Source organism: Arthrobacter sp. R4-81, assembly GCF_054792365.1.
In genome coordinates, this window is the sequence record NZ_CP096445.1 from 3,093,047 (window position 1) to 3,150,717 (window position 57,671).

General features: G+C 62.6%; 56 protein-coding genes (2 of these 56 running past the window's edge). 18 read left to right on the top strand and 38 right to left on the bottom strand.

Features of this window, described 5'->3' with window-relative positions; all coding sequences use genetic code 11:
- The 8 genes in view from dapB to M1E05_RS14415 are tightly spaced (at most 23 nt apart) and all read right to left on the bottom strand, a layout consistent with a single transcriptional unit that may run on beyond the window.
- Positions 1-51: the start of a 4-hydroxy-tetrahydrodipicolinate reductase gene (dapB, locus tag M1E05_RS14380; protein ID WP_458110971.1), read on the bottom strand. Its footprint begins 708 nt before the window's first position; 51 of the gene's 759 nt are visible here — the first part of the coding sequence; its start codon is at positions 49-51; its stop codon lies off the left edge, out of view.
- A 23-nt stretch (positions 52-74) separates the two neighbouring features.
- Positions 75-533: a molybdenum cofactor biosynthesis protein MoaE gene (locus M1E05_RS14385; RefSeq protein ID WP_458110972.1), complete on the bottom strand. Its 459-nt coding sequence runs from the start codon at positions 531-533 to the stop codon at positions 75-77.
- Positions 523-1,035 (bottom strand): MogA/MoaB family molybdenum cofactor biosynthesis protein, encoded by a 513-nt coding sequence (locus M1E05_RS14390; protein ID WP_458110973.1) that lies wholly within the window; start codon positions 1,033-1,035, stop codon positions 523-525. Before M1E05_RS14390 ends, M1E05_RS14385 begins: the two co-directional genes overlap by 11 nt.
- A complete protein-coding gene (gene moaC, locus M1E05_RS14395; protein WP_458110974.1) occupies positions 1,032-1,526 on the bottom strand; it encodes a cyclic pyranopterin monophosphate synthase MoaC in 495 nt (164 codons plus the stop codon). The genes M1E05_RS14390 and moaC overlap by 4 nt, the downstream gene beginning before the upstream one ends.
- A complete protein-coding gene (locus M1E05_RS14400) occupies positions 1,514-2,773 on the bottom strand; it encodes a molybdopterin molybdotransferase MoeA (protein WP_461163338.1) in 1,260 nt (419 codons plus the stop codon). The genes moaC and M1E05_RS14400 overlap by 13 nt, the downstream gene beginning before the upstream one ends.
- A gap of 23 nt (positions 2,774-2,796) precedes the next feature.
- Positions 2,797-4,326 (bottom strand): molybdopterin-dependent oxidoreductase, encoded by a 1,530-nt coding sequence (locus M1E05_RS14405; RefSeq protein WP_461163339.1) that lies wholly within the window; start codon positions 4,324-4,326, stop codon positions 2,797-2,799.
- Positions 4,313-5,539: a sensor histidine kinase gene (locus M1E05_RS14410; protein WP_461163340.1), complete on the bottom strand. Its 1,227-nt coding sequence runs from the start codon at positions 5,537-5,539 to the stop codon at positions 4,313-4,315. The genes M1E05_RS14405 and M1E05_RS14410 overlap by 14 nt, the downstream gene beginning before the upstream one ends.
- A complete protein-coding gene (locus tag M1E05_RS14415) occupies positions 5,526-6,311 on the bottom strand; it encodes a response regulator transcription factor (RefSeq protein ID WP_458110978.1) in 786 nt (261 codons plus the stop codon). The genes M1E05_RS14410 and M1E05_RS14415 overlap by 14 nt, the downstream gene beginning before the upstream one ends.
- Before the next feature lie 132 nt (positions 6,312-6,443).
- Here M1E05_RS14415 and moaA point away from each other — a divergent pair, with 132 nt between their 5' ends.
- Complete coding sequence (gene moaA, locus M1E05_RS14420) at positions 6,444-7,577, top strand: GTP 3',8-cyclase MoaA (protein WP_461163341.1); 1,134 nt, start codon at positions 6,444-6,446, stop codon at positions 7,575-7,577.
- A gap of 4 nt (positions 7,578-7,581) precedes the next feature.
- Entirely contained in the window at positions 7,582-7,848 is a 267-nt protein-coding gene (locus tag M1E05_RS14425) for a MoaD/ThiS family protein (RefSeq protein WP_458110980.1), read from the top strand.
- Positions 7,849-7,896: 48 nt separating this feature from the next.
- On the opposite strand, the gene M1E05_RS14430 is transcribed toward M1E05_RS14425, so the two are convergent.
- The 7 genes from M1E05_RS14430 to M1E05_RS14460 all read right to left on the bottom strand — a co-directional run bounded on the left by M1E05_RS14430 (position 7,897) and on the right by M1E05_RS14460 (position 16,220).
- Positions 7,897-8,358: a DUF1579 family protein gene (locus M1E05_RS14430; protein ID WP_458110981.1), complete on the bottom strand. Its 462-nt coding sequence runs from the start codon at positions 8,356-8,358 to the stop codon at positions 7,897-7,899.
- A 176-nt stretch (positions 8,359-8,534) separates the two neighbouring features.
- Positions 8,535-9,878 carry a M16 family metallopeptidase gene (locus M1E05_RS14435; RefSeq protein ID WP_458110982.1) on the bottom strand — a complete coding sequence of 448 codons (1,344 nt, stop codon included), beginning with the start codon at positions 9,876-9,878 and terminating at the stop codon, positions 8,535-8,537.
- 134 nt (positions 9,879-10,012) lie between these two features.
- Positions 10,013-12,283, bottom strand: a complete 2,271-nt coding sequence (locus tag M1E05_RS14440; protein WP_458114502.1) for a polyribonucleotide nucleotidyltransferase — start codon at positions 12,281-12,283, stop codon at positions 10,013-10,015.
- A 248-nt stretch (positions 12,284-12,531) separates the two neighbouring features.
- Positions 12,532-12,801 (bottom strand): 30S ribosomal protein S15, encoded by a 270-nt coding sequence (gene rpsO, locus M1E05_RS14445; RefSeq protein WP_247048644.1) that lies wholly within the window; start codon positions 12,799-12,801, stop codon positions 12,532-12,534.
- A 244-nt stretch (positions 12,802-13,045) separates the two neighbouring features.
- Positions 13,046-14,287 (bottom strand): kynureninase, encoded by a 1,242-nt coding sequence (kynU, locus tag M1E05_RS14450; protein WP_461165254.1) that lies wholly within the window; start codon positions 14,285-14,287, stop codon positions 13,046-13,048.
- 35 nt (positions 14,288-14,322) lie between these two features.
- Positions 14,323-15,177 (bottom strand): tryptophan 2,3-dioxygenase, encoded by an 855-nt coding sequence (gene kynA / locus M1E05_RS14455; protein WP_461163342.1) that lies wholly within the window; start codon positions 15,175-15,177, stop codon positions 14,323-14,325.
- 29 nt (positions 15,178-15,206) lie between these two features.
- A complete protein-coding gene (locus tag M1E05_RS14460) occupies positions 15,207-16,220 on the bottom strand; it encodes a bifunctional riboflavin kinase/FAD synthetase (protein WP_458110984.1) in 1,014 nt (337 codons plus the stop codon).
- Positions 16,221-16,575: 355 nt separating this feature from the next.
- On the opposite strand from M1E05_RS14460, the gene M1E05_RS14465 reads away from it, so the two are divergent.
- Positions 16,576-17,868, top strand: a complete 1,293-nt coding sequence (locus M1E05_RS14465; RefSeq protein ID WP_461163343.1) for a hypothetical protein — start codon at positions 16,576-16,578, stop codon at positions 17,866-17,868.
- Between the two features lie 203 nt (positions 17,869-18,071).
- On the opposite strand, the gene M1E05_RS14470 is transcribed toward M1E05_RS14465, so the two are convergent.
- Positions 18,072-18,320 (bottom strand): hypothetical protein, encoded by a 249-nt coding sequence (locus M1E05_RS14470; protein ID WP_458110986.1) that lies wholly within the window; start codon positions 18,318-18,320, stop codon positions 18,072-18,074.
- Between the two features lie 115 nt (positions 18,321-18,435).
- Here M1E05_RS14470 and ftsH point away from each other — a divergent pair, with 115 nt between their 5' ends.
- The gene (gene ftsH, locus M1E05_RS14475) at positions 18,436-20,457 is read left to right on the top strand and encodes an ATP-dependent zinc metalloprotease FtsH (RefSeq protein ID WP_461163344.1); all 2,022 of its coding nucleotides are present in this window, start codon (positions 18,436-18,438) and stop codon (positions 20,455-20,457) included.
- A gap of 925 nt (positions 20,458-21,382) precedes the next feature.
- Here the strand turns inward: ftsH and M1E05_RS14480 are convergent.
- The 3 genes from M1E05_RS14480 to truB form a co-directional block, all read right to left on the bottom strand.
- Positions 21,383-21,802, bottom strand: coding sequence for a hypothetical protein (locus M1E05_RS14480; protein ID WP_461165255.1), 420 nt, complete (start codon positions 21,800-21,802; stop codon positions 21,383-21,385).
- Between the two features lie 70 nt (positions 21,803-21,872).
- The gene (locus M1E05_RS14485; protein WP_458113825.1) at positions 21,873-22,226 is read right to left on the bottom strand and encodes a hypothetical protein; all 354 of its coding nucleotides are present in this window, start codon (positions 22,224-22,226) and stop codon (positions 21,873-21,875) included.
- Positions 22,227-22,228: 2 nt separating this feature from the next.
- Positions 22,229-23,164, bottom strand: a complete 936-nt coding sequence (gene truB / locus M1E05_RS14490; protein ID WP_461163345.1) for a tRNA pseudouridine(55) synthase TruB — start codon at positions 23,162-23,164, stop codon at positions 22,229-22,231.
- 94 nt (positions 23,165-23,258) lie between these two features.
- On the opposite strand from truB, the gene M1E05_RS14495 reads away from it, so the two are divergent.
- On the top strand, positions 23,259-24,413 hold the full coding sequence (locus M1E05_RS14495) for a pyridoxal phosphate-dependent aminotransferase (RefSeq protein WP_461163346.1): 1,155 nt from the start codon (positions 23,259-23,261) through the stop codon (positions 24,411-24,413).
- Between the two features lie 24 nt (positions 24,414-24,437).
- On the opposite strand, the gene trxA is transcribed toward M1E05_RS14495, so the two are convergent.
- On the bottom strand, positions 24,438-24,875 hold the full coding sequence (trxA, locus tag M1E05_RS14500; protein WP_458113822.1) for a thioredoxin: 438 nt from the start codon (positions 24,873-24,875) through the stop codon (positions 24,438-24,440).
- Positions 24,876-24,927: 52 nt separating this feature from the next.
- A complete protein-coding gene (locus tag M1E05_RS14505; RefSeq protein ID WP_461163347.1) occupies positions 24,928-25,413 on the bottom strand; it encodes a nucleoside deaminase in 486 nt (161 codons plus the stop codon).
- A gap of 206 nt (positions 25,414-25,619) precedes the next feature.
- On the opposite strand from M1E05_RS14505, the gene M1E05_RS14510 reads away from it, so the two are divergent.
- A complete protein-coding gene (locus M1E05_RS14510; protein WP_458113820.1) occupies positions 25,620-26,735 on the top strand; it encodes a ScyD/ScyE family protein in 1,116 nt (371 codons plus the stop codon).
- 109 nt (positions 26,736-26,844) lie between these two features.
- Here M1E05_RS14510 and rbfA read toward each other — a convergent pair whose 3' ends face one another.
- The 5 genes from rbfA to rimP all read right to left on the bottom strand — a co-directional run bounded on the left by rbfA (position 26,845) and on the right by rimP (position 32,736).
- The gene (rbfA, locus tag M1E05_RS14515) at positions 26,845-27,357 is read right to left on the bottom strand and encodes a 30S ribosome-binding factor RbfA (protein ID WP_247044072.1); all 513 of its coding nucleotides are present in this window, start codon (positions 27,355-27,357) and stop codon (positions 26,845-26,847) included.
- Between the two features lie 100 nt (positions 27,358-27,457).
- A complete protein-coding gene (gene infB, locus M1E05_RS14520) occupies positions 27,458-30,403 on the bottom strand; it encodes a translation initiation factor IF-2 (protein ID WP_461163348.1) in 2,946 nt (981 codons plus the stop codon).
- 152 nt (positions 30,404-30,555) lie between these two features.
- Positions 30,556-30,897, bottom strand: a complete 342-nt coding sequence (locus M1E05_RS14525; protein WP_458113818.1) for a YlxR family protein — start codon at positions 30,895-30,897, stop codon at positions 30,556-30,558.
- A gap of 241 nt (positions 30,898-31,138) precedes the next feature.
- Positions 31,139-32,119 (bottom strand): transcription termination factor NusA, encoded by a 981-nt coding sequence (gene nusA / locus M1E05_RS14530; RefSeq protein WP_458113817.1) that lies wholly within the window; start codon positions 32,117-32,119, stop codon positions 31,139-31,141.
- Positions 32,119-32,736, bottom strand: coding sequence for a ribosome maturation factor RimP (rimP, locus tag M1E05_RS14535; RefSeq protein ID WP_461163349.1), 618 nt, complete (start codon positions 32,734-32,736; stop codon positions 32,119-32,121). Before rimP ends, nusA begins: the two co-directional genes overlap by 1 nt.
- Positions 32,737-32,823: 87 nt before the next feature.
- Between rimP and M1E05_RS14540 the strand changes: the two genes are divergently transcribed.
- The 3 genes from M1E05_RS14540 to M1E05_RS14550 are packed head-to-tail and all read left to right on the top strand — an operon-like array spanning position 32,824 to position 36,000.
- Positions 32,824-34,101 carry a ferritin-like domain-containing protein gene (locus tag M1E05_RS14540; protein WP_461163350.1) on the top strand — a complete coding sequence of 426 codons (1,278 nt, stop codon included), beginning with the start codon at positions 32,824-32,826 and terminating at the stop codon, positions 34,099-34,101.
- 53 nt (positions 34,102-34,154) lie between these two features.
- Positions 34,155-34,883: a VIT1/CCC1 transporter family protein gene (locus M1E05_RS14545; RefSeq protein ID WP_458113814.1), complete on the top strand. Its 729-nt coding sequence runs from the start codon at positions 34,155-34,157 to the stop codon at positions 34,881-34,883.
- 40 nt (positions 34,884-34,923) lie between these two features.
- Positions 34,924-36,000 (top strand): aminoglycoside phosphotransferase family protein, encoded by a 1,077-nt coding sequence (locus M1E05_RS14550; RefSeq protein ID WP_461163351.1) that lies wholly within the window; start codon positions 34,924-34,926, stop codon positions 35,998-36,000.
- On the opposite strand, the gene M1E05_RS14555 is transcribed toward M1E05_RS14550, so the two are convergent.
- Genes M1E05_RS14555 through M1E05_RS14565 form a run of 3 tightly spaced genes read right to left on the bottom strand, consistent with a single transcriptional unit; the run spans position 35,997 to position 40,066 of the window.
- A complete protein-coding gene (locus M1E05_RS14555; protein WP_458113812.1) occupies positions 35,997-37,385 on the bottom strand; it encodes a pyridoxal phosphate-dependent decarboxylase family protein in 1,389 nt (462 codons plus the stop codon). The genes M1E05_RS14550 and M1E05_RS14555 overlap by 4 nt on opposite strands.
- Positions 37,386-37,443: 58 nt before the next feature.
- A complete protein-coding gene (locus tag M1E05_RS14560; protein ID WP_458114461.1) occupies positions 37,444-38,238 on the bottom strand; it encodes a sulfite exporter TauE/SafE family protein in 795 nt (264 codons plus the stop codon).
- 13 nt (positions 38,239-38,251) lie between these two features.
- Positions 38,252-40,066, bottom strand: coding sequence for a proline--tRNA ligase (locus tag M1E05_RS14565; RefSeq protein WP_458113811.1), 1,815 nt, complete (start codon positions 40,064-40,066; stop codon positions 38,252-38,254).
- A gap of 532 nt (positions 40,067-40,598) precedes the next feature.
- Here M1E05_RS14565 and M1E05_RS14570 point away from each other — a divergent pair.
- The 3 genes from M1E05_RS14570 to M1E05_RS14580 are packed head-to-tail and all read left to right on the top strand — an operon-like array spanning position 40,599 to position 42,783.
- Entirely contained in the window at positions 40,599-41,357 is a 759-nt protein-coding gene (locus M1E05_RS14570; RefSeq protein WP_458113810.1) for an ABC transporter ATP-binding protein, read from the top strand.
- A gap of 11 nt (positions 41,358-41,368) precedes the next feature.
- Positions 41,369-42,112, top strand: a complete 744-nt coding sequence (locus M1E05_RS14575) for an ABC transporter permease (protein WP_458114460.1) — start codon at positions 41,369-41,371, stop codon at positions 42,110-42,112.
- Positions 42,109-42,783 (top strand): TetR/AcrR family transcriptional regulator, encoded by a 675-nt coding sequence (locus M1E05_RS14580; protein ID WP_461163352.1) that lies wholly within the window; start codon positions 42,109-42,111, stop codon positions 42,781-42,783. Before M1E05_RS14575 ends, M1E05_RS14580 begins: the two co-directional genes overlap by 4 nt.
- A gap of 63 nt (positions 42,784-42,846) precedes the next feature.
- Here M1E05_RS14580 and M1E05_RS14585 read toward each other — a convergent pair whose 3' ends face one another.
- The 7 genes from M1E05_RS14585 to dxr form a co-directional block, all read right to left on the bottom strand.
- Entirely contained in the window at positions 42,847-43,734 is an 888-nt protein-coding gene (locus M1E05_RS14585) for a GNAT family N-acetyltransferase (RefSeq protein ID WP_458114459.1), read from the bottom strand.
- Positions 43,697-44,863 (bottom strand): flavodoxin-dependent (E)-4-hydroxy-3-methylbut-2-enyl-diphosphate synthase, encoded by a 1,167-nt coding sequence (gene ispG / locus M1E05_RS14590; protein ID WP_458113808.1) that lies wholly within the window; start codon positions 44,861-44,863, stop codon positions 43,697-43,699. The genes M1E05_RS14585 and ispG overlap by 38 nt, the downstream gene beginning before the upstream one ends.
- 45 nt (positions 44,864-44,908) lie before the next feature.
- The gene (locus M1E05_RS14595; protein ID WP_458113807.1) at positions 44,909-45,202 is read right to left on the bottom strand and encodes a YciI family protein; all 294 of its coding nucleotides are present in this window, start codon (positions 45,200-45,202) and stop codon (positions 44,909-44,911) included.
- Positions 45,203-45,249: 47 nt separating this feature from the next.
- Positions 45,250-45,801, bottom strand: coding sequence for a hypothetical protein (locus M1E05_RS14600; RefSeq protein ID WP_458113806.1), 552 nt, complete (start codon positions 45,799-45,801; stop codon positions 45,250-45,252).
- Complete coding sequence (locus tag M1E05_RS14605; RefSeq protein WP_461163353.1) at positions 45,783-46,499, bottom strand: MarR family transcriptional regulator; 717 nt, start codon at positions 46,497-46,499, stop codon at positions 45,783-45,785. Before M1E05_RS14605 ends, M1E05_RS14600 begins: the two co-directional genes overlap by 19 nt.
- Positions 46,500-46,595: 96 nt before the next feature.
- Positions 46,596-47,924 carry a M50 family metallopeptidase gene (locus M1E05_RS14610; RefSeq protein ID WP_461163354.1) on the bottom strand — a complete coding sequence of 443 codons (1,329 nt, stop codon included), beginning with the start codon at positions 47,922-47,924 and terminating at the stop codon, positions 46,596-46,598.
- Between the two features lie 16 nt (positions 47,925-47,940).
- A complete protein-coding gene (dxr, locus tag M1E05_RS14615) occupies positions 47,941-49,158 on the bottom strand; it encodes a 1-deoxy-D-xylulose-5-phosphate reductoisomerase (protein ID WP_458113803.1) in 1,218 nt (405 codons plus the stop codon).
- Positions 49,159-49,230: 72 nt separating this feature from the next.
- Between dxr and M1E05_RS14620 the strand changes: the two genes are divergently transcribed.
- Entirely contained in the window at positions 49,231-50,733 is a 1,503-nt protein-coding gene (locus tag M1E05_RS14620) for a lipase maturation factor family protein (RefSeq protein ID WP_461163355.1), read from the top strand.
- A 14-nt stretch (positions 50,734-50,747) separates the two neighbouring features.
- Here M1E05_RS14620 and M1E05_RS14625 read toward each other — a convergent pair whose 3' ends face one another.
- The gene (locus M1E05_RS14625; protein WP_458113801.1) at positions 50,748-51,419 is read right to left on the bottom strand and encodes a response regulator; all 672 of its coding nucleotides are present in this window, start codon (positions 51,417-51,419) and stop codon (positions 50,748-50,750) included.
- Positions 51,416-52,993: a sensor histidine kinase gene (locus M1E05_RS14630; protein WP_458113800.1), complete on the bottom strand. Its 1,578-nt coding sequence runs from the start codon at positions 52,991-52,993 to the stop codon at positions 51,416-51,418. Before M1E05_RS14630 ends, M1E05_RS14625 begins: the two co-directional genes overlap by 4 nt.
- A gap of 265 nt (positions 52,994-53,258) precedes the next feature.
- Here M1E05_RS14630 and M1E05_RS14635 point away from each other — a divergent pair, with 265 nt between their 5' ends.
- From M1E05_RS14635 to M1E05_RS14655, 5 genes are all read left to right on the top strand, one after another.
- A complete protein-coding gene (locus M1E05_RS14635; RefSeq protein WP_309107713.1) occupies positions 53,259-54,269 on the top strand; it encodes a Bug family tripartite tricarboxylate transporter substrate binding protein in 1,011 nt (336 codons plus the stop codon).
- Positions 54,266-54,778 (top strand): tripartite tricarboxylate transporter TctB family protein, encoded by a 513-nt coding sequence (locus M1E05_RS14640; RefSeq protein ID WP_309107714.1) that lies wholly within the window; start codon positions 54,266-54,268, stop codon positions 54,776-54,778. Before M1E05_RS14635 ends, M1E05_RS14640 begins: the two co-directional genes overlap by 4 nt.
- Positions 54,779-56,404 carry a tripartite tricarboxylate transporter permease gene (locus M1E05_RS14645; RefSeq protein ID WP_458113799.1) on the top strand — a complete coding sequence of 542 codons (1,626 nt, stop codon included), beginning with the start codon at positions 54,779-54,781 and terminating at the stop codon, positions 56,402-56,404.
- A gap of 65 nt (positions 56,405-56,469) precedes the next feature.
- A complete protein-coding gene (locus M1E05_RS14650) occupies positions 56,470-56,871 on the top strand; it encodes a universal stress protein (protein WP_458113798.1) in 402 nt (133 codons plus the stop codon).
- Positions 56,872-57,069: 198 nt separating this feature from the next.
- A protein-coding gene (locus tag M1E05_RS14655) for a D-2-hydroxyacid dehydrogenase family protein (RefSeq protein ID WP_461163356.1) crosses the window boundary here: on the top strand, positions 57,070-57,671 show its 5' portion. The gene runs 358 nt beyond the window's last position; only the first 602 of its 960 coding nucleotides appear in the window; its start codon is at positions 57,070-57,072; the stop codon falls past the right edge of the window.

A 57,671-nucleotide genomic window follows, 5' to 3' on the forward strand; every position in this document is an offset into this window, starting at 1 on the left:
GCCCATGCGCCCGTTCGCGCCCAGGACGGCGACTGCGAGTTGTTCGGTCATGGCGTTAACCCTACCGCCGGGCATCAGGCACCTGCGCCCACCCATTCAACAGTCCCGTCACTGAAAAACTGTTCCTTCCAAATGGGAACCTGTTCCTTGATCCTGTCCACCAGTTCCGAACACACCGCGAACGCCTGGCCTCTATGGGCCGCTGAAACGGCGCAGACCAGGGCAGGGTCGCCGATTTCCAGGGTTCCTACCCGGTGGGCGGCCCAGATCCGCACGGCTGGCCCCTCCGCGTCAGCGGAATACTCTGCAACAAGCTGCGCGACGACCTCGGTCATTACCTGGTGGGCCGTGGGGTGGGCGCTGTAGCTGAGCCGCTCAACCGCCTTGCCGCCGTCGTGGTTCCGTACCACTCCGCTGAAGCTGACCACTGCGCCGGCTGTATCCGATTCAACAGCGGCGATGGCCTGATCCACCGAAATGGGTTGCTCGCTCAAGACGGCATGTACCACCTCGAAGCCGGATTCAATGCCCATTGCTTCCCTCCAATTGATCACAGAGGTGCCCGATGACCGGATCAAGCACCGTCAATCCGTCCATAACGCCTTTCGGCGATCCCGGCAGGTTCACGATGAATGTTGATCCTGCCGCCCCGGCATAGCCGCGGCTCAACATGGCCATGGGCGTCTTCGCGCGGCCGGCCTGCCGCATGCCCTCCATGATTCCCGGGATTTCACGATCCAGCAGGGGAAGGGTCATCTCGGGGGTGAGGTCGTCGGCGTTGAGTCCTGTGCCACCGCTGGTAATGACGACGGCGGGCCGCTGGGTCAGCAGCGCGCGAATAGCCGCTCCCACGGGTTCCCCATCCGGAACCACCATTGCAGGGAAGGGCTCAAAGCCGTGTTCTGTCAACCAATCAATGATGACCGGCCCCGTTTCATCCTGGTACATGCCCGCCGCGGCTCTCGTTGAGGCGATGACGACACCGGCCTTCCGTCCGATGACGTCTCCGTGGCGATGTGGGTCGGAAGTGTTCACAGTGCCCAGTCCCCGCTCTTGCCGCCGCTTTTGGCTAGCACTTTGATGTCTGTCAGGACAGCGTGCTTGTCCACCGCTTTGATCATGTCATAAACGCTGAGGGCGGCTACCGACGCCGCCGTAAGGGCTTCCATTTCGACGCCGGTGACCCCTCGGGTCCGGACCGTCGAGAACACGATCACTGAGTCCTCTGCCAATTCGAAATCCACCGTCACTTTGGAGATGGGCAAGGGGTGGCACAGCGGAATGAGCTCAGGCGTCTTTTTTGCGGCCATGATCCCGGCCACCCGGGCAACCGCCAGGGCGTCGCCCTTGGGCAGGCCTCCGGACCCAAGGAGTGACAGCACTTCGGCGGTGCTGCGGACGGTGGCCGTGGCTGTTGCCTCGCGGGTCGTTTCGGCCTTCGCTGAAACATCCACCATCTGGGCGGTTCCGTCGCTGCGCAGATGGGTCAGAGCGGTGGCGTTGTCTTGATCGTTCACAGGATCCATACTTCCACTTCTGCGCCTTTGGCGAGCGCCGCGGTCCCTTCAGGGATATGCACCAGGGCATTGGAATGGGCCAGGGCATGGACGAGGTGGGACGACGGGCCGCCCTCGAGCCTGACCGTGCCGTCAGCGAGGAAAGTGCCCCGGCGGACCTGGTGCTTCCCTTCAGGCGAGGTGAGCGAATCCGCCAGCCGGGCCTTGACCGCCGGGCGCGCGGCCGGTGCGCCGAGCAACGAGGTCAGCACAGGCCTGAGGAACATCTCGAAGGAGACGAGGCAACTGACAGGGTTCCCGGGAAACCCCAGGAAGGGAACGCCGTCGAAGCTTCCTATACCCTGTGGACCGCCGGGTTGCATCGCGACGTGGAGAAACTCAACGTCGCGATCCTCCATGGCCTGGCGGACCACTTCGTACGCGCCCTTGCTGACGCCTCCGGTAGAAACAATGAGGTCCATCCCCTGGGAATGTTCGCGCAGCAGTGCTTGCAGTTCCCGTGGATCGTCCGTGGCGATTCCGGTGCGGGTCACATGAAGGCCGGCTTGCCTCATCGAGGCAGCCAGAAGGGTTCCGTTGGCGTCATAGATTTTCCCGGGTTCAAGCGGATTTCCAGGCTCGACTACTTCGTCCCCCGTGGTGATCAGCAGCACCGTCACCGGCGAATACACCTCCACCTCCGCCATACCCAGTCCGGCGAGGAGTCCCAGCTGTCCCGGTCCCAGATGCGTTCCCGCAGAAAGGGCCAGCTGGCCGGCAGCGACATCACTGCCAGCGATGCGGACGAAAGTCCCTGCCACCGTGGCGGGCAAGCGGACCAAAGCGTCAGCACCTGGGACGGGAAAGGAATCGGGAACTGCCCGCTCAATGGGCACGACGGCGTCGGCCCCCGCGGGCATCATGGCCCCGGTCATGATGGGGACGGCCGTTCCGGGCTCAAGGATCGATGCGCCGGCACCTGCCGGAACAGGAGCTGCCACCCGCAGTTCAGCGCCGCCCGGAGGAACGTCAGCAGTGCGGATGGCAAACCCATCCATCTGAGAATTTGGGAACGGCGGAAGGTCAAGGGGTGCGTGGACGTCGCCGGCGAGCGCCCGGCCCAGCGCCTCCAGGAGGGGGAGGCGTTCTGTCCGGCCGGAGGACGTGAGCGGTTTCAGCAGATCCTTGACTGCTGATCTGTGCGCCTCGACAGATCTGTGCCCCTCCACAGATCTGTGCCCCTCCACACTGCTGTGCCGGTGCCGGGTGGAGTCCATTGTCCTGCCTTCGGTGAGAGCTGCTACGACGTCACGACCACTCTAACCGTGTGATAGCCGGTAGCGCCGTCGGGGGCGACGGGCCGGCGTTCTTCTACCTGCACACCACCGTCAAGATCGGTTGCACGAACCTGGACCTCGTACTGCCCCGGCGTGAACTCCAGGGGCAATTGCCATTGATACCACGTATCGCGGGAAATCCCCGGGGCCAACTGGGCTTCCTGCCACTCCCCCCGGTTCACACGGAGCTCCACCTTGCTTATCCCCGTGTGCTGGGCCCACGCAACGCCGGCGAAGATGGTGGCGCCCGCCTTCACCACCCTGTCCCTAGTGGGCACATCGATCCGGGACGACATCTTGATGGGACCCCGTTCGCTCCAGCCCCTTGGAGTCCAGTATCCGACGTCGTCCGCGAACCTGGTCACCTTCAGTTCCGTGAGCCATTTGGTGGCCGAAACATAGCCGTAGAGCCCCGGGACGATCATCCGGACCGGGAACCCGTGCTCCAGTGGCAGAGGCTCCCCGTTCATGCCTACCGCCAGAAGGGAATCCCTGCTGTCCGTCAGTGCCTCCAGTGGAGTCCCCGCCGTCCAACCATCCGCGCTCCGGGACAGCACCATATCGGCGCCGCTCATGACCCCGGCCATCAGCAGCAACTCACGCACGGGCCATCCAAGCCACAAGGCGTTGCCGATGAGATTCCCACCCACTTCATTGGAAACGCAGGCGATGGTCACATGACGTTCAACCAGCGGCTTGGCCAGAAGCTCAGCAAAATTCAGCTGAACCTCCCGCTCCACCATTCCCGTGACTTTGAGGGTCCAGGCGTCGGCATCCAGCGCAGGCACCCGCAAGGCGGTGTCTATCCGATAAAAGTCGGCATTCGGCGTCACAAGCGGGCCGACTCCGTCCACGGCCACCTCGGCCCCGGTCGGGATCGGCGGAGCTGCGGAGCGCGGCGGGGGAAGGTTCAGCTTCCGCCGCACGTCATTCACCCCGACGACAGCCCCGCTCAGAATCGCTCCGAGCACGCCCCCGCCAGCCGCAAAGGCTCCTCCCCATCCAAGACCCTGCAGAAACCGGCGCCTGGAAGGCTGTCCGGAAATCCGTTCCGCCGCCTCCCAATCCCGTAGTTGCTGAATGAACCGGCGCAGGAGCACGACGCCCAGAACAGCCGCGACCAGAGGCCCGGCAAGCGCTTGTTCGCTGAATTGAGCACGGCTCAGCACTGCGAGCAATCCCACCACGCCGAAGATGCCGATCAGCCATACGCCTGCGAAACGCCGCCGCCGCTCCACGACTCCGGCCACAGCCGCAAGCGCAGCAATGATCACCATCATGCCGATCAGCAGTGCAAGCTTGTCCGCGGTTCCGAACACCGCTATCGCCCAATCCTTGACGGGCGGAGGAACGGCATCAATAACCGCCCCGCCCACCGCTGTCATGGGAGTCAGGGAGGGACTAAGGAAACCGGCTACCAGCTCGCCACCCGCCACACCTGCTCCGATGGCCACGATGCCCGCTGCAGCCGCCCATCGCTCAGGCCTTTCCATGCGAGCCTCCTTGATTTCCGTCCCCCGGCAATCCCACCGGCTTCAAGCCCTCTGCCGGTATCCGAAGGGAGAATCGGCAGCCCTCCCCCATGTTGTGCACTGTTACCGTGCCACCATGTGACCGCACAATCCCTGCCACCATGCTCAATCCGACCCCCGCCCCGCTGTATGGCGTGCGTTGATTCTCTTCAGTGCCCATGACTGTGCCGTCGTCGTGCCCGGCACGACTCCGGGCAAGATCCTTCTGCCACCCGGTCTCGAAAACGTGCTTCAGGTCCTCTTCGGCTATCCCGCCGCAGCTGTCCCTGACAGAGACCATTGCATCCTGACCCTCACGGCCAACCTCAACATGCACCAGTGAGTCCCTGGGGCTGTAAAGAATCGCATTGAGGACGAGGTTGCGGATGGCCCGACCCATCGACGGACCGTCCGCGACGGCAAGGCACTCGCGTTCCCCTCCGCCGTCGAGCGTTATATTCCTTTGGGCAGCCAACGGAGCGAGGTCCGCGATGGCATCACTGGCAAGGTCATACAGGTCCAGTGGCTCGGAAGTCAGCTGCAGGGTACCGGCCTGGATCTTGGAGAGTTCCAGGAGATCATTGACCATTCCTGCCATCTGATCCGTCTGGGAGATGATTTGGCGATGGTAGGTGTCCGGCTCCTCTGCCATTCCGTCCTCCAGCGCTTCGGCCATGGCGCGCATGCTGGCCAGCGGAGTGCGAAGGTCGTGGGAAATCCAGGAGACCAGCTCACGGCGCGATTTTTCCACGGCTGCCTCGCGCTGACGGGATTCCTCCAGTCTCTTGCTGCTCAGCTGCAGTTCGTCGGCGAGCGCTGCCAGCTCGGAGCTCATCACGGGAATGGCTGTGCCGGCCTTCTTGCCGCGGCCAAGATCACGGGCGGCGTCAGCCAGCGCGCGTGCGTTCCGTGATACCCGTGCCCCCAGCATCAAGGACATGGCTACGGCGACGACGGCGGCAATGGCCAGGATGTACCACATCACTTCGAGGTCGCGGGCGGATATGAACATCGCGTTGAAGGCACTGACCACGCCCGCCGTCAACACTGCGACGGTCGCAAGAACGGCGACGGAAATCTGAATGGCGAGGGAAGTCCGGCGCAGGGACCTGAGGACCAGCATGGAGGCACCACCGATCACGACCGCCCAGAGCAAGGCCCAGGCGACAATGCCGAACAGCTCAGCGGCCTGCATCTGCAACACCCTCGTCGCGGGCCAGTCTAGGCTCACTGTCGGCTGAGGGATCCAGCCTGTAGCCCACCCCCCAAACCGTCTTGAGGAGCGTTGGCCGGGCAGGGTCGCGTTCAATCTTTTCCCGGAGCCGCCGCACATGCACCGTGACGGTGGAAAGATCGCCAAAGTCCCATCCCCACACGGCACGGATGAGGTCCTCCCGGTTGAAGGCCTGGTTCGGCCGGCGCAGGAAGAAGGCCAATAAGTCGAACTCCCTGACAGTGAGCGTAAGAGGCCGGCCGTTATGCGTCACGGTGCGGGCCGCCGGATTGAGATCAAATCCGCCAATTTCAACGGGAGGTTCCGGAGTGAAGGCCTGGATGCTGCGCCGGAGGACGGATTTGACCCTCAGCACCAGCTCCCGGGGTGAGAAGGGCTTGGTCATGTAGTCGTCCGCCCCGGCTTCAAGGCCCAAAATACGGTCATCTTCGGTCCCCAGGGCGGTAAGCATGATGACAGGCACTTCCATGCTTTGCCTGAGCCGGCGGCATACCTCCACGCCGTCCAGGCCGGGCAGCATGCGATCCAGGATAACCAGGTCCGGATTCCGCTCGGACGCCAACCGCAAAGCGGTAAAGCCGTCCCCCGCGACGTCCACCTGGAATCCGGACTGCAGCAGATAATTCCGAACGACATCCGCGAGGATCTGTTCGTCTTCGACAAGGAGGATACGCCGATTGCCTGTTTCGGCCGGACTCCCGCTTTCGTGGGCCGGCACCGGGAACTTGGTCACGTCTTCAGCATAGGTTCGCGTTCACTGCCCGGCATCCGTTTCAGCACCTGGAGGGCCAACCGTTGGGATTCCGTAAGATCCATGGAAGTCACAGGCGTGATGGATGCCCCTCTGGTGGCGTAGCCTGATTTCATGAGTGTTCAGCTAGGCATGCCGCAGCCGCGCGAAGGTGGCTCCGGTCCGGGTGACCGGGCGACTCTGCCCCGCGCCCGTCCGGACGGTCTCGCACCCGGCCTGGTGGACCGCTACGGCCGCCGTGCCACCGACATGCGGTTGTCCCTGACGGATAAATGCAACCTGCGGTGCACCTACTGCATGCCCGCAGAAGGCCTCGAATGGCTGGCAAAGCAGGCGGTGATGACCGCAGAGGAAATCGTCCGCATTGTCCGGGTCGGCGTCGACCACCTCGGAGTCCGTGAACTTCGCCTCACCGGCGGGGAGCCCCTGGTCCGGGCCGACCTGGTCGACATCATCTCCGCCCTTCGAAAGGCACATCCGGAACTCCCCATTTCGATGACCACCAACGGCGTGGGGCTGGACAAGAAGGCCCCTGCCTTGAAGTCGGCCGGGCTTTCCCGTATCAACGTCTCCCTCGATTCGCTCCACGAAGAGACTTTCGCCCAGCTGACCCGCCGCCCGTTCCTGGACAGGGTGCTCGCCGGGGTGGACGCCGCATGGGCTGCCGGGCTGGGGCCCGTGAAGCTCAATGCCGTCCTGATGCGCGGGATCAACGACGAAGAATCCCCGTCGTTGCTCGCATGGGCACTTGAACGCGGCTACGAGCTGCGTTTCATCGAACAGATGCCTCTTGACGCCGACCACGGGTGGACCCGCCGGAACATGATCACGGCCGCGGAAATCCGCGAACTGCTTTCGGTGGATTACGTCCTGGGTCCGGACCCGCGTGCGCGGGACGGGGCTCCCGCCGAACGCTTTGAAGTACGACGGCGGGACACTGGTTCCGGTGATGCCACCGGTCCCGTGCTGGGCACTGTCGGAATCATCGCCTCTGTCACCGAGCCCTTCTGTTCAGATTGCCGCCGGACGCGCATCACTGCCGAGGGCAAAATCATGAGCTGCCTGTTCTCGCGGGAGGAGTTTGACCTCTTGGGGCTCTTGCGGGCAGGTGCCACTGATCAACAGCTCGCCGAACGGTGGCAGGACGCGATGTGGCTCAAGCCCAAGGCGCACGGCATGGATCATGTAGGACTCGACGCCCCGGACTTCGTCCAACCGGACCGCAGCATGAGCGCCATCGGAGGCTGAACCCTTGAACGTCCGTTACTTCGCTGCCGCGCGCGCCGCTGCAGGTGTGGAGGAAGAGCGCTTCGAACTCCCCGCGGGATCTTCAGTAGAGGACCTCCTCGCCGCCGTGCTCAAGGTGGAACGTCCCGAGCCGCCTGCCGGGACCCCGCCGCTGGGGCGCCTCCTGTCGCGGAGCAGTTTCCTGTTGAACGAGGTAGCTGTCCGGGACCGGTCCGTTGTGGTGAGACCGGACGACGTCGTCGATGTACTGCCGCCCTTCGCGGGCGGTTAGGCGTAGCAATCAGAGGGCGCGGTTGGTCAGTTACGCGCGGTCCAGCAGTCAGGCGCGCCGGCAGACTGACGTCATGAACGGTCGGAAATCGTGGTCATCCCGGAGCCTGAGATCGGCTGTGTGCGTCAACACGCCGTCGTCGACACGGAAACGGTGCCTTGCCGTTCCATCCTCACTGCGACGCTCAACCGTCAGTGTTCCTTCATGCCAGGAGCCGCGGGCGGGAGTCCCGGGCGGCCCTCCCATACTGTCCACGTAGTACCACAGGGTCTCGTGGTGGTCAGGGTCCACTGTGAAGACTCCGTGGCCCTCGAAGTGGGTGCCGTCTGCTTCGACGTGGCGGTAGCTCTGCACGATGGCGAAGCCTCCTGCCGCGCGTGTGAAGGTCACCTCTGCGTGGGCTGTCCGCGGCGGACTCCAGGCGGTCGCAGCGAGCTCTGTGACGCCCGTCCAGTGTCCGAGGAACACCTCCAGAGCGGAATGTCCCTTGCCGGGCTGCCCACCGTCCATGCTTCCTCCCGACTGGCGCCGCCTATGGCACCATCATCGCCACAGCAACAGACGGTGTCCAGAGCAACAGACGGTGTCCAGAGCAACAGACCGTGGCCAGAGCCGGGGTGGGCAGCAGGGGTCAGCGGCCAGTCGAGAGTCAGCGTCAAACCCAAAGGCCCAACGACGATAAGGAGTCAGAGCCCGAACGTTTCGCTTTCCTCAAATGGGCCCACCACGGTCACAGTCCGTGGAGCCGCGGCGAGCTCGCGCGCCAGCGTCTGCACTTCAGCTGCCGTCACCGACTTGATGAGGCGAAGGGTCTCATCGATGTCCTGGTACTCCCCCGAGACCAACTCGGCCCTGCCCAGCCGTGACATCCGTGACCCGGTATCTTCCAGGGCAAGGACAATTCCGCCACAGAGCTGACCCACGGCTTTACGGAGTTCGTCCTCCGAGATTCCGTCCTGGGCGAGCTTATCGAGCTCGGCGCCCAGGAGCTGGAGGACCTGCCGTACCTTGGACGGAGTGCAGCCTGCATACATGCCGAAGTAGCCGGCATCGGCGTAGGAGGAGGCAAAGGAGTACGTGGAATAGACCAGCCCGCGCTTTTCACGGACCTCCTGGAACAGCCGGGAGGACATCCCGCCGCCCAGTACAGCGTTCAGCACGCTCATGACAAACCGACGGTCGTCTGTCGCAACGATGGTGGGGCAACCCACAATGATGTTGGCCTGTTCCACCGGTCGCTTGACCACGTGCAACCCCGCGGTGCCGGTAATTTGGGCAGGGACTGTGGAGCGGCGCTGGACGGGCTCCGCGCCACTTTCGAGTTCCCAGCCCGCAACTCGCAGGGCGTCCACCACAAGGCGGCAGACGACGTCGTGATCCAGTCCGCCGGCGGCGGTAATCACCAGTTCGTCAGGGCGGTAATAGCGCCGGTAATGGTCCCAGACGGAGTCGCGGGCCACCGCCATGATTGCTTCAGGGGTTCCGCCGATGGGCCTGCCGAGGGGATGAGTTCCCAGCACGGCCGCCACAAAGTGCTCATGGGCGACGTCGGTGGGGTCGTCGCTGTCCATGGCAATCTCTTCCAGGATGACGTCGCGCTCCTGCTCCATCTCCTGGGGATCCAGGACGGCCCCGGTGATCATGTCGGCAATGACATCGATGGCCATAGGGAGGTCCGTGTCCAGCACCCGGGCGAAGTAGCACGTGCTTTCCTTGGCAGTGGCAGCGTTCGATTCCCCACCCACCTCATCAAAGGCGGAGGCGATTTCGAGGGCCGTACGCCTGCGGGTCCCCTTGAACAGAAGGTGCTCAAGGAAGTGGGTTGAACCGTGCTGGCCAGGAGCCTCATCCCGGGAACCGACCCCCACCCAGAACCCGATGGTGGCAGAGCGCTGACCCGGCATTTCCTCCGTCAGGACGCGCACACCTCCGGGGAGCACAGAGCGCCGGACCACGGCCCCGCCGTCGGCTCCATGGATCAGAGTCTCACCGGGCTGGTTCTGCTTGAGCGGCAGGGGTACGACAGTCATTAAGGCCTTTCAATGATGCAGGTCAAATCTGCCTGCAATGCTATCAGCGGCTGCTGTTCCAAAGGTTCAGGGGATTAACGGCTGAGGGCCGGTGGATCATCCACCGGCCCCGCCGTTATTGCTGGTGCTGCTGACTACTCGGAGTCAGCGCCCTCGCCCTCGGAAGGAGCCGAAGCGTGAACGCGTTCGGATTCTTCGCCCGCGCCTTCTTCCTCAGCCACCACCGGAGACAGGGACAGCTTTCCGCGGTCATCGATCTTGGTGATTTCCACCTGGATTTTTTGGCCCACCGAAACAACGTCATCGACGTTATCCACGCGCTTGCCGCTGGCCAGCTTGCGCAGCTCGGAGATGTGCAGCAGGCCGTCCTTGCCCGGGGTCAGGGAGATGAACGCACCGAAGGTGGTGGTCTTGACGACCGTACCGAGGTAGCGCTCGCCTATTTCCGGAACCTGGGGGTTGGCAATGGCGTTGATGGCGGAACGTGCTGCATCTGCAGACGGACCGTTGGTGGCGCCAATGTAGACCGTGCCGTCATCCTCGATGGAGATGTCAGCGCCGGTGTCCTCCTGGATCTGGTTGATCATCTTGCCCTTGGGGCCAATGACCTCGCCGATCTTGTCCACGGGGATCTTGACGGCGATGACGCGGGGGGCGAACTCGGAGAGTTCATCCGGGGTGTCGATCGCTGCGTTGATGACCTCGAGGATGTGCAGGCGGGCTTCGCGGGCCTGCTTCAGTGCTGCTGCAAGGACCGACGCCGGGATGCCGTCGAGCTTGGTGTCCAGCTGGATGGCAGTGACGAACTCGGACGTACCGGCGACCTTGAAGTCCATGTCGCCGAAGGCGTCTTCTGCACCGAGGATGTCGGTCAGCGCAGCGTAGCGGGTCTGGCCGTCAACCTGGTCGGAGACCAGGCCCATGGCGATACCTGCAACAGCGGCCTTCAGCGGCACGCCTGCGTTGAGCATCGACAGGGTTGATGCACAAACTGAACCCATCGACGTCGAACCGTTGGAGCTGAGAGCCTCAGACACCTGGCGGATGGCGTACGGGAACTCCTCGCGGGACGGCAGCACCGGCACGAGCGCGCGCTCGGCAAGGGCACCGTGGCCGATTTCGCGGCGCTTCGGGGAACCGACGCGGCCGGTCTCACCGGTGGAGTACGGCGGGAAGTTGTAGTTGTGCATGTAGCGCTTGCGCGTCACAGGCGACAGGGAGTCGATCTGCTGTTCCATCTTGAGCATGTTCAAGGTGGTGACGCCCATGATCTGGGTTTCGCCGCGTTCGAAGATCGCGGAACCGTGCACGCGGGGCAGAACCTCAACCTCGGCTGTGAGCTGGCGGATGTCCGTCAGGCCACGGCCGTCAATGCGGATCTGGTCCTTCAGGATACGCTGGCGCACAACCTGCTTGGTGACCGAGCGGAATGCAGCGGAGAGCTCCTTTTCACGGCCTTCGAACTGGCCGGCAAGTGAGGAGGTGACCTCGTCCTTGAGCGCGTCCGAAGCGTCGTTGCGCTCCGTCTTGTCGGCGATCTGGAAGATAGCGGCCAGCTTGTCCGCGGCGGCAGACTCAACTGCTGCGTAGACGTCGTCTTCGTAGTCCAGGAAGACCGGGAACTCGACGGTGGGCTTGGCCGCGCGGGCGGCGAGGTCAGCCTGGGCGTCACACAGGGCCTTGATGAACGGCTTGGCAGCCTCGAGGCCCTCGGAAACAACCTCTTCCGTGGGGGCAGTAGCGCCCTGTTCCTTGATGAGGTTCCAGGAGTTATCCGTTGCTTCGGCTTCAACCATCATGATGGCGACGTCATCGCCAGCGATGCGGCCGGCAACAACCATGTTGAACACGGAGTTTTCGAGCTGCGAGTGCTTCGGGAACGCGACCCACTGGGAACCGTTCTCGTCGGCCACGAGGGCAACGCGCACGCCGCCGATGGGGCCGGAGAAGGGCAGGCCCGAGAGCTGTGTGGACATCGAGGAAGCGTTGATGGCTACAACGTCATATAGCTCGTCCGGGTTGATGGCGAGGACGGTAACAACGATCTGAACCTCGTTGCGCAGGCCCTTGACGAAGGCCGGACGCAGGGGGCGGTCCATGAGGCGGCAGGCCAGGATGGCCTCCGTGGACGGGCGGCCTTCGCGACGGAAGAACGAACCCGGGATACGGCCCGCAGCGTACATGCGCTCTTCGACGTCGACCGTCAGCGGGAAGAAGTCAAAACCTTCGCGCGGCTGCTTGCCTGCGGTGGTTGCGGAGAGCAGCGCGGTGTCTTCGTCGATGTACACCATCGCTGCGCCGGCTGCCTGCTTGGCGAGGCGGCCGGTTTCGAAGCGGATTACACGCTTGCCGAAGCGGCCATTGTCAATAACTGCTTCTGAGAACTGGATTTCGGGACCCTCCAAGAGAGTCACCTCCGTTTCTTGTTTAACGGAAGTCCAGCCGCATCAACCCAACCCAGCATCTGTCGACTGGATTGCACTGCACCCGGTCATCGATCGAGACCCACGGGCCGGGGCTTCGTTCTTCGAAGCCGTTCCCGGGGATCACTACCGAGGACCGCGAATGCGTGATGCGGTTGATCCTCCTGTTGAATTTTATTGTGAAGAAGGCGGCCCGTTCCGTGCAGGAAAGGGCCGCCCCCTAAGTCTGACTAGCGGCGCAGGCCGAGGCGCTCGATGAGCGCACGGTAGCGGGCAATGTCAGTGTTCTTGAGGTAGGTCAGCATGCGCTTACGACGCCCAACCATGGCCAGCAGGCCGCGCTGGGTGTGGTAATCGTGCTTGTGCTCCTTCATGTGCTCAGTGAGATCCTTGATCCGCTGAGTCAGGACTGCAACCTGGACCTCCGGTGAACCGGTGTCGGCCTCGGACGTTGCGAAATCCTTGATGATGGACTGCTTTACAGCGGCGTCAAGTGCCACAATAACTCCTAGAGATGTGCCGTGAGGCCCGAATCAGTAACTCACTGCCGGGGATGCTGGTCCGACTTTCCGGAGAAGGCCTGACACAACAGGAACCAGCCGCCACGGACTGCAGCCGGATCCATCGTTTAGTTTACCGGCAGCGGCCTAATCTTGTCGAAACAGAGGGTGTCTGAGCAGAAGCTGCCCAAGTGTTGTTGGTCTGGCAGCCGGCCGTATTGCACCGTCAGACATCGTTCACCTGTCAGTCGTCCATGAGCTGACGGATGGCAGCCATGCCCTCGAACAGCTCATGGAACGACGTGCTCAACGGTGACAAACCGATCCTGAGCCCGTGCGGAGCCCGGAAGTCCGGGATGATGTCCCGTTCCCAGAGCGCCGACGTCATCTCCCGGAACGCAGGGTGGTCCACAGTGATGTGACTGCCTCGCTGATCCGGATCCCGCGGAGTGGAGAGTTGGGCTCCCCGCGGTGCAAGCCACGAGTCGTGGAGTTCCACAGCAAATGCGGTAAGAAGACACGACTTCCTGCGGACTGCCTCCATGCCGGTCTCCTCAATCAGGTCCAACATGCCGCGCATGGCCATCATGGCGAATACGGCAGGTGTCCCGCTGAGGAAGCCTCGGATTCCGGGCGCTGCTTCATAACCGACAGCCATCTCGAAAGCGTCCTTGCGACCCATCCAGCCCCAGATGGGTTGAGTCAGTCCGGGAAGGTGCCCGGCGTTGACATACGCGAACGCCGGTGACCCCGGCCCACCGTTGAGGTACTTGTAGGTGCAGCCGGCAGCGAAGTCCACTTCGTTGGCGTCCAGCCCAATTTCTACCGACCCGGCGGAGTGGCAAAGGTCCCAGACCATTAGGGCACCGGCGTCGTGCGCTGCTTTGGTAATGCCCCGAAGGTCCGCAAGGTGGCCCGAGCGGTAAGCCACATGGCTCAGGACGACGACGGCGGTGGCCGGCCCGGTGACGGCTCGCACCTCTTCGACCGTGACGCCGGCGGCTGGATCCGGTGTGATCCACCGCAGGGTGAGGCCTTGCTCGCCGGCAATCCGTTCGACCAGGTATCGGTCCGTGGGGAAGTTTTCGGTGTCCAGGACGATTTCGTTTCGGCCGGGATCGGTGACGGCTGCAAGCGCCGCCCTTATGAGCTTGTACAGCACCACGGTGGTGGAATCCGCGATAATTACTTGTCCTGGGGCAGCGCCCAGAACATTGCGTCCCAACTGGTCGCCGATGGCCTGCGGCAGGTCAAGCCATTCCTCGTCCCAACCCCGGATGAGCCGGCCACCCCAGCTTTCTTCGATAAAGCGGCTGATATCTTCCGGGGTTCTTTTCAAAGGGCGGCCCAGCGAATTGCCGTCCAGATAGGACAAGGTGCTCTCCGCGCCGATGAACTGGCCTCGGTAAGCAGCCAGGGGATCCTCTGCGTCGAGTTGCTTAGCGCGGGCCAAAAGGCTGTCATCACTGGCTGTCCGCCCGGCCAATTGGTGCTGGTGGACGTCTGCCGGTGTTGGTCGCTTCACTGCCCGATCTCCGTCCGGACAGCGAATAGCTCGGGAAAGAAGGTCAATTCCAAGGCTTTCTGCAGGAAGGCAGCCCCGGTGGATCCGCCAGTGCCCGTTTTCATGCCGATGGTCCTTTGAACGGTCCGCAGATGCCGGAACCGCCAGAGCTGGAAGTTGTCCTCAAGGTCCACCAGTTCCTCACACGCCTCATAGGCCCCCCAGTTGTCCACCACGTTTTCATAGATGTACTTGAAGACAGGGACCAGTTCAGGGCTGAATTCGTGGGCACGGGTGACGTCGCGGTTCAGCACAGACTCAGGAATGTCGAAGCCTTGCCGGTGCAGATATGCCAGGAACTCGTCATAAATGCTCGGAGCCTCAAGGAGGAGCCTCAGTTGTTCGTGCGCTTCGGGATCGGATTCGAAGACTGGCAGCATTTTGCGGTTTTTGTTGCCCAGTACGAATTCCACGGCCCGGTACTGGCTGGATTGGAACCCTGAGGAGTTACCGAGGAAGCCGCGGAACTGGGCGTATTCCGTGGGTGTGAGGGTAGCCAGGACGGACCATTGCTCGGTCAGCGTCTTCTGGATGTGCTTTACACGGGCAATTTCCTTCAGTGCCGAACCAAGTTTGTCCGCGCGGAGGTGCTCGGCCGCGCTCTGGAGTTCGTGAAGCACCAGCTTGAGCCAGAGCTCGGTGGTCTGGTGCTGGATGATAAAGAGCATCTCATCGTGGTGTTCGGGGCTGCTCACAGGCTGTTGCTCGCTAAGCAGTGTCGGCAGCTGCAGGTAGGAGGCGTAGCTCATGCGCGAGCTGAAATCGCGCACGATCCCCTTGTCCAGCTTTCTGGTGTTGTTCTCGACAGCCACGGTGCCGCCTTCCTTCCAAGGACCGGAAATCAGCGCCTCACAAGCAGATCGTGAGCCTGGACGACGTCCAGGCGCATCTGCTCGACGAGCGCTTCAGGCCCACGGTACGCCACCATTCCCCGCAGCCTGGCCACAAATTCAACGACTACTGTCTGGTCGTACAGATCGAAGTCATCGGCGGACTCTTCCGGCCTGTCGATGACGTGTGCTTCCACTTGGCGGCTGACACCTTCAAAAGTGGGGTTGGAGCCGACAGAAATAGCAGCGGGCCACCGCGTGCCCGCCTGGTCCACGAGCCAGCCGGCGTAAATGCCATCAGCAGGGATATAGCCAGTTGCATCGGAGGACAGGTTGGCGGTAGGAAATCCAAGGGCACGTCCCCTTGCTGCGCCATGGACCACCTGGCCGCGCATGCGGTGTGGACGTCCCAGCACAGCCGCTGCGGTGGCGACGTCGCCGTCGCGCAGGGCTTCCCTTACCCAAGTGGAGGAACAGCGGCGGTTTCCGTCGTTGTCGCCGTTGTCCTTGCCTGCCCCAGCTTCGGGCTCATGCAAGGGGTAGCCTTCGGAACCGAACTCGCTGATGACCTGGACGTTGAAGCCGAACTTCTCCCCCAGTGCCTGCATGGTGGAAAGATCGCCGGAATTGCCTCGACCGAAGCGGGCATCATGGCCGATCACCACATGGCTGGCCTTCAAAGCACCGACGAGGACCTGCTCGACGAATTCCTCCGGAGTCAGGCTCGCCAGTTCCAGGGAGTACTTCATGACCAGTATGGCGTCGAGGCCAAGTTCTCCCAGGGCATCCAGTTTGTCCTGCAGTCCCATGATGAGTTCGGGCGCGGATTCCGGCCGGTGCACTTGAGCGGGATGAGGATCGAAAGTGACTGCTACGGACTTGGCACCGTTGAGGCGGGCTGTCCGGATGAGCTGCGAAAGCACCTGCTGATGCCCGCGGTGCACGCCGTCGAAATTTCCGACTGTTACAACCGAGGGGCCGAAGTCCGCCGGGACCTCAGTCAGATCGTTCCAGATGTGGGCCATCAACCTCGCCTTACTGCCTGCCATGGAGTCGCACCGGGCCGCTCTGGGCCCGGAACACTTTTAGATTACCTGCAAATGCCGGTGGCAACCGACGCGTCAGCCGCCACCTGCAAGCCTGCTGCCCGTCCCTGTCTACGACTCCACGGGAAACAAGTCGTGGGTGAATTCGTCATTGCCTCCGGGCAAGGGGGAAATCACGGACAAAACGACCCTGCCAGGACCACCCTCACATTAAGATCCCTTAGGGCCGGAGGCGTTCAGGGCTTGGCTATGTACTCCACACCTTCTCTATGTTCCAATGCGGGTACTCGAGGCGAACGCCTTCCGTAGCTGTATTGCGTGAGAGGCAGGGCCTGTGATTGAATCGGCAGCTTTCGTTATCAGGGCATCGGGCCATGTCGTGGATTTCGTCGTGGCGCCCTTTCCGCCGGCAGACCGTGTAGCTGCCCTGCAGGCGTCGGTGCGGGGCGAGCGGCAGGAGGCTCCGTTGAGGGTTCCGTTGGTTTCCACCGGAGTGCATTCAGGGCCCATTGACTTGACGGTGGAGATCCTCGATGCGAGGCCGGAGGTCATCGCGTCAGGATGGGAAGACATCCACGAGGTGTCCCTGATGCTCCCCGAGGGCCGAGCCTTCTTCAGTGAGCCCACAGGCTCGGAGATGAAGGACATCGGCATCATCACGGGCAATGCAAGGGGCAGCTACCGTGCCCGGCTTCACGCCACCGGCCGGGACACAGCCTTTGACTTGGTCGTGGAATCACCCGTCGAGCGGCACCTGGTCCAGTTCTGGAAGGAGCCTCCATCACCGGTGTCCGTCCTGTCCTCCAAATCCGAGCGAGGCAAAAGCCTGCCCGGTTTCATCAAAATGTGGCAGGGCCAGGGACCGCCCACCGCCACGGCCCACGCAGGACCACAACTGATAACCCAAGATTCCCCGCCGCCAGTGCACGTTATCAGCGCTGAGGCTGGTGAACGAGCGTGGCATGCCTTCAAAAGCACTTCTCGGCGATCACCTACCAGCATCAGCCGATCCCGGCCGGCGGCCCGTTCTTTGTCTCCATCATCGATTAACGTAGGCGCGGCCCGGATGACAGTGACCACAGACAGGGTAGACATCAGCTATCGCGGCTACCGTCTGGTTGACGACAGGATTCCAACGATTCCCTCCCCGCAGCAGCTGAAAGACTGCAACGGTCTCGTGTGCCCTCTGGATGCCGGGGCGGTCATCCGGACAGGCACCGATACCGGTTACATCACCGTCGGGGTGTCGTTGCTGAACTCCGAACCAGAGTTTGCCCTCGGCGGCTGGGAGGAGGCCGTTGACGTCTCGGTTCATTCCCCTACAGGGCAGTTGGCTGTGGATGGGTTCGACCAGACTCCATCGCTGCCGGAACTGAGTACCGCCGGCCCCGGCTGGTACAGGGTCCGCTGTATGGCGCGCGGCCGGTTGTCCGAATTCGACACCATTTCCCGGGAGTCGACTGAGGAACACCTGCTTCTGGTGTGGCAGGCACCGCCCAGCCCCGAAAAGGTTCACAACATAGCCCTTCGGCCTGGTGATTCCACCTACGAATACCGGGGCGGCAGACCACTGAGCAAACCAGATCACGGCGCCAAAAAGATGTTCGACGGACCGAACGGAAGATAGATAGACCTGGAGACCTGGTCAAGGGACTGCGGTGTTTCCTAAAAGCCTGTTGAGATTGAGAATCAGAATGCAGCAACAAAAAGCAGAGTGATGATGGGCATCTGCCATCTTTTCATCGCTTGTCCTTCCACGGCCTCTTACGTGATGGGAGGACGTCATGCAGCTATTTACCGGCCCTCGCTGTAAATGAGTGCAGGTGTAGATTAGGGCATCGCAAAAGCCAGGGTGCGGGTCACGGAAGGGTCGTCTGGAGAAGCAATTCGCGAAGCGGCGCACCGAACGCTGGAAACGGACTTGGCCTCACGGGTCACCGCTTGGGTGTTCGCTATATCGATCAACATCGGGTACTCGACACCATCGGCAACCTCGTTGACCTTTGCCATCGCCGCATGAACATCATCGGCCGCCAGAACAGTCCCCGGCTTCTGCACTTGCCGCCGGAGCTGTCTCATTTTCTCGGATGTGGGACGGCTGGCCCGCAGCCAAGCCTCGCTGGACGGGTTGACGGCACGGCATCGAGTAGCTAAAACGTGAACACGGGAACGTAATAGATTCCGGAGGTGGATCATGAGCGATGCAACCGCACGCCAGGACAGCCCACGCGAGGATGCAGGAACCCCGCCCCGCCGGTCGTGGCCAAAGGTGCCGTGGCGGACAGAAGGCCTGCCCACCTCGCCCGAGCCAGGGAAAAGAGGCCGGTGGTGGCGCACGCTCATCATTGTTGCCCTGTATATCGCCGTGTTCTCTGCCCTGTCACTCCAGGACCAGCAGAGCCAGCCGCAGTCCGTACCCTACACCGAGTTCAAAGCACAGGTCCGGGACAACAACGTCGCGGAAATCTTCGCCAAGGGCCAGACCATAGACGGCACCCTCCGCACCGAGAAACCTCTGCCCGGCAGCGACGGGAGCAGCTACGTCCAATTCACCACCGAACGTCCGCTCTTCGCTGATGACAACCTCCTGAGCGAACTTGAACAAAACGACGTCACCGTCCGCGCAACCCCGCTCGTGAATGAACGTGGCGTTCTGACCAACCTGCTCATCTCCGTCGCCCCCATCGCGCTGTTAGTCCTGTTTTACCTGTGGCTATTCAAAAAGCAGTCAGGCATGCTCGGCATGGGCGGCTTCGGGGCAGGGAAAAAGTTCCAGCCCGTGGACCCTGAAAAGGTCCGGGTCACCTTCAAGGACGTTGCCGGAATCGATGAGGTGGAGGCCGAAATCTCAGAAGTTGTTGATTTCCTCAAAGACCCTCAAAAGTACCAGGCCATCGGAGCCAAAGCACCCAAAGGCGTCCTCCTCAGCGGCCCGCCCGGGACCGGCAAAACCCTGCTCGCCCGTGCCACTGCAGGCGAAGCCCGCGTCCCGTTCTTCCACGCCAGTTCTTCCGAGTTCGTTGAAATGGTGGTGGGCGTCGGTGCCAGCCGCGTCCGGGAACTCTTCCAGGCAGCCCGCACGGCAGCCCCTTCCATCATCTTCATCGACGAAATCGACGCGATCGGCCGCAAAAGGAGCGGTTCCCTAACAGTCGGCGGACACGATGAACGGGAACAAACACTGAACCAGATACTCACTGAGATGGACGGGTTCTCCTCATCCGAAGGAATAGTTGTCCTGGCAGCAACAAACCGGCCCGATGTCTTGGACCCTGCCCTGCTCCGGCCCGGAAGGTTTGACCGCTCAATCACCGTGCACGCTCCAGACCAGGCCGGCCGCCTGCAAATCCTGCGCGTCCACTCAGAAAACGTGCGGCTTGCCCCCGACGCAGACCTTGACAAGGTCAGCCGCATCACCCCCGGCATGACAGGCGCAGAGCTGGCCAACCTCGTCAACGAGGCTGCACTGCTCGCCGTGAAACGTGCGCACCCCGCCGTCACCCAGCGCGACCTGCTCGACGCCCTCGAGAAAATCCAGCTCGGTACCGCCAGGAACGTCGTTATGCCCGACGACGAACGCAGACGCACCGCCTACCACGAATCCGGGCACGCCCTCCTGGGAATGCTCGAGCCCGGCGCCGACCCAGTCCGCAAAATCTCCATCATTCCCCGCGGCCGTGCTCTCGGCGTCACCCTGTCCACCCCGGACACCGACCGGTACGGGTACGACGAAAACTATCTTCGAGGCAGGATCGTTGGCGCACTGGGCGGAATGGCCGCCGAAGACCTCGTCTTCGGGGTGATCACCACAGGTGCAGAAAGCGACCTGCAGACCAGCACCCACCTGGCCCGAATGATGGTCGGACGCTGGGGCATGTCCAAGAGAATTGGCCCTGTCCAGGTCCTCCCCGAAGAAGGAGACCCCCGCAACGCGGGCGTATCCGAAAGCATGCTCGACACCGTAGCCGAAGAAGTACACACCCTGGTGGAACAATGCCACCAACGCGCCCTCACACTCCTACAGGAAAACCGGTGGCGCCTGGACTCCCTCGCCCAACGGGTCCTCGAGAAAGAAACCCTCGACGAACACGAAATCTACGAAGCCGCCGGCCTCCACCGCGCCGAGAGCCACATCGGAAAAGAAGAAGACCAAAGCCTAAACCAGTCCGCCCGGACGACCACAGCACTTGACACATCGCCTCAACACCGAACCTGACAAAGTGACCACGACCAGCCATGCTCGCCTACACGACCAGACAGTGTCTGTCCCACTTCCTTGAAACCGGGACGCCTTTGATGGGACACTCGCCGCGCGAATCTAGACCTAATTTTCCGAAGTCGTTTACACGGCACTCTGCCTGCCTGCCGGCGAAGTTCTTAACAGAACGGTGTTTCCGACCCCCCAAAGTCCGGACAGGAGCATCCCTCGCTCAACGGCCTGGCGTTTGGTCCTGACAACCAGGCGGTCGAATGCTTCTATTTCTGTTTCTCGTCCCTCCAGCGCAGGAGGCTTGAGGGCCCCAATCAAAAGGGCAAGAATCCGTTTCGGGGACACCCCTCGGATCCGAATCCTTGTGCCGTCTAGAGTTCGAGCAAGAGCTGTCTCTGCCGCCGTTGCGGCCGACCTTGCTGCCCCACCCGCTTTTCCAGCGCCAGGACCGAGGCCCATGGACTGGCTTGCCCCTGGCGGAGCCAACTGACTTACTCACGCCCAAGGAACTGCAAGTGGGGCCCGGCCCGGGGAGTTGCCTGAGAGGGGTCTGAGAGCTGTGCAGTCTCCCTTTACTTCTCTGGAAGAGAGAGCAAGCTAGGAAGACAACTAGAAACGGCTGAGAGATAAAAGAAGCCCGACAGGGACTGTTAGAAAGCAGTGAGATGAGGACAGCGATGTGGCTCTTCGTGATCCTGTTTATCAGCACCATCGTCATGACCGCGGGATTATCCATCGGATCTGAGACCGCGGTCTCTGCCCTCCTCATGGTCTCAATAGGACTCGCGACATATATCACCCATGGGCAGGGCGAGCAGGCAAAAACGACTAAGTAGATGCTGAGTTCAAGATCGCGAACACATCCCTAATTCGGGCATTACGACGAGACTTCGCTGCGGGCGGGACGGGCTGGCCGGTCCCGTGAAGAGGTTTAGGTCGAAGGTGTCGGAACCGGAGCCGAAGGCCGCCGGCGGTAAAGCCAGGCCAGCCCCAGAATAGGCAGAACCAAGGGAATGAAGGCGTAACCCCGTCCGAAAAGCGACCACACGGTTTCGTGGGGGAACTGGACGGCATCAAACACGCTCAGTGCGCCGACCACCAGGACGCCGACAAGTTCCACGAGGACGGCAGCAACAGAGACCTTGAACCAGGTCCGCCCTGGTTTGGCCAACGAGACGGTAGCAATGACATACACGACGGCGGCAAAAGCTGACAGCAGGTATGCCAGTGGAGCTTCGGAAAACTTCGTGAGGATCTGGTAGCCGGCGCGGGCCGTGGCCGATATGGCGAAGACCGCATAGACGGCAATAAGCAGGCGACCAGGGCCGGTATTGCGCGTATTGCCCGCCATCTTGCCGGTACCCGTCACTGCGCCTGGAGATCCAGAGGATTGTGCTGCCACGTTTTGGGGTTCCTTCACGTCAGTACCAGATCTGATTCATTCGGGCGGCCATCACCAAGGCCGTGACTCCCACCGCTGCCAGGACAAAGTTGCTCCAGCGGGTGCGTTCAAGGATGGACCAGTAGATTGCCCCGACCGGGAGCATGAGCGCTGTGAGCAGATAGCCCCAGAACTCCCATGCCTCACCTGCAATAGGCTCCCCCGACGTGACCCTGATGATTGAGCCGATGAGGTAGACGAGGAGCGCGAGTTCAACTGCCGCAACGGACAGGATAGTGACGTCGTTTGGCCCTTTCCTTAGGATGCCGGCCGTAACGCAGATAATCGTGGACAGGAGGCCGACCACCAGGATGATGTAGAAGTAGGCATCCACAGCTACTTGTCCCTGCCGTCGGCGTAGGGAAGCCCGTTCCCTGGCGCGAAGACAAGCACAGGCTTGGCAAAGCTTCCAGCATCGGCCAGCAAGGCAACGAGCGTTCCGTCGGGAGCGAAGGCGGCGGCGGGCTTCTCCACAGTGGCTGCACCTGGTGTCCCCGCCGCAGGCCCGGCGAGTACCCGTCGTCCGAACGAAATCTCAGTGGTTTCAGCCTCGCTCAGCTGCCGGTTAGGCAGCAGGGCGCGGGCCGCCTCGGAGATTTCCAATACTTCGAGTTCCTCTGCCAGTTGCTCAAGGGTCCTGGCTTGCTCCAGAGAGTAAGGACCCACGTGCGTCCTGCGCAGCGCAGTCAGGTGCCCGCCAACACCAAGAGCATTTCCAAGGTCGCGTGCCAGAGCCCGGATGTAGGTACCTGAAGAGCATTCAACGGTGACGTCGACGTCCACTACCCTGCCGTCGTCGACTGGCCTGATGCTGTGCACATCGAAGCGATGGATGGTTACGGGACGGGCCTTCAACGTGACCTCTTCACCGGACCGGACACGGGCGTAGGCCCGCTCCCCATTGACCTTGATGGCGCTGACACTGCTGGGAACCTGCTCAAGTTCTCCGGTAAGGGCGACGACGCCGGCCCGGATGGCTGCCTCGGACACGTCCACTGCGGTGTGGGTCGCAGTGACTTCGCCTTCAGCGTCGTCAGTCACCGTAGATTCGCCGAGCCGGATGGTAGCCGTATAGGTCTTGGACGTTCCGACGATGTACGTCAGGAGCCGCGTCGCCTTGTTGATTCCGACCACCAGCACGCCCGTGGCCATGGGATCCAAGGTCCCTGCATGACCCACTTTCCGGGTACCGGCGAGCCGCCGCATCCGTCCAACCACATCGTGGCTGGTCCAGCCTTGCGGCTTATCCACTATTACCAGTCCAGAAAGCACGCCTCCCAGTATATCTTTGCGGCTGCCGCCTCCTGACGCCCGGGCAGATCGGGGCAGCAGGGAAAGCCGCAGGCACCGCGTTAGGATGGCTCTCATGCCAGAGCTTGCCGCGCATGTCCGCGACGTTCCCGTCAACCAGATCCGTGAGATCACAGAGGCGGCGTGGCGTACTCCCGGCTCGCTGGTTCTCAGCATCGGCGAACCCGGCTTTGCAGTTCCCCGCCATGTCCTGGAGGCCGGGATGGCGTGCCTGGACCGCGACGAGACGAACTACACACCGAACGCCGGCCTTCCCGTACTCCGCGAAGCGTTCGCCGCCCGGTTCCGGCAGCAGACCGGGACGGAGATCACCGGCGACCGCGTGTACGTGGTGGAAGGGGCACAGCAAGGACTGCATCTGGCCATGAGCCTGCTGCTGGGTCCAGGTGATGAGATCCTGATCCCCAACCCCGGCTATCCCACCTTCGTAATGACCAGCAGCCTTTTGCACGCGGTGCCTGTCCGGTACCCCCTCTATCCCTACCAGCACTTCCAGCCACGCATTAGTGACATTGAATCCCTGATCTCCCCCAGGACAAAGGTTCTGATGCTCAATTCACCCTCGAACCCGCTGGGCGCCGTCATTCCCGGTGAGCTGATGAAGCAGCTTGTGGAGCTGGCCAGGGTTCATGACCTGTGGATCATTTCCGACGAGTGTTATGAAGCCTTCACGTTCGATGTTCCCCACGTGAGTCCGGCAGTTTTTGATGGCACGGAGCCTGGAGAAGCGCGGGTGTTCACCTCCCTGACGCTGTCAAAGACTTACGGTCTCACTGGTCTGCGGATCGGTGCGCTGGTGTGCCCTCCAGGGCTGGAGAAGCGTATGAACAACGTGATGGAGAGCATCGTGTCCTGCGTGGCTTCGCCGTCACAGTATGCTGCAGTTGCCGCCCTGACCGGACCCCAGGATTATGTGGCTGAAGCCCGCAATCACTATCGCGCCAACCGCGACGCCGCCTCAACAGTTTTGGCGGCAAAGGGCATTCCCTTCCTGGATGCACAGGGCGCCTTCTACTTGTGGGCGGACGTATCCCATGTCAGTGGCGGAGACGTCAGGGCCTGGGTACATGGCTTCCTCGCTGAGGAAGGTGTTTCTTTTGCCCCGGGAACTGCCTTCGGCTCCATCGGAGAGGGCTGGATCCGGATCTCCCTGTGCGGTCAGCCCCAGGACCTGATGGACGGCGTCTCCCGACTACCCGCCCGGGTCTGACCCGCTACCCACGCGAAGCTGACACTACCTACGCGCGCCTGACAGCGCCTTGTCCAACCAGGCCCGGAGTGCTGGGGCGGGCGCAGCGCCGACTTGCCGTGCCACCACTGTGCCCTTGATGATCACCATTAGGGTGGGTATGGACTGGATCGCGAACCGCGCTGACAGGCCAGGTGCCCGATCCACATCCACCTTGACGAGTTTGATCGCGCCTGCCTTCTCCTGCGCGAGCTGATCCAGGACAGGGCTCACCATCCTGCAGGGCCCGCACCACTCGGCCCAAAAATCAATGAGCGCCGGAACGCTCGATGCTTCAGCCACCGAGGCAAAATCTTCGTCACCTGCCACCGCTACCCAAGGCAGATCCTGCTTGCAATTGGCACAGCGGGGCCTGCCCGAGGCTGCACCAGGAACCCTGTTGGTCTTGCCGCAGTGCAGGCATTTGATCAGTTGAGAAGCCATCTACGTCTCGTGTCTCGCGCCGGTTGCCCTGTAAGGCTCGTCAACTGAGCCTTCAATAGTCAATGCGGTTGCGGTGGGCGTGCCAGGCCTCGAAAGGACGGTTCGACGTCGGGATGGCTGCTTGCCGGACCGGCAACAGTTCCGGACGGCTTCCGGCGAAGTATTCATAGAACACCGCGTCATCAAATCCGGCGGCTGCAGCACCATGGCGGTCCGCGGCAAAGTAGACGCTGTCCATCCTGGCCCAGAGAGCCGAGGCGAGGCACAGCGGGCAAGGCTCGCAGCTGGTGTACAGCACCGAGCCGCTAAGGTCAAAGTGTCCGGTACCGGTGGCCGCGTTCCTGATGGCTACTACCTCGGCATGGGCCGTGGGATCTTTGTCCCGAGTGACGCGGTTGACCCCTTCGAACCGCCGACCGTCCGGAGTGACCACCAAGGCACCGAATGGTCCGCCGCCTTCAGCAACGTTCTGGATCGCAAGGCGAATCGCCATGTCCAGATAATCTGTGGAACCTGAACCATTCCCTGAGCCGCTCATCTTCTGATCATAGCCAGACGGCGGCGATTTTCCCGGGCTTCCGTGCCATGCATTTACCGAGGCCCCACACCACCCTTTTCCGCAGGCATCGACATCTCCCGAAGTGCGGTACTAAACTACTCGCGTTTGGGGGAGACGCCGTTGTCGACGGGTCAAAACAAGGGTCTCAATGTACTGGATGCTCGCACCCCGACATTGGAGACAAAATGAGAAAACAACTACCCTTCGCTGCGGTTCTCACCACCGCGGCTGCACTCCTTATCGCTGCACCAGCCACCCACGCCTCCGAAGATGAAGCGCCTGCCGCACCGACAGTCTGGGCCGACGGCCTGTTCAGTCCTTTGCACATCGGCGACGGTCCAGGGGGCTCCGTCCTTGTGACGGAGCAGTTCTTGGGACAGCTGATTCAAATTGACAAGAATGGCCAACGCACAGTGCTCCACGACAACCCGGGCTGGAGCGTTGCCGGCAGCGACCTCGGCGGGGACACCATCTATGTTGCAGAAAGCCAGGGCGCGGGAGGCTTTGATGGTCTTCCCCTTGCGGGACACATCCGTGCCCTGAACCCTGACGGTACGCAGCGGACCTTCGGGGATCTGGCAGCCCTGGAGACGACGGAGAACGCCGACGGCGGGATCACCTACGGATTCGAAAACCTGCCGGCGGATTGTGCAGCCTTGTTGCCGGAGCATGCGCGGGCATCGTACACAGGCGAAATCGACTCCCATCCTTACGGCATCGACATCTACGGCAGCACCATTTATGTCGCTGATGCAGGAGCCAACAGCGTTGTCTCAGTAGATGTTCATACCGGAGAGACGAAAACCGTTGCCGTCCTTCCGCCTCGGCCTTTCCTTGTGACTGAGGAAGCAGCAGCCGCTTCGGGCCTCCCGGCATGCGCTGTTGGCCACACGTACTGGTTCGAAGCGGTGCCCACGGATGTGGAGCTCGGTCCGGACGGCTGGCTGTATGTAACCTCCCTGCCAGGAGGACCGGAAGACCCGGCGCTCGGCTCCCGGGGAGCGGTGTTCAAGGTCAATCCGGACAAGGGGCACGTGAAGGTATTTGCCGACGAGATCATGTCTCCGACCGGAATCGACATGGATGACAACGGAAACATCTACGTGGCATCCCTCTTCGGGGAGGGCGTTTTGAAGTTCTCCGCGCATTCCGGCAAAGAGCGGGTGGTGCTGACCGCCATGCTCACGGCCGATGTGGATATTCGGGGCGACACCATCTACGCCACGGTGAACGCGTTGCCCGGGGAACCCACCGCACCACCGGCAGGTCAGATAGTCACCCTTTGGCAAGGAGACCATTGAACCGTGCCTTGAGCAGCACACTGGTTGAGCAACAAATCCAGTTGAGCAGCACGTTTAACTGACTGTGGCCGGATCCGTCTGGATCCGGCCACAGTCTTGAAGAAGACTTCTACTTGCTGTTGTCTTCGTCGATCTCGTTGTCGCCGCTGAACTCGATGTCCTCGTCGTCGAAGTCGTCCTCATCGATGTCCACATCATCCTGCGGAGCATCTGTTTTGTAAGGATCGGCATCGCCGGCATGCTTGGCGTTCTGAGCCAGCGCAGCAACCTCGGCATCGCGCTTCTTGGCTGCCCGGAGCAGCTCCTCAAGGTTGGATGCCACGACAGGGATCTGATCTGCCACGAACTCGAGGGTGGGCGTCAGCCGGACAGTGATGTTGCGGCCGACCTCCTGCCGCAGGACGCCCTTGGCTTTGTCGAGACCCTTTGCAGCGTCCGCCTGTACCACCTGGTCACCGAGGACGGTGTAGTAGATGGTGGCGTGCTGCAGATCGTTGGTGACGCGGGCGTCAGTGACAGTGATGCCCTCAAGCCGGGGATCCTTGACCTTCCGGCCCAACGCCTCGGCAACAACCACCTTAATCCGCTGCGCCAACTTGGCAGCGCGTGCCGGATCAGCCATGACTTCCTCCTGGAAATAGAAAAATTAGAAAGGGAGGGGCCGCCGGAATAATCCAACGGCCCCGACCCGGGTTACTGCGCTGATTTCTCAGCAAAGAACCTTAGACGCGCGGCTTCTCGCGCATCTCGAAGGTCTCGATGATGTCGCCCTCGTTGATGTCGTTGAACGAACCAAGCCCGATACCACACTCGAAGTCCGTGCGGACCTCGGTGGCGTCATCCTTGAATCGCTTGAGCGTCTCAACCGTGAGGTTGTCGCCGATGACCTTGCCGTCGCGGCTGATGCGGGCCTTCGTGTTGCGTCGGATAACACCCGAGCGAACGATGGAACCGGCAATGTTGCCGAACTTGGAGGAACGGAACACTTCGCGGACCTCAGCAGTGCCAAGCTGGACCTCTTCGTACTCCGGCTTGAGCATGCCCTTGAGGGCCATCTCGATGTCATCAATTGCTGCGTAGATGACGGAGTAGAAACGCATGTCCACGCCTTCGCGGTCTGCCAGTTCGGCAACACGCTCGGCAGGCTTGACGTTGAAGCCGATGATGACGGCGCTGTCCACCGTCGCCAGGTTGACGTCGTTCTGCGTGATCGCGCCAACACCGCGGTGGATAACGCGGAGCTGGACACCCTCGCCGACGTCGATCTTGAGCAGCGCGTCTTCAAGGGCTTCCACGGCACCGGAAACGTCACCCTTGAGGATGAGGTTGAGGGTGTCGATCTTGCCTTCGGCGACGGCCTGGTCGAAGTCTTCCAGGCTGATGCGCTTGCGGCGCTTGGCCAGGGCGGCGTTGCGGTCGGCAGCTTCACGCTTCTCTGCGATCTGGCGGGCGGTACGCTCGTCAGCTGTCACGAAGAAGGTGTCACCGGCTCGCGGCACGTTGGACAGACCCAGCACCTGGACCGGACGGGACGGGCCAGCCTCAGTCAGTGCAGAACCGTCGTCGTCGAACATTGCACGGACACGGCCATGGGCCGTACCGGCAACAATCGTGTCGCCGACGCGCAGGCTACCGGACTGGACCAGGACAGTTGCCACTGAACCGCGGCCCTTGTCGAGGTTGGCTTCGATCGCGATACCGCGGGCGTCCTTGTTCGGATTGGCGCGCATGTCCAAGGCAGCGTCCGCGGTCAGCAGCACGGCCTCGAGCAGCTCGTCGATGTTCAGGTTCTGACGGGCAGAAACCTCAACGAACATGGTGTCGCCACCGTATTCTTCGGGAACCAGTCCGTACTCGGTCAGCTGGCCGCGGACCTTCTCCGGGTTGGCGCCTTCCTTGTCGATCTTGTTCACAGCCACAACGATCGGCACATTGGCCGCCTGTGCGTGGTTGAGGGCTTCAACGGTCTGGGGCATAACGCCGTCGTCCGCTGCTACCACCAGGATGGCGATGTCGGTGACCTTCGCACCACGGGCACGCATGGCGGTGAACGCCTCGTGGCCCGGAGTATCGATGAAGGTGATCTTGCGGTCTTCACCCTCATGGGTGTGCGTGACCTGGTAAGCACCAATGTGCTGCGTGATGCCGCCGTGCTCGCCCGCCATGACGTCGGACTTGCGGATGGCATCGAGCAGGCGGGTTTTACCGTGGTCGACGTGGCCCATGACGGTTACAACAGGAGGACGTGCCTCAAGGTCTTCGTCGCCTTCTGCTTCAAGCTCTGCATCGAAGTCGATGTCAAAGGTGCTGAGCAGCTCGCGCTCCTCGTCCTCCGGCGAAACAACCTGCAGCTTGTAGCCCAGCTCTTCACCCAGGAGGGCGAAGGTTTCCTCGTCAAGCGACTGTGTTGCAGTTGCCATCTCGCCGAGGTGGAAGAGCACGGTAACCAACGCGGCGGGGTTCGCCTCGATCTTGTCGGCAAAGTCCGTGATGGAGGATCCACGGCGCAGCCTTACGACTGTGTTGCCGTCGCCGCGGGGTACGCTCACGCCACCCAGCGACGGAGCACTCATCTGCTCCAGTTCCTGACGCTTGGCACGCTTCGACTTGCGCTGCTTGCCGCGGCCTGCTCCGCCCTTACCGAAGGCACCCTGGGTGCCACCGCGACCGCGGCCACCCTTACCGAAGCCTCCGCCAGCGGGAGCTCCGCCACCGGCACCCGGAGCACCGCCGGTACCCGGTGCGCCGCCTGGACGGCCCGGACCACGGGCGCCGCCGCCGGGACGTCCACCGGCACCAGCAGGTGCGGGACGCTCGGTGCGGTTAGGCATCATGCCCGGCGTGGGCCGGTTTCCACCGGCGCCTGCGGGACGAGGACCACCAGTGCCCGGAGCGCCACCCGTGCGTGGAGCACCGGGACGCGCACCGGCTCCGCCGGCGCCACCTGTACGGGGAGCACCCGGACGGGGACCGCCTGCACCTGCGGCAGGACGCTGGCCGGCGTGGCCGGGACGGTCGCCTTCAGTGCGGCTGCCACCGGGACGCGGCATGCCCTGTGAGGTTGCGAACGGGTTGTTGCCCGGACGCGGGGGACGTTCATTGTCGCCGCCGCGGCCCCGGGGCATACCCTGGGACGTCGCAAACGGGTTGTTGCCCGGACGGGGACCGCCCGGACGAGGGGCTGAACCACCCTGGCGGGAGGGAGCCGCCGGCGCTGCCGGAGCTTCAGCCTTGGGAGCCGGACGCGCACCGGGCTTGGCGCCCGTGGAAGGCGCGGCTGGTGCAGCCGGAGCTGCAGAGGCTGCTGGGGCCACCGGAGCTGACGACGCCGGAGCCGGAGCAGCAGGCGCGGCCGCAGCAGGAGCGGGTGCTTCTGCCTTGGCGGCCGGTGCCGGAGCAGCAGGTGCCGGTGCCTTGGGGGCAGCAGGACCAGGCGCAGGCGCCTGGCGTGCAGTTGCCGGGCTGGCATCAGCCTTCGATGGGGCGGCGGCTTCGGTTGAGGAAGCGGCGGCGCCGGGGAAAGCGTTGCGGAGTTTCCTCACAACGGGTGCCTCAATGGTGGAAGAGGCGGAGCGAACGAATTCGCCCAGTTCCTGCAGTTTGGTTACTGCATCTTTGGAAGTAATACCGAGCTCTTTAGCAAGCTCATGTACGCGGACCTTGGCCACATTTCTCCTGTCTCGGTCCGCACCGAGCCAGGCACGAACCGTCTACTTCTTACTGCGGGCCTCCGCCGCACATACAGCTGGAAGGCCCATTGCAGAGCGCAACAAAGTTGTCATCGTTGCGCACTCATCGCTGGGAACTCATCGGGTTTCCATCAGTTTTCTGACCCGCTTTCAGGTTGGACGGTTGTTGCTGCGGCCACCGGGGTGTCCACGGCTTTCGTGCCTGCCGTTATCCGGCGTTCGACTTCGGCGGTTCCGGTTGCCCCGTTAAGAGCACGTCCGAAAGCCCGCCGCTTGATCGCCAGGGCCAGACACTTTTCGCTGGGATGCAGCCATGCACCCCGGCCAGCCATCCGGCGTCGTTCATCCACGATGACAGCGGAAGATCCACTGCCTTCGGCGACGAGCCGGAGTAACTCTGACCGCAACCCCTTCTTTCGGCATCCGATGCAGGTTCGCTGGGGCTGATCCTTCAAGCGTTGCGTTTCTGCCACTCTCGAATATCTTCCTGCCAGTACATAACTGCTGCCTCCGATCATCCGTCGCCACCCATTAGGCAGCCGGCGACTTACTGCAGGCACACGAACACCGGCCGATAGGCGCGGTCTTGTCTATTCTAGCCCCACTCGGGCCATTGTCTTGAAACCGCGGCCGGGAAGTGGACGGTAAATACGGAACAGGGCCGGCGGCAAGTACAGCCCCCGGCCCCTCACTGGAAGTAATTGTTCCAGTTGTTTACTTGTTCCGGTCGACGGCGGCGTCGGAGACGATGTCTATCCGCCATCCGGTGAGCTTGGCCGCGAGACGTGCGTTCTGGCCTTCCTTGCCGATCGCCAGGGACAGCTGGTAGTCCGGAACCACCACGCGGGCAGAGCGCGTGGCTTCATCGGTAATGGTGACGGAGTTCACGCGCGACGGCGACAATGCACTTGCGATGAAAGTTGCGGGGTCCTCGCTGTAGTCCACAATGTCGATTTTCTCGTCATTGAGCTCGGTCATGACCGCTCGAACCCGCGAGCCCATTTCACCGATGCAGGCACCCTTGGCGTTGATCCCGGGAATGTTGGCCTTCACCGCAATCTTGGTGCGGTGTCCGGCTTCGCGTGCCAAGGCCACGATCTCGACTGACCGGTCAGCGATCTCGGGGACCTCCAGCTCGAACAGCTTCCGAACGAGCCCGGGGTGGGATCGCGACAGGGTGATGGACGGGCCTTTGGTTCCACGGTGCACGTCGATGACAAAGGCACGGAGCCTGTTGCCGTGGATGTACTTTTCCCCGGGGACCTGCTCGGGCGGCGGAAGCAACGCTTCCACCGTGCCGAGGTTGACCTGGATCATGTGCGGGTTGTTTCCCTGCTGGATGAGGCCGGCAACAAGTTCGCCTTCGCGTCCCTTGAATTCACCCAGCACGTTGTCGTCTTCAACGTCGCGCAGGCGCTGCAGGATGATCTGCCGTGCAGTGCTGGCCGCGATCCGGCCAAAGCCCGCCGGAGTGTCCTCGAACTCGCCGATGGGAGCACCGTCGTCGTCGATCTCAGTCGCCCAGATGGTGACGTGACCGCTCTTGCGGTCCAGTTCGGCCCGGGCCTTCTCGAAGGCGCCGGGCGACTTGTGATAGGCCACCAGCAGCGCTTGCTCGATGGTGGGAATCAGGAGATCCAGCGGGATTTCACGCTCACGCTCCAGGAGTCTCAGTGCGCTCATGTCAATATCCATTAGGCCTCCTCAGAAGGTCCGTTGTACTCATTTTCCAGACCAGCCTCTTCGAGGTGGCTGAACTCTATCTCGACTTTTCCTTGACGGATCCTGTCGAAAGGAATCTTGACGGGTTCGCCCTGCTTCGGCTTCATCCCCTTTTTGACGGCGAGTTCCGGTACCAGCGTCACACCGTCGTCGTCTACGGACACAATCCGTCCCGTGACGTCATCGCCCTGGATGACCTTGACCTTGACCAGCCGACCGCGCGCACGGTACCAATGGCGCGCCTCCGTCAGAGGACGCCCTACACCTGGAGAGGAAACCTCAAGGTCGTAAGGACGGTTGTCGTCCTGGGGGTCCTCGTCCAGCACATTGGAAAGTTCCTTGGAAATCTCGGCAATGACGTCAAGGCTGACCCCGCCGGTTTCTTCCTGCGGCAAATCCACCACTACGTGGACCACCCTGTTGGAGCCCGCGATGTTGATGTCAACATCCTCCAGATAAAGCCTATGCGCCTGAACTGTGGGTTCCAGGAGCGCGCGGAGCCGCTGAGCTTCGCGTTGATGCGCAGCGGCGGGCCCGGCCGTTCCTGTCCCGGTACGGTCTGATGAAGTCGTGGCTTCTGCATTACTCACGATGCCGGCCGCCTTCCGCTAGATGATGTTGTGACTACTAGCGTAACGATTTTCCAGCGGCCTTGGTGCACGCGGTTGCCCACCGGCATGACAACATGGTCTGTTGTGAAAGACGACACCCGGGAAAAGCGACGGCCGCTCACGTATTTCCGTTACCTTCTCCTTGCCTGTGTTGCCGGACTGGTTATAAGCCTCGGCGTTGCCATGACGCCGCGGCCCGCTCCAGAACCGCCTGAACCGGCCTTTTCAGAGCAGGCCCGCGCCTCGGCCCTGGAAACTTCGCTCAGTCTGCGAAGCTCCGCCCAACTCCTCGCTGAGGCAGCGCCGGAGGCTCAGCAGGCTGCGTTTACCCGGGTTGTGACATTGCTGACAACGCAGGCGAAGGCCCTGCTCCCTCCGGCGACAGCAACTCCGGATCCTTCTGCCTCGGCCAACGTACCGCCCTCAGAAACGGCACCCTCAGCCACGTCGCCGTCGCCGTCGGCCACCGTTGCAACCCCCTCTGCGGGCGAACTGGTGGCCGGTTTGTCCGCCAGCGGCCTTCAAAGGACCAGTGACGCAGGAGCGGCCGACGGCGGGATGGCCAGGCTGCTGGCAGCGGTGGGTACTGCCCAACTGCTTGAAGCGTCGGCATTCGCGGGCGCAGTGGGCGTCCCGGCGCCCGAAGTCACAGTTGCAGGCTTGACGCCGGAAGACGCGAATCAGCTGAAGGGCGGAACGCCTAACTGCCTGGCCTCCTCATCAGCTGCAGGGCCATCAGCGGCTCCCTCGACAGGACCTCCGGCACCCCAAACAGCAGATTCTCCCTCTGCCCAGTCCGGGGAGCCGGGACAGACTGGACTCGGACAGCAGGGCGGCTCTCTCCTCGCAGCCGCCCTGTCCATAACTGTCAAAACCGAAGCTGAGACGATTTATGGCTATCAGGTGGCGCTGACCCGTCTGGAGAAATCCAATACGCAATCGGCGTCGTCGCTGATGGAGCGGCACGAACAACTGTTGCAGGAGGCCCAGGAGCTGAGCCGTCTGCACTGCGTAGACACCCCCCATCAGGAACCCGGCTACTCCCTGAAGCCGGAATTTCTGCAGGCTCCCGCCGCCGGGCTGGGGAGCCTCGAAGCGGAAACCCTGCCCGTCTATGCCGACCTTGTGGCCCTGGGCGAAGGACCGGCACGCCGCTGGGCGATAGCCGGCCTCTGGGAAGCTGCACGAAGGTCGGTGCAGTGGGGCGCGGATCCGGGCGCCGTGCCTGGCGTGCTATTTAACGTTGATCAACTGCCAACGTTACCCGATGAGGCAGCAGCCGATGATGGACTGCGCAATGACGGGGCAGCAGCCGATGATGAGACAGCAGCGGAGCAGTCCTGACCATCTGACCCTGGTTACTGGAAAGCTTCCCGTCCCAGTGGTTTGCTGTTCACATGGATGATCCGCTGCCCGGCAGCCTCCACGACAACGAGCCCCACGGCAATGACCTCTCGCAGCGGCTGAACTGGCTACGCGCAGGAGTCCTGGGCGCCAACGATGGAATCGTTTCGGTAGCCGCCATTGTGGTGGGCGTCGCCGGCGCAACGGCCGCATCGGGACCCATTCTGGCAGCTGGTGCGGCCGGGCTGGTCGGGGGTGCCATTTCCATGGCCCTGGGCGAGTACGTCTCCGTCAGCAGCCAAAGCGACAGCCAGAAGTCCCTCATCGAGAAGGAACGCCGGGAGCTCGAGGAGCAGCCTGTGGAGGAGCTTGCCGAACTCACGGCCATCTACCAGCAGAAAGGCCTCAGCGTTGAGACTGCCCGGACTGTTGCCGAGGAACTGACAAGGCATGACGCGCTGTCCGCCCACCTCTCAGCGGAGCTACACATTGACGAGGACGACATCGTAAGCCCCTGGCACGCTGCGTTCGCTTCGGCATCCGCGTTCGTCATCGGAGCCATCCTTCCGTTGCTTGCCATTCTGTTGCCACCCCAGGACATCCGTGTCCCCGTTACCTTTGTTGCTGTGCTGGTTGCACTGGCGGCCACGGGAGCTCTGGGGGCATGGATTGGGGGCGGCTCCAAGGGCCGTGCCGCCATCCGGGTGGTCATCGGAGGTGCCCTCGCCCTGGCCGCCACCTTCACGATCGGCAACCTGCTGGGAGCCAGCGGCGTGGTCTGAATCCCGGCCGCGGCCCGGGTCCTGGACTACGCTGGTGCTGATGATCCGGTCAGCAGAAGTACCCGTACCCGTAGACCTCACCCGGAGGTACAGCACCACCAGCTCCGGGCGCGCTTGGCTTGCGTCGCTTCCCGGGCTGATCCACGGCCGGCTGGTCCACTGGAACCTCGAGCTTGACCTCCCGGAGGGCGCAGTGCCGTGGAACGGGCATGGAGCCATTGTTATCCCGGTGATGAATTCCGGCGTTCCAGCGGTCCTCAAGGTGGCTTATCCGCACGACGAAGCCCGCGTCGAGCGGCACGCCCTGGCCTTGTGGAACGGCCGGGGTGCAGTCCGGTTGCTGGATTCCGACGCCGGAACGTGCTCTATGCTGCTGGAGCGACTCGACCCCGTCCGCTCGTTGCAGGGAGCGCCCATGGATACTGCCGTGGAGGTGTGGGGTGGCCTCGTCCGCCAGCTCAGCCTGGTCCCCAGCGGCAACGCAGAATGGGCCGAATTCGAACATGTGGCTGCACTGGCCGAGCGCTGGAGCGACGACCTTGCCGCGGAATGGGAACAATTGGGCCGGCCCTTTCCACGATGGCTGCTGGAAGCTGCCTTGGAAGTATGCCAAACACGGGGCGCTGTGGGCCGACGCTCGGGCAGGGACGTGCTGGTCAATACCGACTTCCATTTCCTGAACATCCTGGCCCGCCCGGACGCCCCGGCACTGGCGGGACCAGGCGACTACGCGGCAATAGACCCCCAGCCCATGATCGGTGAAGCCGAGTTCGCGGTGGCGCCATTGCTCTGGAACCGGCTGGGTGACCTTTCCACCCGCGACCCGGAGCGGGGCCTCGTGGAGAGGTGCAGGGATTTCAGTGAGGCAGCTGGGCTGGACGCGGACGCCGCTGCCCTGTGGGCCGTGGCCCGGGAAGTGGACAATGCCTTGCACTATGCTGCCCGGCTGCGTCATGAGGGAGACCTGGCCCGCTCGCTGTGGGTCGCCAGCACAATGGCGGGCCGCACGCTTTCCGGGCTCCCCAAAGCCCATGAGCTGCCGGAGCCCGGTGCAGCCCACGACTGGTCAGCCGGGCCATCCGGGTGGACCGCTGGAATGCTGGGGCAGGATAGCTAGGAGCGGACTGCCGCTACTGCGCTTTCGATTGCCTCAACTGCTACGTTGACGTCCTCGTCGCTGGTGCTCCAGTTACTGACCGAGATCCGGAGGATGTCCTTACCCTGCCAGCGGGATCCGGACATCCACACGTGGCCGTCGGCAATAATCCGGGCAGTGACAGCACGCGTGGTGGCATCGTCCCCGAACGCCAGCGACACCTGCGTGTAGTCAACATCGTTCAGCACCTCTATACCGCCCACGGCGGACAGCCTTTCCGCAAGCTGGGCTGCGCGATCGGTCAGGCCCCTGACCTGGGCAACCACGCCCTCCTTTCCCAAGGACTTCAGGGCCGCCCACACTGGAACACCCCTGGCCCGGCGCGAGAGCTCGGGTACCTTGTCGAAAGGATCGGCGGAACCATCCACGTCCTGGATCAGGTAGCTGGTGCTGACTCCCATGGCCGTACGCAGTGCCATTGCGTCTTTCACCACGGCAATCCCGCAGTCGTAGGGGACATTCAGGCTCTTGTGCGCATCTGTTGCCCAGGAATCGGCCAGGGCCAGGCCTTCAGTCAGCGCAGCGAGTTCCGGCACCGCAGCGGCCCAGAGACCGAAGGCGCCGTCCACATGGACCCAGGCGTCGTGTTTCCTCGCAACACTGATCGCTTCACTGAACGGATCAAAAGCTCCGGAATGCAGATTTCCAGCCTGCAGGCACACGAGCAAAGGGCCGGTTCCCTCAGCGAGAGCCCGGTCAAGTTCCGCCGGAATAATCCGGCCCTGCCGGTCAGAGGGAACAACTACCGGCGTCCCCAAACCCACAAACCGCAAGGCCAGGTCGACGCTGGCATGCCGCTCTTGGCCCACTACACAGCGGATCCGGGGCCCACCGGCGAGGCCATCGGCCTCCACGTCCCAGCCGGCGTTCGTCAAAAGCCGCCAGCGGGCGGCCGCCAGCGAAGTGAAGTTCGCCATAGTAGCTCCTGTGACGAATCCGACGTCGGACTCCGGCGGAAGGCCCAAGAGGTCAAGAAGCCAGTTCCCGGCCGCTTCCTCGATGGCCGCCGCCGCAGGGGTCGCATAGCTCATACATGTGTTCTGGTCCCATGCACTGACCATCCAGTCAGCGGCCAGGGCAGCGGGGAGCGTTCCGCCAATGACCCAGCCGAAGAAGCGTCCGGACGGCATGGCCATCAGTCCGGGTTCGGCATGAGTGGCGAGATACTCCACAACGTCAGCGGCCGCCATGCCTTCGTGCTGGAGCGGTCCGCCAAAGACTTCCAGCAGCTCCCCAGCGGTTTTCTTTGGCCCGACATGGCGCCCCGGCAGGCTGGCCAGCCACTCCGTGGCATGCCTTGAGGCCGCCTCCAACGCATCCCTGTATGGTTCTGAACCTGCTGACATAGGAGCATGCTACGCCTGCCCTTTTGCGTACGGGAGGGCGATTGGGGAAGGATCCTGCCTAAGCGAAGGTGTCGTGCCAGACGTCGTAGCCGAGCTTGATAATAAGCGCGCCCACCACGGTCAGGAAAACGATCCGGATGAAGCGGCTCCCTTGCTTGACGGCTGTTCGGGCTCCCAGATATCCGCCGGCCATGTTTGCCACACCCAGCAGCAGTCCTATGCCCCACAGCAGTGAGCCGTGCGGCAGGAAGAAGATGAGCGCCCCGGCGTTGGTAGCCATGTTGACGATCTTCGCCTTCGCGCTGGCTTCGAGGAAGGCATAGCCCATAGCGGATACCAGGGCAATGACCAGGAAGGAACCGGTCCCCGGGCCAATCAGCCCGTCATAGAAGCCGATGACAGCCCCGATCAGGCAGGCCACAACGTAGTGCGTGCGACCGTCATGGCGCAGCAGGGTGAGGTTGCCGACGTCGGGCTTGAAGGCCGTAAAAAGTGCGACGGCGATCAGTGCCGCCACAATGATTGGCTTAAAGACGCTGGCCGGGAGCGTGGCGGCCAGCACGGCTCCCCCGAAGCTGCCGGCCAAAGCGATGACGGCCATGGGGATGGCCGTCCATAAATCCGGCCGGACGCGGCGGTAGAACGTAACGGAGCTGGTGGTGGTCCCGAAGATAGAGCCCATTTTGTTGGTCGCCAACGCCTGGACAGGAGTGATCCCAGGCACCAGCAAGAGCGCCGGCAACTGGAGGAGTCCCCCGCCTCCGACAACGGCGTCCACCCAGCCCGCGGCAAATCCCGCCACGACCAGCAGGATGATTGTTGCAAGCTGAATCGACTCGAAGCCCGAGACCACGCCGTCCAAGGTGCTAGCGGCTGTTGCGGACGGCGTTGACCACGTAGTCAACGGCCTTGTCCACCGTCACGTTCTCGGCCTCCCCGGTTCTGCGGTCCTTGATCTCGACGACGCCGTCCACCAGACCGCGGCCGACGGCGAGGATGGTGGGGACGCCCACGAGCTCGGCATCGCCGAACTTTACGCCGGGAGAAACCTTCGGGCGGTCGTCGTAAATGACTTCCAATCCGGCGGCCTCAAGTTCGAGCGCTATCTTTTCAGCAGTGTCGAAAATTTCCTCACCGCGGCCTACTGCAACAACGTGGACATCGGCCGGGGCAACGGCCCGCGGCCAGACGAGTCCCTTGTCATCATGGTTGGACTCGGCCAGGGCGGCCACCGCGCGGGTCACGCCCACACCGTAGGAGCCCATGGTGACCACCACTTGCTTGCCATTCTGGTCCAGAACCTTCAGCTCAAGGGCTTCTGCGTACTTCCGCCCGAGCTGGAAGATGTGGCCCATCTCGATGCCACGGGCCGTCTCCAGCGGGCCGGAGCCGTCGGGAGCCTCGTCACCCGCGCGTACCTCGGTGCATTCGATGACGCCGTCCCAGCCAAAGTCGCGGCCGGCCACGAGTCCGTAAACGTGCTTGCCTGCTTCATTTGCGCCGGTGACCCAGGTGGTACCGCTGACCACACGGGGATCGACGAGGTAGAGCAGCTTGGCAGCGCCCTCCAACCCCAGGAAAGGTTCGTCCAAGGACAGGCCAGGGCCAAGGTAGCCCTTCACGATCAGCGGGTTCTTCTTCAGGTCGTCCTCGTTGGCCGCTTCAAGGCCAATCTCGCCGGCAACCGGCAGGAACCGGCCGATGTTCGCTTCGACGCGCTTCAGGTCCACTCCCCGGTCGCCCGGCAGCCCGATGACAACGATCTGGCGCTCCCCTGTTGGCAGGGTGACTGCCAACACAACATTCTTGAGGGTATCCGCACCGGTCCAGGCGCCGCCGTCGGCCTCGCTGCGGGGTACCAGCTGGTTGGATGCTTCCACCAGCGTATCGATGGTGGGAGTGCCCGGGGTGTCCAGGACCTCCGCCGCGGGAGCAGCGCTGAAGTCGATGTCATCCGGAACCACCGTGGTGACGGCCTCTACGTTCGCGGCGTATCCCCCCGCTGACCGCACGAACGTGTCCTCGCCGATCTCCGTGGGGTGCAGGAACTCTTCACTCTTGGAACCGCCCATCGCACCCGCGGTGGCGGCGACGGGAATAACCTCCAGGCCCAGCCGCTCGAAAATCCGGAGATAGGCACCCCGATGCGCGGCGTAGCTGGCGTCCAGTCCGGCGTCGTCTACGTCGAAGGAGTACGAGTCCTTCATGATGAATTCGCGGCCGCGCAGCAGGCCCGCGCGGGGACGGGCTTCGTCCCGGTACTTGTTCTGGATCTGGTAGATGCTCAGCGGCAGATCTTTGTAGGACGAATAAAGGTCCTTGACCAGCAGAGTAAACATTTCCTCGTGAGTAGGGGCAAGCAGATAGTCCGCGCCCTTGCGGTCCTTGAGCCGGAAAATCCCATCGCCGTATTCGGTCCAGCGATTGGTGACCTCGTAGGGCTCCTTGGGCAGGAGCGCCGGGAAGTGCACTTCCTGGGCACCAATGGCGGCCATTTCCTCACGAATAACCTGCTCAACCCTGCGCAGTACGTTCAGGCCCAGCGGCAGCCAGGTGTAGATACCCGGAGCGGCGCGGCGGATGTACCCGGCCCGAACCAGTAGCCGGTGGCTGGCCACCTCTGCGTCGACGGGATCTTCACGCAACGTGCGCAGGAAAAGTTTGGAGAGGCGAAGGACCACTGGTCGGTATCCGTTTCTGGGGGAACTGGCAAAAATGTCTGGATACCAATCTACCGGTTGGAGGCGCCTAAGCTATGCGCAGGCTGTGCTCTTGACCTGCCCGGACACAGAAGAGCCACGCCCTAACTGAAGGAAGCCCCTGGCCAGCTTGGCTGGTCATCCTGTTGTGGCGTGGCTCTGCGGCCTGAAAGGCCAACTAATTCTGTGCGTGTTCCTGCTTGGTACTGCTTTTAATGGCATCCGTTCTCCAGCCTGGCAGCCAGTCCGAATGCTGGCTGTTGCCTTAGGACGTGTCCCCTAACTTCCTATCCACTGCCGTGGCAAGGTCAACGCAAAGTGCCATGTTTGGGAATTCCTTCCTGAGAGACCGACGCGCCCCATCAGCGCGGCTACGTAGAAACTTATGTGATCCCCGCCACCATTTCAAGAGTTCTTAACGCAAATGACCGTTGACGACGACGCCCGTCAGGTCTAGCTTTTATTCATCAGGTGATGAATTAATCACCAGACGGAAGTACTTCCGGGAGGAAAAATGTCCCAGGCAGCAGCCGAGCCGCCGTCAGATGGCCGTGAACGCGGCGTGGAAGTCGAGAAGCTAAATGTCACCCGAAACGGGAAGGACATCCTCCGGAACATCAGCTTTTCAATTCCAGCCGGCCAAATCACAGGCCTTCTGGGGCCCTCTGGAAGCGGCAAGACAACGCTCATGCGGGCTATCGTCGGAGTACAGAAAATCACCTCAGGCTCGGTGCGGGTTCTGGGCAGGCCGGCGGGACATCCAAGCCTCAGGCACGACGTCGGATACGTCACGCAGGCACCCAGCATCTACATGGATCTCAGCGTGGAAGCGAACGTGCGGTACTTCGGAGCCATGCACAGCAGGAAACGCGAGGATGCCCGGCGGGCGATTGACGCAGTCGACCTCGGTGCCTTGGCGCACCAGAAGGCGGCTGACCTTTCCGGCGGAGAGCTCAGCAGGGCATCCCTGGCATGCGCTTTGGTGTCGGAGCCCAAGCTCCTGGTACTGGATGAACCTACGGTAGGACTGGATCCAGTGTTGCGGGCAGATCTCTGGCAACGGTTCCGCGGCATGGCTGAGGCCGGCACCACCCTCCTGATCTCCAGCCATGTCATGGAGGAAGCCAGCCACTGCTCGTCCCTGCTCCTGTTGCGCGGCGGCGGGCTCCTGGCCTGGCTCACTCCCGAGGAACTAAGCCGTCAAGGCAGAAGTGCTGACCTTGAACAGGCCTTCCTTCACGTAATTCAGCAGTCGGAAGCGACGGTGGCGTGATGAATCCACACATGATGCTGGCGACGACAGGCCGGGTTCTTGACCAGTTGCGACACGATCGCCGCAGCATCGCACTCATCCTGGTAGTCCCTGCACTGCTGCTGACCGCTGTGTACTTCCTCTATGAAAACGAGACCCTCCCGCCAGGCTTACCAAGGACGTTCGACCGGGTAGGGCTCATGATGCTTGCCATCTTCCCATTCGTGGTGATGTTCCTGGTTACGTCCATCACCATGCTCAGAGAGCGGACCTCCGGGACTCTCGAGCGCCTCCTCACCACACCGATCCACAAAGCGGACCTTCTGTTCGGTTACGGCCTGGCTTTCTCGATCATGGCCGCGCTCCAGTCCCTGGTTGCTACTGCCGTGGCTTACTGGATTTTCAATCTCGATATCCAGGGCAGTCCCCTCTGGGTGGTGATGATCGCCGTCATCAACGCGGTCCTGGGAGTCGCGCTTGGATTGTTCTGCTCAGCCTTTGCCCGGACGGAGTTCCAGGCCGTCCAGTTCATGCCGGTGGTGGTGGTACCGCAGATCCTGTTGTGCGGGCTCTTTGTGGCCCGGGACAGAATGAACGAGGTCCTCGAGGCAATCTCCAACGTCCTGCCGCTGACATTCTCCGTCGATGCGCTGCGGGAAGTGGCGGAGAACGCGGAGGCAACGGAACTGATGTGGCAGGACGTCAGCGTGATGGGCACGATTGTGCTCGGAGTGCTGGTCCTCGCCTCGCTGACATTGCGCCGGCAGACACCATGAGCGGGGGTCTTCCCTTGGTCAGGAGGGGCCGGCGCAAGGGCGGCGTCGCGTCAAAAGACCAGATTCTGGGAGCTGCACGAAAGCTTTTTGCCGAACGTGGTTTTGATGGCACCAGCCTGCGGCAGATCGCCCGCGAGGCTGAAGTGGACCCGGCCATGGTTCACCATTTCTTCAACGGCAAGGATGAACTTTTTGCGCTGAGCGTGGAACTTCCGGCCGACCCGGCCCAGGTTCTGGCCGGAGTGGACGGCCTCGATCCTGAGCATCGGGCGGAGGCCATTGTCGGGGCCGTGCTTCGGCTCTGGGAGAGTCCTGCCCAACACAGCCTGGTTGCCTTTCTTCGCGGAACCATCGGATCCAAGGCCAAGACGGCCATGATGAGGGAGCTGGTCACGAGGACCGTTCTGTCCAGGATCATGGCAGGGGTCCCCGGCACAGCTGAGGAAGTGAGGTTACGCGGCAACCTGGTGGCCTCACAAATGGTGGGCCTGATGCTGACGCGCTACGTGATCCGGCTGGAGCCCGTGGCGTCGGCAACTGAAGAAGAGGTCATCCGGCTCGTTGCGCCCAACGTCCAGCACTACCTGACGGGTGAGCTGGACGCCGGGCGGGCAAACAAAGCGTCACTTCAGGAGGGCAGCAGCCTGGTTCATCATGGCTCCCGTCCGTGAAACGGCCTCTTCCTGGCCGGATCCGCCCGAAGACGTGACGGTGATAAGCACTCCGTGACTGAGCTAAAAGAGCACTGTAGCGAACGTACCCACCTGATGGAAACCCACGCGTTCGTAGGTGGCCCTGGCGCGGCTGTTGTAGTCGTTAACGTAAAGGCTCGTGACCGGTGCGAGCTGCTGTGCGTGGGTTACGACGGCGGCCATATAGGCTGCGCTCAGCCCTTTGCCGCGGTACGACGGATTCATCCAAACGCCCTGCACCTGGGTTACTTCCGGGGTCACCGCCCCCAGCTCGGCTTTGAACACCACTTCACCGTCATTGTTGAGGTGGACCAGCGAGTGTCCTTGCCGGATCAGTCCTTCAACTCTCCGGCTGTAGAACTCCCGTCCACCCAGGAACGGTGAGTACCCCACTTCTTCTTCGAACATCGCAGCACAGGCCGGCAGGATGCGGTCGAAGTCATCGAACCGGCTGAAGCCCAAGTGGACGTCGGGTTGCACTGTGGGCGGGCCTGTCAGTGTCAGCAGGGGCTGGATGGCCCTGACATCATGGGCCAACTGACCCAGGTCCTCGAGCCGTTCGTACATGGCGAGCACAGTCTCGGCAGGACCAAAAATGGAGGCGTACCGGCGGCCTGATCCATAGGCTGCGGCAGCGACGGCGCCTGCAAGATCCGGATCAAGTTGGATGGGCACCAGGTTAGCGCCTGCCCAGCACGCACCCACCAGGTCCTCGCCGTCGAACACTCCCAAAACGTTCGCTCCACCGGAGGTGGGTGCCGCCGTTCCCGTGCTATCCAGGTGCGCGAGGATAAACACATTTGCCACAACGTCCTGCCGGGCGAGTTCCTGGAGCTTGGCGGTGTCGGCCCCGCCCAGTACCCGCACGGAAGTGCCGGCTGGGTATCCGTCCTTACGAGACGCTAACCACGGGGCTACCCTTGACAGCATCTTCGCCATCGGCCTCCCCCATCTCTTCAGCGATACGCATGGCCTCTTCGATCAGTGTCTCAACAATTTCGCTCTCAGGAACAGTCTTTATGACTTCCCCCTTGACGAAAATCTGGCCCTTGCCGTTGCCGGAGGCTACGCCGAGGTCCGCTTCGCGCGCTTCGCCCGGTCCATTGACCACACAGCCCATAACAGCAACCCGGAGCGGAATCTCCATGCCCTCAAGTCCTGCCGTAACCTGTTCAGCCAGTGTATAGACATCAACCTGGGCACGGCCGCAGGACGGGCAGGAAACGATCTCGAGTTTGCGTGGGCGGAGGTTCAGGGACTGCAGGATCTGATTGCCCACCTTGATTTCTTCCACCGGCGGAGCGGAGAGGGAGACGCGGATGGTGTCGCCGATCCCCTTGGAGAGGAGCGCACCAAAGGCCACCGCGGACTTGATGGTGCCCTGGAAGGCCGGGCCGGCCTCGGTCACACCAAGGTGCAGAGGCCAGTCGCCCTTCTCGGCCAGCATCTCGTAGGCGGCCACCATGATGACGGGGTCATTGTGCTTCACAGAGATCTTGAAGTCATGGAAGCCATGCTCCTCGAACAGTGACGCTTCCCAGACTGCCGATTCCACGAGGGCCTCAGGAGTGGCCTTGCCGTACTTTTTGAGGATGCCCGGCTCCAGTGACCCGGCGTTCACGCCGATTCGGATGGATGTCCCGTGATCCTTGGCTGCCCTGGCGATTTCCTTGACCTGGTCATCGAACTTCCGGATATTTCCCGGGTTCACGCGTACCGCAGCACAACCGGCTTCGATGGCCGCGAAGACATACTTGGGCTGGAAGTGGATGTCAGCGATGACGGGAATCTGGGACTTTCTGGCGATGATGGGGAGGGCTTCCGCATCGTCCGCGGACGGGCAGGCAACCCGTACGATGTCGCAACCGGACGCTGTCAGCTCCGCGATCTGCTGGAGCGTTGCGTTGATGTCCGTTGTAGGCGTGGTGGTCATGGACTGCACACTGATGGGCGAATCGGAGCCGACGCCGACCGAGCCTACCTTGATCTGGCGGGTCTTCCTGCGCGGGGCAAGAACAGGCGGTGGTGCTGACGGCATTCCCAGGCTGACCGAGGTCACGTGGACTCCTTGTTTCAAGATGTGTGGGTTGTGGTCCGGACTGGACTAGGCTGCGTGCTCTGAAAGCAGGCCGATAACCGGGTTCCATTCGGTGATGCGGATGGCCGAAATTACCTGTGCCGAAGCGAACGGATCCTGTTGCAGGAGGTCACTCAAGGCGGCGTCGTCTGAGGCATTGAAAATCAACAGGGCTCCCGCACCGTCGGAGTAGGGTCCGCTGGTGAGTAGCACGCCTTCCCCGGCAAGAGCGGTCAGCCATTCTCGGTGGGCGGGCCGGTGGGCATCACGGACCTGCCCGGAGTCGGCGTCGTATACGTACTCAACAGCAAAAACAGTCATAGGGCTACCCTATCTCGCCGCCCGCCAGAGTACCCATCCGGCCGAAGTCAGCTCAGAAACAAGACCTTGGCCAAGGCGGCAATACCGGCAGCCCAGAACATGGACGTAAGGGTTCCAATGATGAAGCGTTCGGCGGCAACTGGCGTCTCTTTCAGCTCGGCAAAACGTCCGAGCCCCTTGATTGCAACGACGTACGCGATGGCGACGGGTTGTCCTCCCAGAATGGCCAGGCAGACAGCAAGCCGCTCAAGGATACCGATGATCGCCCCGCCCCGAAGGATCCGCGTGGAGGCTGCAGGGGCTCCATTGTCAACCTTGCCCGGTGCGGGCTCTTCAGGTTGGCCAGTACCAGGTTGATCCCTTGCAGGAACTGCGTCCTCGGCTTTCGACGGTCCGGCCGGCACCGTGATTTCGCCGTCAACGGTAACGTCGGCTGAGGGGTCGTCGCCGTCGTCTGCCTTGGCAGTGTTCCGGGCCGTACGGGTGCCAGCATCCGCCTTGTCATCAATCGTCCTGGCGAGGCGGAAAACCAGCGCGGTAACCGGCCAGCCGGCGAATCCCGCCAAGACCATGGCCAGCGTTACCCAAAGAGCGTCCACGCGTCTGCTCCCGTCCCTTCAGTCGTGATGATCTGGTGTGCCAGGGCCAGCAGCATTTCAGCGGCAGGCCTTGCCGCCCATTCTTCCTGCCATCCGGACCGCAGCACTGCGCGGCTCACCGACTGCTCCGTGATTCCCAGTTGGCGGGCAGCGATTTTCTGGCTGCCATGCTTGGCCTCGCGGCCCTGCTGGACGGCCGCGAGGGTGTCGACCACTTTCCATTGCGCCTCACTGCGTTCCTGGATCAGCCGCCCGATGAGGCGCAATACCGCCTCTGCGTTGGCGCAGGCAGCAGCGGCGTGCGAGGCGCGTGTGTCCGCAGTGGGGGCGCCGTCAGTTTCCATGCGGATCGGCATGCCCGGCAGAACTGCCAATGGGACATGGCCGGCGGCGGCCTTAGCCCTCTCCACGGCATGCCGGGCCGCTACGAAAGCCGGACCTGACCCTTCCCGCGGGCTTTGAGGCAACGGCATGTCCACTGGACCCATGCCAATGCCCACATACCAGTGCCCCCGCCTCAAAGCATGAAGCGCGATTGCCACAGCTTCGCCAGGATCCTGTACAACCCCCTGAATTTCATCACCCACCGAGCGCTCAAACGTTCCCGACGTGGTCAAGGGGGCTACGTCCTGGAGCAGCGATGGGACGCGATCAACATCCGCCGTGCTGCCGCGCTGGTCGATAGTCAAAACGAACATACCTCAACCGTAAATGGCTGATAATCAAATATCAATCATTTTTGGCTGATATCTTGTAAACAGCCGTTTGCGGCTGAGGAATGGGCTAAAGGGGTATCAGAAAATGCTGATGGGCTTAACGATGTCGGCATAAATCAACAACGCCCCCATTCCCATGAGCAGGACCGCCACCACATACGTCACGGGCAGGAGTTTGGCGATGTCAAAGGCACCAGGATCCGGCTTGCCGAAGAGCTTGGCCACCCTCCGTCGTGCACCCTCGTACAAGGCGCCTGCCACGTGCCCGCCATCCAGGGGAAGCAGCGGAATCAGGTTGAACACAGCGAGCGCGAAGTTCAAGCCGGCCAGAAGCCCGACCAAAACGGCCAGCCTCGATTGAACAGGTACCTGCTCCATGGCCGCCACCTCACCGGCCACCCTGCCCACGCCCACGACGCTGATAGGACCGTTCGGGTCACGTGGTTCCTCGCTGAAGGCCGCCTGCGCAACGCCCGCCACCCTTGCCGGGAGGTTAAGGACGACGCCGGCTACCTGCCGTATATTCTCCCCTGCCATGGGCAGCACAGAGGACGCCGGCTGCTGAACAAGTGCCGTCTGGGCTCCGATGCCAAGGAATCCCACCTCCTGATAGCGCGGCTGTCCTTCAGCGTCCAGCGCCGGCCTTCCGTCCTCACCGATGATCGGGCGGGCGGAGAGAACCGGAGTGACGGTAGTGGTGACGGGAGCGCCGTCGCGTTCCACCGTGATGGTGACCTCCCTGCCTGCCGATTCACGAATCCAGCCGGTCAGCTGCTCCCAACTGGTGACAGGTTTGCCGTCGAAGGACGTAATGGTGTCCAAGGGCTTAAGCCCGGCCGCAGCGGCAGGGGTGAGCGTGCAATCCGGGGAATCCGGATCGACCGTCTCGCCAGCCTTGACCTGGCACCTGGAGACGTCGGCAACTGTGGTGGTGGCAGTTGCAATGCCGAAGCCCATGAGCAGCACGGCTGTGAGCACGAGGCCTATCAGCAGGTTGGCAGCTGGCCCGCCCAGCATGATGATGATCTTCTTCCATACAGGCAGCTGATAGAAGAGACGCCCCTCATCGCCTGGCCCGACTTCCTGGTGAGCCACGGATCGCGCTTCGCTGGCAAGGGTCTGGAACATTCCCGTGCTGGAGGGACGTACCGCCCCGTCCTCTTTGTTGGGCGGATACATGCCGATCATCGACACATAGCCGCCCAGGGGGATGGCTTTGAAACCGTACTCAGTCTCGCCCCTGCGCGTGGACCAGAGCGTGGGGCCAAAGCCGATCATGTATTTGGTGACGCGAACCTTGAACAGCTTCGCCGGCAGCAGGTGCCCCAGTTCATGAAGCGCAATAGACACTGCGATGCCGATGGCCACGAAAACGACACCGAGGATAAAAAGGAGGACGGGGTTCATGCTTGGCTGCTGCTTCCTAGAGACTGCTCATAGCTAAACGTTCATGGGTCCGCGCACGTGCCCACTTTTCAGCATCCAGCACGGACTCAACAGACAGCAGGGAAGACCCTGAATGTTCACTGAGGACGGCTTCGATCGTATCCACAATGTCCGTGAACCGGATTTTCCCCGCATGGAAGGCCACCACCGCTTCCTCGTTGGAGGCGTTGAAGACTGCCGGGAAGGTGCTCCCTTGCTTGGCTGCATCCTTGGCCAGGTCCACGGCGGGAAAAGCGGTGACGTCCAGCGGTTCAAAGGTCCAGCTGGTGGCCTTGGTCCAGTCACACGGGCGGGCCGCGCCCGGCACCCGGTCCGGCCATCCCATTCCGAGCGCGATCGGCAGCCGCATGTCAGGTGGGGAAGCCTGCGCAATGATGGAACCGTCGACGAACTGCACCATGGAATGGACTACGGATTGCGGATGGACCACGACGTCGATCCGGTCCAGCGGGATATCGAACAACAGGTGCGCCTCGATGACTTCCAGCCCCTTGTTGACCAGGCTGGCCGAGTTGGTGGTGACCATAAGCCCCATATCCCAGGTCGGATGGGCCAGGGCGTCGCTCGGCGAGACATCGTGAAGCTGCTCCCTGGACTTTCCGCGGAACGGGCCACCGGAGGCCGTAAGGATGAGCCGGTCAACCTCTGACGCCGACCCGGACCGCAGGCACTGGGCGATCGCGGAGTGCTCGGAATCCACCGGAACAATCTGGCCTTCGCGTGCAGCGGCCTTCACGAGGGAACCGCCCACAATCAGGGATTCCTTGTTGGCCAGGGCAAGGATGGCGCCTGACTTCAGTGCTGCAAGGGTGGGCGCAAGGCCAATGGAACCTGTGATGCCGTTGAGGACGACGTCGGCCTCCACCTCAGCGATCCGCGTGGAGGCATCTGCCCCCGTGATGATTTCGGGCTGGTAGCCAACGATGCCCGCTGCGCCGGCGGCAACCTTGATCAGGCGCTGAAGTTCAGCACCGTCGCCATCCGCGATACCTACAGCCTGGGCACCCGTATGGACCGCCTGCCGGGCAAGAAGTTCCAGGTTTCCGCCCCCGGCACTGAGGGCTACAACCCGGAAAAGGTGGGGAGCGCCGTCGACCACTTCGATCGCCTGGGTACCGATGGAACCCGTGGACCCGAGGAGGACAATTCTGCGTGGCTGCCCTGAAGTGGAATGGCTGGCGCCCGAAATCTGCATGATTCAAGTATCCCGCACTGCGAAGGGGCTCCGTCCCGGCTGTCCTGCTTTCAAGTCCGAAGGATTGACGGTATGCGCAGCCGGCGTAGCTTAAATGATGTGGACTGGGTGGGTTGGTTCGACGCGCCGGACTACGGGATTGCCCGGGAAGTACTGCAGCGGGGCATCGCCGCGGTTTACTTCATCGCGTTCCTGTCCGGCATGAATCAGTTTCCGGCGCTGCTGGGCGAACACGGCTTGCTCCCCACTCCCCGGTTCCTGGGACGTTATGGACGCATGGCCATGCCAACGCTCTTCCGCTGGCGCTACTCGGACCGCCTGTTGAGGGCTGTCTGCCTGACGGGGATGGCAATCGCCGTGACGCTGGTGGCCGGCCTTCCGCAGCTCGGGCCGCCGTGGCTTCCCATGATCGCGTTCCTTACCTTGTGGCTGCTATACATGTCCATCGTGAACGTGGGCCAGACCTTCTACAGTTTCGGATGGGAAATCCTGCTGCTGGAAGCGGGCTTTATCGTGGCCTTCCTTGGCTCCAACCAGACTGCGCCGCCTAAGACGATCCTCATCCTGCTCGCCTGGCTGCTGTTCCGTCTCGAATTCGGCGCCGGCATGATCAAGATCAGGGGCGGAAGCGAGTGGCGGGATCTGACGGCGCTGTACTACCACCACGAAACCCAGCCTATGCCGGGCCCGCTGAGCAGGCAGGCGCACCTCCTGCCAAAACCGTTGCACAAGATGGAAGTCCTCGGGAATCATTTCGCCCAGCTGGTGGTCCCCTTCTTCCTGTTCGCCCCCCAGCCGTTGGCGAGCATCGCGGCCGGCATCATCATCTTCACCCAGCTGTGGCTTGTGGCCACCGGGAACTTCGCCTGGCTCAACTGGATCCCCATCGTGCTCGCCTTTTCCGCGATTAGTGATTCGGTGCTCCACTCCCTGGTGCCGGCCATTCCGCTGGACCTGCACCCCGCGGAACAGCATTCGGCAGCGGGAGCGGGAGCGGCCAGCGATACTCCCCTGTGGTGGCTGGTCATTGTCTTGGCTGCCTCCCTCCTGCTCGTGGTGCTGAGCTACTGGCCCATCCGCAATCTCTTCGCCCATCGCCAGCTCATGAACGCCAGCTTCAACCGCTGGCAACTCGTCAACACTTACGGCGCTTTCGGCACAGTGACAAAGCAGCGCATCGAGATGGTGGTGGAGGGGACCCTCACTGAGGATCCGGACGATGGCGACTGGCGCGAGTACGGCTTCAAGGGAAAGCCCGGAGATGTGTACAGGCTGCCGAGGCAGTGGGCTCCGTACCACCTGAGGCTGGACTGGCTTATGTGGTTCCTGCCCCTGCGCACTGTGCATGAGGAGTGGTTTTACGCTTTCCTTGGCAAACTCCTTGAAGCTGACCGCCAGGTTCTGAAGCTGCTGCGTTATGACCCGTTCGACGGCGCCCGCCCCCGCTGGGTGCGCGTCCGCAGCTGCCTCTACCGCTTCTCCACCCGGGCGGAGTACCGGGAGACAAGGCAGCGCTGGATCAGGACACCTCTCTACGAAGTGATACCACCGCTGTCTTTGCCACCGGATCAATAAACGGAAGCAGAACGTCAGGCAGCCGGCTTAAGGGCGTACCGGCGCTCCGGCCGCCCCGCGCCGTATTTGAGCCGCACGTCCACCCTGCCTTCGTCATTGAGATACTCCAGGTAGCGCCGGGCACTCACGCGGGATGTACCCAGCAGATCAGCCACCTCGGCGGCAGACAGATCAGTATCAGAGGAGCCAAGCACCTGCTCCACACGCTCCAAAGTTTCCGGGCTGCAGCCCTTCGGCAGAGGCCGCTGACCGCCCTCTACCCCAAACAAGCGGTTGACGTCGGATTGCTCTGCGACGTTTTTGGACGAATCCAGGCCCTGGTAGGCGATCCGGTAGTGCTCCAGCCGTTCCTGCAGATCCGTTTGGGAGAACGGCTTGATGAGGTAGTGGACGATGCCACCCCGCAGGGCACGACGCACCGTTTCCACCTCCCGCGCTGCACTGATAACAAGCACGTCGAGCCTGGGAGCAACCTCGCGAAGCTGCAGCATGAGGTCAAGCCCGTTCACATCCGGCAGATGGATGTCCAAAAGAACCAGGTCGGGCTGCAGCTCCCTGGTCTTCAGGATGGCGTCAGCACCAGTATGGGCAGCGCCAACGACGGCGAATCCAGGGGTCCGCTGGATGAAACCGGCGTGCACCTTCGCCACCATAAAGTCGTCGTCGACTATCAGGACTTTGATCACAGCTCCAGCCTCCGCTGTTTCAGTTCCGCTTTGAACACTGCTCCTCCATCATTGGCAACAGACAGCTCGCCGCCGCGCCTTCGGCAGACCACACGCGAGAGCGCGAGGCCGAAGCCGCGGCCCTCCTCGCTGCTGTGCTGTTTGGTGGTAAACCCCTGCCGGAAGATCTTTTCCGCGGCGTCCGGGGAGACGCCCGGGCCGGAGTCGCGGACGGTGACTGTCACGTCGTCGTCGCCCTCTTCCACCGACACCTTAACTATTGCCTTCGTCCTGCCCGTAACGGCGTCGAGAGCGTTATCCACGAGGTTTCCGACGACCGTTACCAGGTCCCGTGACAGTGCGTCATCCACGCGTCCCAGCAAGGAATCCGGGTCCAGCTGCAGAGTGACTCCGCGCTCGGTTGCAAGGCTGGTTTTGGCTATCAGCAGGGCAGCCAACGCCGGATCCTCTATCCGACTGGTGACCTCATCGTTAAGCCTGGTCCGGTCCAGGGTGGCGCCATTGACAAACTGCACCACCGAATCGTACTCACCGATCTGGATAAGACCTGATATGACGTGCAACTGGTTGGCAAATTCGTGCGCCTGGGCCCGCAGGGTATCGGTCGCCGTCCGGGTGGCGCCCAACTCACGCTCCAGGGAGGACAGCTCGGTGCGGTCGCGGAGCGTGGTGACGGACCCGATGTCGCGTCCCCGCGAGCGGATGGACACCCGGTTCAGCACCAACAGCCGCTCACCCACCAGGACCAGTTGGTCCGGGCTTGACTGCTCGCGGGTGAGGACGTCCTTTAAGGCCGCGTCCACCGGGAGCGTTGCCAGGTTCTTGCCCACGCAGTCAGCCGGCAGGCCCAGCAGTTCACGGGCGCTGTCGTTGGCCACGGTGATCCGTTCATTGGGATCGAGTGCCACCACGCCCTCCTTCAGCCCGTGCAGCATTGCCTCACGGTTTTCAACCAGCCCGGTGATTTCACTGGGCTCCATGCCCAGGGTCTGCCGTTTGACCCTCCGGGCCAGCAGCAGGGATCCGGCAACACCCAGCACACTGGCCACACCGAGGTAGGTCAGGAGATTCGGGGCGGCATCGCTCAGCCGCTCCAGCATGGACGGGTAGTGACGGCTCACTGACGCAATGCCGATCATGTCTCCCTTGTCGTCGAGAACAGGGACATGGGCGGACAGGAAGACGCTGCCGGCTTCATCCACAACCCCTGTCCATGACCTGCCTTGCAACACCCGGCTCTCGCCAAGTTCCAGGGGCTGGCCCAGCAGGCTTGGATCAGACGAGGCCACCACAGTCCGGTCAAGCCTGGCCAACGCAACCTGGGTTGCTCCGGAAACTGAACGGACGGACTCTGCCACGGCGGGAAGGGCCGCGCCTTCCCGCGGCTCGGCGGATGGCAGCAGCGTGCGAACTGTTGGATTACTGCCAAGGGCCTCGGCGGCGGACAAAGCCTGGCGTCCTTCGATCCGTTCAAAGGCGGCGGCGCTCTGCGCTAGCGAGATGGCCACCACGGCCACCAGGACGGCAAGGACTATCAGCAACTGGAGAACAAGGTACTGACCAGCGAGGGACATTCCTCTACGTCGAGTCACTGTGGTTGTTTCCTCTGGTGGTTCAGCAGGTCTGCTGGTTCTGCAGTAGCGGCGATTGGGTAATCCGGTGCGTGTCCGCGCTGGCTACCGGAACTCTACCGCAGCGTTTCGGGAGTGGGACGCCGGAAACGTGAACGCAATGAACTTAACTTTTTCTGCTTACAAAAGCGTGATGCACATCACCCTTGGGCCTAGCATCGGATCACCAGTCAGTTTTGCTGATCATTTTAGCGAGAAGAGGAACACCATGCGCCAGAACCGCGCATTGCGAATTGCCGCCGTCGCCGCCGGCATCGCCCTGATGGCCACCGGTTGCGGTGCCACCGGTGGCAGCTCCACCAATACATCTACCCCCGGCGCTGCTGCCGGGCCGGTGACAGGGCTCCAGATCATGGTCCCCAACACCCCGGGCGGCGGTTACGACACCACTGCCCGCGTGGCAGCCAAGGTTCTCGACGACGAGAAGGTTGCAACCAACACTGAGGTCTTCAACCTTGCCGGTGCCGGCGGAACTGTGGGCCTGGCCCGCATTGTCAACGAAAAGGGCAATGGCGATCTCACCATGCTCATGGGCCTTGGTGTGGTGGGCGCGAGCTACACCAACAAGTCAGAGTCCAAGCTGACGGACACCACCCCGCTGGCCAAGCTCATCGAAGAGCCCGGCGCCATCATGGTCAGCAAGGATTCGCCCTACAAGACCATCGATGACTTGGTGGCCGCGTGGAAGGCAGACCCCGGTTCCATCAGCGTCGGTGGCGGCTCCTCCCCGGGAGGCCCCGACCACCTGCTGCCCATGCAGCTGGCAGGAGCAGTTGGAATTGACGCCACCAAGGTGAACTATGTGGCCTACGACGGTGGTGGAGACCTTCTCCCTGCCATCCTGGGCAACAAAATCGGCTTCGCTGCTTCCGGCGCTGGCGAGTACCTTGAGCAGATCAAATCAGGTGGGGTCCGCGTTCTGGCAACGAGCGGCGCCGAGCGCCTTGAGGGTGTTGACGCACCCACGCTGAAGGAATCCGGCATCGACCTGGAGTTCACCAACTGGCGCGGCATTGTGGCTCCTCCGGGAATCACCGACGACGACAAGGCCAAGCTGATTGCCGCCCTCGAAAAGATGCACGGCACCGAGGGCTGGAAAGAAGCCCTTAAGAAGAACAGCTGGACCGACGCCTTTATCACCGGTGACGAGTTCGAGTCCTTCCTGAGCGAGCAGGACAAGCGGGTGGCTGACGTTCTCACGAAGCTTGGCTTGGCGTGAGCTCCTCACCATCTTTGACTTCCAGGCTCAAAGGCCGCTCCGAGCTTGGGGTAGCCCTCCTGCTCGGGGCGGCGGGCGTCGTCGTCCTGGTGGACGCCCTTCGCCTGGTAACCCCGTATTCCCAGTCAGATCCGGTGGGACCGAAGACCCTGCCGTACATCGTGGCCGGCCTGCTGATCGTCTGCTCCGTCCTGCTGGCACTGAACGTGCTGCGCGGCGGGCAGGGTGAAGCCGAAGGCGGCGAGGACGTGGATCTCTCGCATCCCGCCGACTGGAAAACCGTCCTGCCGCTGGTCGGAGCGTTCGTCGCCAACATCCTGCTCATTGACTGGGCCGGTTGGGTGATCTCGGGAACAGTCCTGTTCTGGGGCAGCGCGTGGGCCCTCGGAAGCCGGCACTATATCCGTGACGGCCTCATCTCGGTGGCCCTGTCCGTCCTGACGTTTTACGGCTTCTACCTCGGCCTGGGCATCCCGCTGCCGGCCGGTCTCCTGAAGGGGGTTCTCTAAATGGATGTTCTCTCCTCCCTCATGGACGGCTTTGCCACCGCCCTGACGCCAATGAACCTCCTCTACGCCTGCATTGGCGTCATCCTGGGTTCCGCCGTAGGCGTGCTGCCGGGCCTTGGCCCCGCCATGACCATCGCCTTGCTGCTCCCGGTCACGACCGTCCTTGAACCCACCAGCGCGTTCATTATGTTCGCCGGCATCTACTACGGCGGTATGTACGGCGGCTCCACCACCTCGATTCTGCTGAATACACCGGGCGAATCGTCGTCGGTGGTCACAGCCATCGAAGGCAACAAGATGGCGAAGGCCGGCAGGGCCGCGCAAGCCCTTGCAACAGCGGCGATTGGCTCTTTCATCGCCGGCACCATAGGCACCGCACTGCTGGCAGTCTTCGCGCCGGTCGTCGTGGAGTTCGCCGTCAGTCTGGGCTCCCCGAGCTATTTTGCCATCATGATTCTTGCCCTCCTTGCTGTGACGGCAGTCCTCGGCTCATCGAGACTGAGGGGCTTCGCTTCCCTGGGGCTCGGTCTGGCGATCAGTCTGGTGGGCATGGACAAAGTCACAGGCCAGCAAAGACTCACCTTCGGGCAGCCCTTGCTGGTTGACGGCCTGGACATCGTGGTGGTGGCCGTGGCCATCTTCGCCCTGGGCGAGGCACTATGGGTGGCCGCCCACATGCGACGCACTCCGTTGCAGGTTATCCCTGTTGGCCGTCCCTGGATGGGTAAAAAGGACTGGAAACGGTCCTGGAAGCCCTGGCTCCGCGGAACGGCGTTCGGCTTCCCCTTCGGTGCCCTTCCCGCCGGTGGAGCAGAGATCCCCACGTTCCTCTCCTATGTGACCGAGAAGCGCCTCAGCAAGCATCCTGAGGAATTCGGCAAGGGTGCTATCGAAGGTGTTGCGGGGCCGGAAGCAGCCAACAACGCCGCTGCCGCCGGCACCATGACGCCCCTGTTGGCCTTGGGCCTGCCCACGAATGCTACCGCGGCCGTCATGCTCGCAGCGTTCATCCAGTTCGGCATCCAGCCGGGACCGCAGCTGTTCGAGAGCGAGGGACCGCTGGTGTGGGCCCTGATCGCGAGCCTCTTCATCGGCAACTTCCTCCTCCTGCTCATCAACCTTCCCCTGGCTCCGATGTGGGCAAAAATCCTGCAGCTCCCGCGGCCGTACCTGTATGCGGGCATCCTGTTCTTCGCCACGCTGGGCGCCTATTCGGTAAACCTGCAGGCGTTCGACCTGGTGCTACTGCTGGTGCTCGGTGCATTGGGATTCATGATGCGCCGCTTCGGGCTCCCCGTGCTGCCTCTCATCCTCGGTGTGATCCTCGGGCCGCGTATCGAAGAACAACTTCGGAGGACTATCAAGCTGTTTAACGGAGATCCGGCTGGGCTTCTTAGTGAACCAGTTGCCGTCGTTGTGTACATCATCATTGCGGTCATCCTCATCTTCCCGTTGCTGATGAAGCTCTGGCGCCGCAACCATCCGGTCCCCAGCCTCTTGTCCGCGAACGACACGCGTGGATCCGAACCGACAGACGTCACCCGCGGCAATGTCACCCATGCCGGCCACCGCTCCGACGGAAAAGATGGCGCCGACGGCGGCGATGCGGGCGACGGCGACGGGTAGGCAGTACCCACTCCCCTCCACGCCAGAAGACCACAAGGCACAAACCACAGACCACAGGAGAAACAGTGAGCATCATCGTTGGCTACGTTCCCACGCCCGAAGGGGCAGCAGCACTGGAAGCGGCAATCGCCGAGGCGCGAAAAAACAAAGCGCTCCTCGTCATCATCAACTCCTCCCGCGGGGACGCCCTCGTGGACAAGCGCTACGCCCAGGTGGAGGACATCGCCAGCATCGAGCAGCGCCTGAAGAAGGAAGGAATCGAGCACATCATCCAGCAGCCTGTGCGCGGGAACGATGCCGCCACAGAGGTGCTTCAGGCCGCGGAACAGCACCGTGCCGACCTCGTCGTCATCGGCCTTCGGAGGCGCACCCCAGTCGGGAAACTGATTATGGGAAGCACCTCACAACAGATACTGCTCGAGGCAGACTGCCCGATTCTTGCCGTCAAGGCCGCTCCGGCTCACTAGGGGCACCTCCGGCATTGGATGCAATAGGAACGTCGACGGCGTAGCGAACGCCGAGTGCAGGCGGCGGGTGGAAAGGAATCACTTTCCACCCGCCGCCTGCTGCTGTCAGATGCAGAGTGCCCTCATAATCGATTCATCTACTAACCGTGCAACGGCTACCCCTTCAGCTGCTCCCACCGGGCCGCTGGGAAGGACTCCATGACAAGGTTCCGCCTGGCCATTCTTGACGACTACCAAAACGTGGCTGAGGACTTCGCCCCGTGGAGTTCCCTGGCCGCCGACGGGGTGGAGGTGACAATATTCAACACCCCCCTTGGCTCCGACAGTGCAGTCGCCGCTGCACTGTCAGACTTCGAGGTCATCGTAGCCATGCGCGAACGGACCCCTTTCCCCCGCCAGGTCCTCGAAAAACTGCCGAATTTGAAATTGCTTGTCACTACAGGTGCCGCCAACGCTGCCATCGATCTGGAGGCCGCTAAAGAGAAGGGGGTGGTTGTCTGCGGCACGGGCGGCTCCCCCACTGCCGCCCCGGAACTGACCTGGGCCCTGCTGCTGGCCTTCACCCGCAATCTCACCGCAGAAGAAACCTCCCTGCGGAATGGCCGGTGGCAGAGAACCGTGGGTTTCGAGCTGTCAGGGAAGACGCTGGGCATCGTGGGTCTTGGCAAGATTGGACACAGGATCGCCGCCTACGGGAAGGCCTTCGGCATGGAGGTGCTGGCATGGAGCCAGAACCTGACCGAAGAGACCGCAGCGGCCGCCGGCGTACGGAAAGTCAGCAAGGACGAGCTTTTCCGGAA

Coding starts and splice junctions, on each gene's coding strand:
- M1E05_RS14580 (WP_461163352.1), top strand. CDS start 42,109: ATGAGCGGGGGTCTTCCCTTGGTCAGGAGGGGCCGGCGCAAGGGCGGC.
- moaA (WP_461163341.1), top strand. CDS start 6,444: ATGAGTGTTCAGCTAGGCATGCCGCAGCCGCGCGAAGGTGGCTCCGGT.
- M1E05_RS14620 (WP_461163355.1), top strand. CDS start 49,231: ATGCGCAGCCGGCGTAGCTTAAATGATGTGGACTGGGTGGGTTGGTTC.
- M1E05_RS14605 (WP_461163353.1), bottom strand. CDS start 46,499: ATGTTCGTTTTGACTATCGACCAGCGCGGCAGCACGGCGGATGTTGAT.
- M1E05_RS14645 (WP_458113799.1), top strand. CDS start 54,779: ATGGATGTTCTCTCCTCCCTCATGGACGGCTTTGCCACCGCCCTGACG.
- M1E05_RS14610 (WP_461163354.1), bottom strand. CDS start 47,924: ATGAACCCCGTCCTCCTTTTTATCCTCGGTGTCGTTTTCGTGGCCATC.
- M1E05_RS14550 (WP_461163351.1), top strand. CDS start 34,924: ATGATCCGGTCAGCAGAAGTACCCGTACCCGTAGACCTCACCCGGAGG.
- M1E05_RS14460 (WP_458110984.1), bottom strand. CDS start 16,220: ATGGCCCACATCTGGAACGATCTGACTGAGGTCCCGGCGGACTTCGGC.
- M1E05_RS14540 (WP_461163350.1), top strand. CDS start 32,824: ATGACAACATGGTCTGTTGTGAAAGACGACACCCGGGAAAAGCGACGG.
- M1E05_RS14510 (WP_458113820.1), top strand. CDS start 25,620: ATGAGAAAACAACTACCCTTCGCTGCGGTTCTCACCACCGCGGCTGCA.
- M1E05_RS14480 (WP_461165255.1), bottom strand. CDS start 21,802: ATGGCGGGCAATACGCGCAATACCGGCCCTGGTCGCCTGCTTATTGCC.
- nusA (WP_458113817.1), bottom strand. CDS start 32,119: ATGGATATTGACATGAGCGCACTGAGACTCCTGGAGCGTGAGCGTGAA.
- M1E05_RS14630 (WP_458113800.1), bottom strand. CDS start 52,993: ATGTCCCTCGCTGGTCAGTACCTTGTTCTCCAGTTGCTGATAGTCCTT.
- M1E05_RS14400 (WP_461163338.1), bottom strand. CDS start 2,773: ATGGACTCCACCCGGCACCGGCACAGCAGTGTGGAGGGGCACAGATCT.
- rbfA (WP_247044072.1), bottom strand. CDS start 27,357: ATGGCTGATCCGGCACGCGCTGCCAAGTTGGCGCAGCGGATTAAGGTG.
- M1E05_RS14555 (WP_458113812.1), bottom strand. CDS start 37,385: ATGTCAGCAGGTTCAGAACCATACAGGGATGCGTTGGAGGCGGCCTCA.
- M1E05_RS14410 (WP_461163340.1), bottom strand. CDS start 5,539: ATGCAGGCCGCTGAGCTGTTCGGCATTGTCGCCTGGGCCTTGCTCTGG.
- M1E05_RS14405 (WP_461163339.1), bottom strand. CDS start 4,326: ATGGAAAGGCCTGAGCGATGGGCGGCTGCAGCGGGCATCGTGGCCATC.
- M1E05_RS14575 (WP_458114460.1), top strand. CDS start 41,369: ATGATGCTGGCGACGACAGGCCGGGTTCTTGACCAGTTGCGACACGAT.
- M1E05_RS14595 (WP_458113807.1), bottom strand. CDS start 45,202: ATGACTGTTTTTGCTGTTGAGTACGTATACGACGCCGACTCCGGGCAG.
- M1E05_RS14385 (WP_458110972.1), bottom strand. CDS start 533: ATGGGCATTGAATCCGGCTTCGAGGTGGTACATGCCGTCTTGAGCGAG.
- M1E05_RS14505 (WP_461163347.1), bottom strand. CDS start 25,413: ATGAGCGGCTCAGGGAATGGTTCAGGTTCCACAGATTATCTGGACATG.
- dxr (WP_458113803.1), bottom strand. CDS start 49,158: ATGCAGATTTCGGGCGCCAGCCATTCCACTTCAGGGCAGCCACGCAGA.
- ftsH (WP_461163344.1), top strand. CDS start 18,436: ATGAGCGATGCAACCGCACGCCAGGACAGCCCACGCGAGGATGCAGGA.
- moaC (WP_458110974.1), bottom strand. CDS start 1,526: ATGGATCCTGTGAACGATCAAGACAACGCCACCGCTCTGACCCATCTG.
- M1E05_RS14435 (WP_458110982.1), bottom strand. CDS start 9,878: ATGACTGTCGTACCCCTGCCGCTCAAGCAGAACCAGCCCGGTGAGACT.
- trxA (WP_458113822.1), bottom strand. CDS start 24,875: ATGGCTTCTCAACTGATCAAATGCCTGCACTGCGGCAAGACCAACAGG.
- M1E05_RS14495 (WP_461163346.1), top strand. CDS start 23,259: ATGCCAGAGCTTGCCGCGCATGTCCGCGACGTTCCCGTCAACCAGATC.
- M1E05_RS14470 (WP_458110986.1), bottom strand. CDS start 18,320: ATGAGACAGCTCCGGCGGCAAGTGCAGAAGCCGGGGACTGTTCTGGCG.
- M1E05_RS14545 (WP_458113814.1), top strand. CDS start 34,155: ATGGATGATCCGCTGCCCGGCAGCCTCCACGACAACGAGCCCCACGGC.
- M1E05_RS14585 (WP_458114459.1), bottom strand. CDS start 43,734: ATGCTGTCAAGGGTAGCCCCGTGGTTAGCGTCTCGTAAGGACGGATAC.
- M1E05_RS14635 (WP_309107713.1), top strand. CDS start 53,259: ATGCGCCAGAACCGCGCATTGCGAATTGCCGCCGTCGCCGCCGGCATC.
- M1E05_RS14570 (WP_458113810.1), top strand. CDS start 40,599: ATGTCCCAGGCAGCAGCCGAGCCGCCGTCAGATGGCCGTGAACGCGGC.
- M1E05_RS14430 (WP_458110981.1), bottom strand. CDS start 8,358: ATGGACGGTGGGCAGCCCGGCAAGGGACATTCCGCTCTGGAGGTGTTC.